Source organism: Grimontia marina (assembly GCF_900060185.1).
Classification (GTDB): Bacteria; Pseudomonadota; Gammaproteobacteria; order Enterobacterales; family Vibrionaceae; genus Enterovibrio; species Enterovibrio marinus.
In genome coordinates this window covers 1-46,463 of the sequence record NZ_FIZY01000040.1, presented here as the reverse complement: position 1 = coordinate 46,463, position 46,463 = coordinate 1, and the positions used below count along the sequence as shown (strand labels likewise).

Genomic DNA, 46,463 nt, shown 5'->3' with positions numbered 1-46,463 from the left:
ACGGTGGCAACACCAAGATTGAGGCAGAGCGCGATGTTGCGATGCGACAGGCCGCAGTCGAATTTGAGGCGTAACACCTCTTTGATTTTGTTCATAGGGGTTCTCTTTTTTGCCATTGCCGCGTCCTTACCATCACTGTGAGAAGGGTAAGGATAGCGAGCGATTGATTTAAAAGAGAAAAATGGAGGATTTCGGGCATTCCGATCGCGGTTTCCGCTATTCCGATCGCCGATTTCGGAGTGAGGCTAAAAGTGATCGGATAATCGCGGAATCAGTGATCGGTTTAAACCGAAATGGGTGATCGGATAATCCCGAAATGACTGATCGGAATGCTCCGAAATATGCAATTGACTGGTATAGCCGCAAAGTACTGGCTTGGCGCTTGTCGAATACGATGGATACAAGCTTTTGCATTGAGGCTCTCGAAGACGCACTGCAACACTACGGGCCGCCCGATATCTTCAATTCAGATCAAGGCAGCCAGTTTACTAGCGCTGAGTTTACTCAGAGATTAATCGACCATGATGTACGGATAAGCATGGATGGGAAAGGACGCTGGGTCGACAACGTGTTCATCGAGCGATTATGGCGTAGCTTGAAATATGAGGAGGTTTACTTAAAAGCCTATACCACCCCCCGAGAAGCTGAACTTGAAATCGGCCACTACATGGTGTTCTATAACGAAGAGCGTAACCATCAGGGACTCAATGACCTTACTCCTGATGAAGCCTACTTCGGCAGGCAAAGATACGCAGCATGAGCGGGATCAAACACTTAAAAAATTAGCTTGTGTGTCCAACCAATGGGGTCCACTTCTCAATGTTGTTACCTTGGCGCACCAAGAGAGACGGCATTGACAATCTGTCACAACCCTTCACGCCAATTGCGTGAAGCCCTCTAAAAATATTGATATCGTAGCTAATGGTCAAGTTTTTTGACATCTCCACAGTTTAACAACGTGTAAATGCTGTTTTCTCGTACATTTCACTCTCATACACCCGTCTATTGCGGGCCTTAATCATCGTTGTTAGCAATTTACATTTAGAAAGTTAAATGGCTGCTGTATGTTCATGAGAGCTCTCTTGGGGTGGGCTTTGTGGCCTCAGGCAACGACCTCTCTAACCAATCTCTATCGTTATGGTAAAGCCAAAAAAATGCTGCGTTGCAATAACGTTTGACGTCTCGACGCAGGGCGTCGCTGTTTCGCCTAAGATAACTTTCAATTGAAGCTCTGCTACGTCGCCGTTTCGACTCCCAATGACAACGCTTGCGCCATTTGACTAAGCCCGACTCACTGGAGATGGCTTGTTCGACTGAGCCCAAACCAATACCACAAATTTCCGAAATTCGACGACGGTGCAAACCAAGAAACGCCAGTCTTATGATTTTTTGCCTAAGGACATCATTTAGCTGCTTTGGCATAAGATTTAATTTGATGTCATTTAGCGCCGCTAAACGCTTGAGGTAGCATCGGCTTTTACCTGTCTTTCTGTAAACCGCAGCAAGAGAGTAACCTTCCCTGAGCAGGCTCAAACAACGCTGCTCAACCTCTTCCTTCGTTGAACCTTTTGGTTGATGTGGGCTAACCTCTCCAATTGGTGCAGTGTGTTGAAACATCTTATTCGCAGAGTTAAACAACCATGCTCCGAGTAAAAGATGCCTAAACGGGTGACAGTTTTTTCCTGCAGCTAGCAATTCCGAAATGTAGTGATAATCAATTTGGTGGCGAGGAAACAGAGACCCCTGCATTGGATACATAGCCAAATCAGATGAAAACGCCTTCATTAGCGCCTTCCTTCGAACGCTCCCATTGGAAGTGATAAACCCAAGTTCATTGAGTCGTGAACGGTATTTAGCTTCTAAATCAAAGTCTGGTTTCGTTCTCTCTAGTTGAGCTAAAAGGCCGAAACCGAACTTCGCAACCTCGATCTCCACGGCGGACGCCGCTTGAGCTTCACAATCAACCACAGTCGGCAACCCTTCATTTAACCGCTGCCTTGCTTTTAACTCGGTAGACATAAGTCGCACTTGGTGCGACCAACATGCTGTTACACCGGGAACTTGATGTGCTCGATGCCAATAAGCGACGCCTCGATCATGGATGTCTTGCTCAACGCAACGTGGACACCATTTTAAGTGTAAAGATCCCCCACAGCCAAAAGAGGGTAACTGACTATGGCGAAGGGCTTTAGCACCATCTCCTCCAAGCAAGTCCTCTTTGAGTGCGTTCGCATATTTAGGTAAGTAAAAGAAGAACAGAGGTGCAAGGGTTTGTCTGACCAACAGGTTATCAGCATTTTCACCGGACATTTCAGCGATTCGCGATATGCCTGCTGTCAGGAAAGGATGCAGAGACAAACGACTGGAGCCAAATACCCGTGAACTAAACGAACACGCCGTCTCGCCTGTCAATATGATGTGGCGCATCAAGCGCCCTAGAAGGAGCTCATCTGGAAAAGCCGGTGGCAGTTCCATATTCCCCACAACTTACTTGAATATCTCCAGAGGGTCATCACATAGAACACCTGCTTTCCTTAACGTTTCAAGCGGGTTGTTCTCTTCTGATGCTCGCTGGAAAAGGTCAAAATCATGGATTTCCGGATGAAGGTTTTCTGTATTCTTCAGCGCAAGAATCCGCGCTGCAAACTCAGGATGGTGGGGTTTCGTTAAATCACCCGGAATAGATATCAGCTTCCCTTTTAATGTTGTCAGCTCTGGCTTGGTTATTTCTTTGGTTTCACTGCTTAGCTCAGAAAGCCTATCGGTTTTTGGTGCATTTTTTTGACGCTTTAGTAACGCGATGTTGCGGCCTCGTCTGATTTCATCGATAGCAGGCCTCGACAAACGAAGGGCAATATTTGCACCAAACTCCAACGCTGCCAACGTCAATTCTTCGTCTTCACTACCAATTAATTCTCTCTGAGTTGCTTGGAAAATCCTTACCGCTAAATCCATGTTGCCCACCGACAAATCAAAGAGTTTATCGCTAAGCTCATCGGTCAGTGGCGTTACAACATTTGTCCATTGTAACTGCCACAGCTCCTCGATAAATAGTTCCCATTCATCATCATTGTGCATCAGTCCAACATCAAAATAGCCGCTACTCTCTGCCCGTCGGGCAGCTTTCAAGCTTTGACTCAGTAGATTATCAAATGGAGGGTTGGCGCAAAATAACAGTGGGATTCCCAAGTTATTCACCAAGTTGTGTAAAAAGCCGAGTAGCCTATCAGCACCGCCAGCCTTTGCTAGATTCAAATTTTGCATTTCATCAATGACTAGAATTCCTAAGAAGCTGGATTTCATCTTCGCCTCAATTTGACTAATCAAGGCAGCAATGGTGCTTGCAGGCTTGGTTACAGGAATTCCCAGCTTCCCATCCAGCTCCTCCAAGATGCGGTGACAGAGTCCCTTAACACTTGAATCATCAGGGCAGTCAACTTTTAACCAAACAACTTGGCGTAAGGGAAGGTGCTCATTTTCGTAGTACGAATGCTCTAAGGTGTCGGGAAAGCAGCCCAGCACTTGTTCCAACATGCATGTTTTTCCTACGCCACTCTCACCAATCACCGTGATTCCACAACCTTTCGGCTTGAAGTACCCCGTGATTGGCTCAATGTCTGGGCGTTCATCCTCCGAGTAATGCAGATAATTCATCGTGGTAGGCGATAAAGGGTTTTTCGCTGAATATCCCTCCTTGATTGCCATTTCTACAGCTCTAAAAACCTCAAGATAAACAGGCAGTGGCTGTCTCAATGCTTTTAAACGCGAGACATACTCAACTCTTTCTAAGGCATCCAGTTGCGTTTCTTCATAGCGACATGATGGATAATGGCTCAATTTATCAACTAGATCACTGTCACTTAGCTTTGGAGGCAAGGACTCTATCAAGGGATTTCCGCAATGCTCGGGCAGAATTGCTTGTCGGTAAACAGCCAAAGTTCGCTTCATTTTTTGTTGCCCCTCTTACGCTTTAACAAAGAAACAACTTCCTTTCTCCGTTCTTCATTTCGCTCATCCAATACTGACATCTGAGGAGAGGTATGTTGTTCTTCAGGCTTCTCTCCAGATACCCGAGCGTCCAGAATGGCCTGCTTGCGACGCTCTTTCATGCCTTTGGTTTTTTCTGATTTTGACTTTAATGGCGTTGCTTTTGCTGCTTCTTTTTGGGCGTTTTGTGTGATTTCTTTGCGGCGTTGATGACGTTCAACAGATTTGGCTGTCGGCATGGCGCCGTGTTTTTCTAGTTTTTTCCAGTCTTCGAAGAAAAGAATATCTGCTTGGTGACGCTCATCAAACGTTCTCGACGCTTTTCGTAGCCAACAACGTGAAAATCCCTCATCTGGCTTCAATCGAACATAAATAGAAGAGGAGTTGTCCTGATCCAATCTAGCCTCTAAACGCCAACTACTTCCCGAGCGGGCTATCACTTTCCAATCTTCAAAGTCAGGGTGGTCAGATTCGTAATACATATCATCGTTAAGCCTGATTCCCTTGCTTGTCATCGATACCCAATCAACAGGTAAGAGACGTGCGCGTATAGTTGCCTCATCAGCTCTACTCAAGGCATGTCGAAGTTTTTGAAGGTGGATGTCCCAATAGTTAATAGGTGTTGGCGATAATCCTGCTTCAATAAGTAAACCCGATTGGCCCGCCAAGCTGTCAAACACTTTACTGTTATGTTCAAGAACCGCATCAATCAACATGGTATTCACTTCATCAAGTGTTAATACCGCTTCCATTCTTGGGTCTTTATCACCGCGAATGTAGTGACGCCCCCTCGTCGTACCCATCAAATCATGGATAAGGTCTTCATTTAATATATTAAAACGATGCTCAACTATTCCTTTCAGCTCTGCTCGATAAGGGGGTGCAATACTCAAATGCCCAATCAGCGGAACTGCAAGGTCTTCCGCATCCTTACAAATAAACTCGCCACGATCACACAAGAGTCTCTGCGGTATATGACGACATGGCCATTCACTGTCCTCAATATGAATACCATATCGTGCGCAGTATTCTTTTTTAGAGGTAAATGCATTAACCAACGTCTGACGCCCAGCTCGCCAAGACGCATACTCCATAGACACGTGAATACCTACAATCATTCGGCTTTCTTTATCAACTACACAATAAACCGTCGGCCGTCCTAATACATGATTGCGACGAAACTCTGAAACCACATGTACATCTAAAACGGTTGCATCAAGTTCAAAACAACTGCCAGGAAGGGCAGTATGATCTGTCACAGCCCCACGAAGCCCACGATGATTGCGCTCAAAGTCACCTAGCGAAGTCTGTTTTCGAATCAACTCCTGACGAGGAACAAGTCTCTTGACCCAATACAAGAAAGCTCTGTATTGAGGGACCATTGTTGTTCCATCTTCTACATCGGCTTCAATAAGTTCTTTCGAATAGAATTCCTTAAGCATCTGATCGTAGACTTTACGAAAGGTAACTTTCTTGCCCTTCATTCCAAAGCGCGTCATAGCCTTTAGAAAGATGGCTTTGTCCCTTTCGCTAGTATTGACGCTGGGAGGAGCTGCAATACTTGGGGTGGAGAGCTTTATTGGGGCACCTCGTTTCACTTGACCAGCAACTCTAGCTTTCCCTGCTCCTCCAGAGTTTTTATATGCAGGCAACAGCGCATTATATTCCTGACCATATTTCCAGTAGAGGTTAAGAGAGCGATAGAGCGCCTGAACGTATACACCTTGTTTTTTAGCATGCTCGGCAAGTACTTTTGAGCGCGAATCCGTGACCAACGTAAAAAGGAATCTTGGATCTGCAATCAAGTCCTTGATTTGTCGGACACGCTCATCACGTTTTTGGCGGTGGCTTTCAGAGATGCTTTCATCGTCCACCAGTTGGAAATGCGGCTTCGGGTATTTTTCGGGGCTGATTGCCCCCTTTTCAGTTTGTCGGAGAAAAAATGGTAAATCGATAGCAACCGGTCTTAGTAGTTTTGAACCTTCCACAAGTTGAAAGAGAACAACCGTTGTGTAATCAGGGTAGCAAGCCAATAACCGATAAAGCCCGTCCTCATACCCATCGACATCTGTTAACTTCCAAATGCTGTTAATCTCAACCTGCATAGTGCTTGTCCGCAGACTCCGTTTCCACGTGAGTGACGTCCATAACGCCAGTTTCTTCGATCGGCGTGTTGAGGTTAACACTGACTTGCTTGGTCGCTAAAAGGCACTTTAAAAGCATCAAAGCTTCGTCAGGCTCAATACCTAGCTCTCGAACAAATCCATAGCAAACATCCTCGACCAAGCATGTTCCAGTTCTGACTAGAGATTTGGCACTATTCATCAGCGAACTTGGATACTGATAGCCCTGACGATGGGGTGCCGTAAACCATTGGATATTTTTAGACTGGATTTGATTGTTTTCGGTCATCACGTAAATGTGAAATGGAACCCCTGACAGTTGCCACCAAACTCTCTCTATATCAAGTTTTTCGGCGACTCTTAGATCAGTTAATTCACTTTTGGGTTTAACGCTGACCGCCTCAAACCATTGCTTAAATCCATCGGTTCGGGTCAACAAGAAGTCCGTTGTGATGATATTAGGTGTTTTGTCTTTTGATTTAGGGACGATGGGGTGTTGAACGCCCAGTGATTGAGCAATCTTAATAGATAGATCCAGTGGTAAGAGAGGGAACTGTTCTCGGATATCTATTATTGAGTCACTAAACTCTGCCAAATAAAAAAATGACGTCTCATGCTCTGAAAGTGTGTGGTGGGCACGTGAAATCTTGATTCCGTTGATCTTTGCGCTATTGCCGTGAGACTTCACATCTTGAACTCTTAACCATGGCTTATAGTTCTCGCGCTCACCAAGTCCATACTTATTTTTTAGTTGCCGCTGAAAATCTGGCAGAGATTCCAACTTTCTCCTACTGGCCAACTTGCTAACTCCGTCAATCACCCCTCAATTAAGATTAGTGTACAAACTTTATTATTCCAAATTCGTGTTTATGTACAAACTTTAGCGCTTATGTACAAACTTTATTGTGCCTAAACAACACATCAAACGTGCTGTCCAGCTACCCAGCCTGAGCTCCAGGCCCATTGGAAGTTGTATCCACCGAGCCAACCGGAAACGTCCATCACTTCACCAACAAAATACAGGCCAGGCACCTTCTTGGTTTCCATGGTTTTCGATGAAAGCTCGTCCGTATCCACGCCGCCCAGCGTCACTTCTGCTGTGCGGTAGCCTTCGGTACCATTTGGTGCGATGTGCCACTGATGCAGATAATCGCCAAGTGCAGTAATGTCTCTCGGATTTAGCTGTTTAAGTGGCTTATCATGAATGTCGCCACGCTCAATCATGGCTTCCACCAGACGCTTTGGCAGTAATCGCGCCAAGCTGTTTTTCAGACTCTGTGCTGGATGCTTGTCGCGCATGGCTTTGATGGTTTCCACCACGTCTAAATCTGGCAGCAGGTTGACATTGACCTTCTCCCCCGGCGTCCAATAAGAACTGACCTGAAGGACCACAGGGCCAGACAAACCGCGGTGGGTAAACAGAAGGTTTTCTTTAAACAGCACGCCGCTTTCGGTGGTAATGGTCACCGGAATCGCGATACCGGACAAATCAGCAAACGCCGTTTTGTCTTTATCATGCAGGGTAAACGGCACCAGACCGGCAGTGGTCGGTATGCGTGCCAGCCCAAACTGCTCAGCAATTTGGTAGCCAAGTGGCGTTGCACCGAGCTTCGGCATGGAAAGACCACCGGTTGCCACCACTAGTGACTGACAGCTTACGGTATCCGTATCCAGCTTCAGGATGAAGCTGTCTTCGGTCTTTTCGATATCATGCACATCGCAGCAGTAACGATGTTCAACGGTCGGTAGGTCGCACTCTTTCAGCAGCATTTCAACGATGTCTTTGGCAGAGTCGATACAGAACAGCTGGCCGTGCTCGCGCTCTTCCCACGCAATTCCGTATTCGTTAACCATGGAGAAAAAGTCCCACTGGCTGTATTGTGCCAGTGCAGATTTCGGAAAGTGCTTGTTGCGACAGACGAAGTTAGCAGCTGAGACATCATAGTTGGTGAAGTTGCAACGGCCACCGCCGGAGATCAGGATTTTACGACCCGGTTTTTTGCCGTTATCGACCACCAGCACGTTGCGACCACGCTTACCTGCCTGCGCGGCACACATCAGGCCCGCTGCGCCTGCGCCAATGATCACTACATCATACTGCTTCATCTTTATTGCCCATTACACGAAATCGGGCGGCATTGTAGCCGCCCGAGCACCTTGGAGCCAGTCTAGTTTTTGTCCGGTGCTGGCGCCAATTCAGGATCAAGCGGGATCTGCGCTTCCATACCATCATCACGGTCAAACGCGATAGTACGGGTAGGGAAGGCAAAGTCAGCCCCATGTGCATGAACAATCTCGACAATTTTCAGCATTACGTCCTGTTTCACTTCGTGGTAGCGCGCCCAGTTGATGGTTTTGGTGAAGGTGTAGATGAAAAACTCCAGCGAAGAACCCGCAAAGGCATTGAAATTCACCATCAGTGTCGCGTTCTGTTCGATGTCCGGATGGGTCTCCAGCATCTTTTTCACATCAGCGACGATTGCCCCCATCTTGTCGGCATCTTTGTAACGGATGCCGATGGTTTCGTTGATGCGGCGGTTACGCATTCTTGATGGGTTTTGTACGACGATGCTACTGAACACCGAATTCGGCACGTATATAGGGCGGCTTTCAAAAGTACGGATCATGGTCATGCGCATACCAATACGCTCAACCGTGCCTTCGATGTTTCTGTCCGGAGAGTTAATCCAGTCGCCGACATTAAAAGGACGGTCAAAGTAAATCATCAGGCCACCGAAGAAGTTTGACAGCAAATCTTTCGCTGCCAGACCAACAATCAGACCACCGACACCACCAAAGGTGAGAAGACCAGTCAGGCTGATGCCAAACTCCTGCAGCAGCGTCAGTACACCAATAAAGGCGAGCAACAGGCGCATTACATGGCCGATTGCGGATACTGTGGTCTGGTCGCGTCTATCCGACTGGGATAAATAGGCTTCAATGGCATTCACCAAACGCAGCATCACCCAGAGCATCAACACGATCACCAGCACCCGTCGAGATATAGTCAGCCAATCTGTACCGACATTGGTACTGGCATCCATCAAGCTGCCAACCGCAAAGGTTGTTGGCCATAACCAGATAAATACGCTCACTGGCGTACTAATGACCTTCAGGACAATTTCGTCCAACTGGGTGCGGGTTTTCTTTGAGACTTCCATCAGCTTGCTGAGCACCAGTCGCCAAACCAACCAGGCGATTGCTGCTGCGCCCAACATCAAGCCGATATGCTCCAGCCAGTTAAAATCCAATCCTTTGGCACTTTGCTGCCACCACGCAAGAAATCTGTCCAAACCCTGCTCCGACGTTTTTTGTATCTACTAAGTCAGAAGGTTAACAAAAAAAACGCCGACATCTGCCAACGTTTTATAAGAATTGAGTTTGTGATGGTTTTCGCGATTCAAAGTCCTGCAAATGCCACAAAAAAGAGGGACATAACCAGTGAGAGCACCAGCGCCGTAGAAAGAATGAATAGGTGACGGACTTTATTACATTTGGCAATAAACGCATCATCATGGTGATGCATGTATTCCTGACTGCGAATGTAGTGGTACAGGCGTTTTTGGCGGCTGATATCGCCTTGTGGCGAAAAGAAGTTATTTCCCCGCGCTACCTGTTGATACAACAACGGATTGGCGTCTCGCATCATCACCAGCAGCGTTCGCAGCGAGCTTAGATAGCGCAGGATGTTAACCAGTGTGACGAAAAAAATCGCAATAATTAAGGCGTCTCCGCTCATGGTTCATCTCCCAGTGTTTCTGATGGCTAGAACCCGTTTCGGGGTTATCCATCACAGAGGCAGTTTATTAAGCACCGCGTCTGTCGGTAAAACTCAATGAAGAACAGGGTCTTTCCGTCTTCCCCTAATACAATTTTCGTTTAATCACTCACTATGCATTGTTGATATTAATTTAATTGCACAATGACATCGCAAAACGTTAGATCAGACTAGAATTGTTTGATACGTATGCTTGACACCAGATGGCTTAAAATCTCAGTAATGAGTTGTTGCCTGCGCATCATTCATCAAGGTTCATGGCTTACGCTTTGCTATCACGCGTCACCCTGACGCTTTTTTTTTCGGACCCGCGTTTACTTTAAGTATAGATTTGATGCCGAAAACGCCAACCCAAACTGCATATTCTTTGCGCTGGGGCAGCACTCCCCAAACAGCGATTGTTTTCTTTTTTATCAGTCTGATAGCTATTCTGTCTTTTAGGCGAGTGTTTTTAGTCGTGGAAAAAACCGTATTGGTAGCAGCCTCTTAAAAAGCACATCGGCAGTGAGATCCAGGCAACAGTCTTCGCACAGAGACAGTGGTAGTTTTCATCTGTAATCATTGACTTAATGGGAGTCAGGCTATGGGCTATAAACACATTTTGGTGGCGGTGGATCTGTCCTCTGACAGTGAGGTGTTAGTGCAAAAAGGGGCGGCATTGGCAGCACCTTTGGGGGCAAAACTCTCACTCATTCATATTGATGTGAACTATGCGCAGCTCTATACCGGCCTTATTGATGTGAATCTGGTGGAGACCCGCAACCGTATTATCGATGAAGCACAATCTCAACTGAATGCGCTCGCGCGGTATGCAGAGTATCCTGTGGCGCATACGCTGGTTGCTAGTGGTGATCTTGCGGAAGAGATCACTGAATCCATCAGCCACTATGAAATTGATTTGGTGCTGTGTGGCCACCATCAGGATTTCTGGAGCACACTCATCTCATCAGCCAAACAGCTTATTAACAAAACACCGGTAGACATGTTGATGGTGCCGCTGCCAAGTTGATCACAGCGCTCATCCGTCCAGCTTAAGATCGCTACACATTGCCGCCAAGTTCATTAGAATTGGCGGCAATTTTAATGATTTTAAGGAAAGGAAATGGGGTATCTATCGTTTGTCACCCTACTGTGGGCATTTTCATTCAGTTTGATTGGCGTGTATCTCGCCGGGCAGGTCGACGCCTGGTTCTCGGTTGTCACCCGTGTGGCTCTGGCTGCATTGGTTTTCCTACCGTTCCTCCGCCTGAAAGGCATACCTAAACCACTGATGTTAAAACTGATGGCTATCGGCGGCATTCAACTTGGCTTGATGTACTGCTTCTACTACCAATCTTTCCTCTTCCTTTCTGTACCTGAAGTCTTGCTGTTCACGGTTTTCACACCTGTTTATGTCACTCTCACCTACGATTTGCTGAATCGTCGTTTTTCGCCTTGGTATTTGATTACAGCGGCATTGGCGGTATTAGGTGCGGTGGTGATCAAGTTTTCCTCGGTGAACCCGAACTTTATGCTGGGTTTCCTAATTGTTCAGGGTGCAAATCTCTGTTTTGCAATTGGTCAGGTCGGCTACAAGGTGGTAATGGAGCGTGCCGAGATTGAAGTGCCTCAGCGTACCGTGTTTGGTCTTTTCTACCTTGGCGCCCTGTGTGTTGCCCTGCCTGCGTTCCTGCTGCTTGGCAGTACCGACAAATTGCCCACCACCAACCTACAATGGGGCATTCTGATTTACCTTGGCACTATCGCTTCCGGTCTGGGCTATTTCCTGTGGAACAAGGGCGCGACCCTTGTGAATGCAGGCGCGCTGGCCGTGATGAACAATGTGTTGGTGCCGGCAGGTATCATAGTTAATGTGCTGATTTGGAACCGCGATGCTGACCTGATGACATTGGTGTTTGGCGGCGTGGTGATTCTGGCGTCGCTCTGGCTCAATGAAACCTGGGTCAAAAAGAAAATCGAAGCGGCCGCCTAATTCCTCCAAGTCACTAAACAAAAAACACCGCCATCTGGCGGTGTTTTGCTATTTGGTTATCTTCTGTCTCAACGCTTACAGGAAGGCGTAAGCATCTGCGAACAAGTGGTCTCGCTCTGCACCGCGCTCGTTACAGAACATCTCGCGGGCAGCGCCTGCCATTTCAAATCGGCCAGCAATGTAAACATCGTACGCTGACAGTGATACGAAATCTTCCATCACGGCTTCAAGCACGTTGCCCACTTTGCCATTCCAGGCTTCCGGCGCCTTTTCAACCACCGGGATGTAGTTCAGGAGGCCGTTCTTCAGTGCCAGTGCTTCCATTTCGTCATTGGCGTACAGCTGGCTCGCGTCGCGGCCACCCCAGTACAGGAAGATTGGCTGCGCAAAGTTCTGACTTAAACAATGGTCAACCATACTGCGTACGTAAGAAAAGCCCGTACCGCCCGCAATCAAGACCAACGGGCGCTGGCGTTCTTCTCGCAGCCAGGCATCACCATGCGGCGCTTCAATCACAAAAGAGTTGTCGCCTTTTTCCAATGTCGCCTTAGCCGCTTTCACCACATCCATCGCGTAGGCATTTTCTTCTGCCGCACCGATGTGCAGTTCCAGTTCATGGCCGTTCTGGCGACATGGGCTGCTTGCAATCGAGAACGGACGCTTGTCTTTCTCGCCCATCACCGCCAACAGGTATTGACCTGCTTTGTAGCTCACTGGCTGTTCAGGCTTCAATAAAATTCGATAAGTGTTATTGGTCAGTGACGACACTGACGTAACTTCACATTTAATAGTCATCGCTTTCCTCAAAACTAACCACCAGATCACTGCATGGAATGGCCTGACAGGCAAAGATCCAGCCTTGTTGTTTTTCCTGTTCAGTCAGCATGGGTTCGAGATGATATCTCACCTCGCCTTCAACCAGCAGACACAGGCAGCTTGCACAAGCCCCAATCTGGCAACGGTTAGGAAAAGGTACCCCTGCGTCGAGCGCGCCTTGTAATAATGTCTGGTGTCCGGATACGGAAAATTGCGTTCCGGCAGGCATCAGGTGTACCGCATACATGTTCTAGAGACCCAGTTTATCCCACATTTCATCAACATTCGAGACAGTTAGCGGGTCTTTGCTGATGGGTGTTCCCCACTCACGAACCGACTCACCCGGCCATTTGTTGGTCGCATCTAATCCCATTTTAGACCCCGGACGCAGAGCCTGAGACTCATCATCCTGCGCGTTTGCGCGCAACAGGGTATCACGAGCCGGATCCATTCGGGTGGTTATTGCCCAAATTACATCGTTCCAGTCGCGGATGTTGACGTCTTCCTCATCAAACACCATCACGAACTTCACGTCCGCCACTTCCCCAAGCGAATTCCAAATCGCCTCGATGATTCGCGGACCGTCGCCGAGTGCCTGTTTCTTGATAGTGGCCATCACCATACCGTTAGCATGGGCTTCCGGTGGGAGATAGATATCTGTCAGTTCACTGTGTGCTGCTTTAAGAGCGGCAAGGCAGGATTCAATCTCTTCGCTGTCCGCAACACGTGCGTCGTCATTGGCGTAACCTGAAAGCTCAGCTTCCCACTTTTTGGTGACATCCAAACCCATTTTTGAGCCCAAGCCGACAACAGGGGACGCAAAGTCCAAGGAATCAATCGGCGTGTGCTCAATCATAAGGGTATCGCGCACCGGATCCATGCGGGTCGTCATCGCATGAGCCACACTGTGCCAGTCGCGCGCGTCCACGTCTTCATCACAAACAATTACGTACTTGGTGTACATAAACTGGCGAAGGAAGGACCATACACCCATCATCACGCGCTTGGCATGGCCAGGGTACTGCTTCTTCATTGTCACTACTGCAGCGCGGTAGGAGCAGCCTTCTGGTGGCAGGTAGAAATCAACAATCTCTGGGAACTGTTTTTGCAGGATAGGCACAAACACTTCGTTCAGCGCCACACCCAGCACCGCAGGTTCATCCGGCGGACGGCCAGTGTATGTGCTGTGGTAAATCGGCTTCTGACGCATGGTTACGTGGGTGACGGTAAACACATGGTGGCGCTCTACCTCGTTATAGTAGCCAGTGTGATCGCCATAGGGGCCTTCATCGGCAAACTCGTTCGGATCGATGTAGCCTTCCATGACGATTTCCGCGCTTGCTGGCACATCCAAATCATTGCTAAGACTTTTCACCACCTCGGTTTTGCTACCACGTAAAAGACCAGCAAACGCGTATTCAGACAGAGTGTCCGGCACTGGCGTGACCGCACCAAGAATAGTTGCAGGGTCGGCACCATAAGCGACCGAAACCGGGAAAGGTTTACCCGGGTAGGTTTCCATCCACTCTCGCAAGTCCAACGCACCACCACGGTGAGCCAGCCAGCGCATGATGACTTTGTTTTTGCCAATTTTCTGCTGGCGATAAATCCCGAGGTTCTGGCGCTTCTTGTTGGGTCCGCGAGTAATGGTGAGACCCCAGGTCAGCAATGGTGCCACATCGCCCGGCCAGCAACTCATTACCGGAATTTTATCCAGATTAACATCGTCACCCTGCCAGACAGTTTCCTGACACGGTGCTTTGCGAAGACGTTTCACAGGCATGTTCAGCACCTGACGAAATACAGGCAGCTTTTCAATCGCGTCTTTGAAGCCCTTTGGCGGCTCGGGTTCTTTCAAGTAGGCCAGCAATTTGCCGACTTCACGAAGCTCTCTGACCTCACTGCGTCCCATACCCATCGCCACGCGCTTCGGCGTGCCGAACAGGTTGGCCAGTACGGGCATGTCATATCCGATGGGGTTTTCAAACAAGAGCGCAGGGCCACCATCGCGCAAAACGCGGTCAGCAATCTCTGTCATCTCCTGATCCGGACTGACAGGGTGAGAGATACGTTTAAGCTCGCCCACTGATTCTAGATGGTCGATAAAAACGCGTAAGTCATTATATTTCATAACCTTTCCGGCTGAGGTGTATTGGTTCGATTATAACGAGCCGATGAAACCTGAACAGGCGGATATATAAGAATCCTTAAGGTAATTAGCCTTCTACCTGTTCGAGTCCATTGCGGATATTTCTGCGGATCACTCCCGAAGACTGAGCTTCCAACTCACGCAGCCACTCTTTGTGACCTTTCTGCGCAATGATTGCTGCAATATCTTTTCCACGTTGGCGATCAGCAATCTGTTTTTGCAGGAAGTCTTTGACGTTTTGAGGCAAAGGATTCAATCCAGCCAACTGACGTATGGCAGTTTCCGCCAATACGGGATTAGCAGTGGCGGCGATCATCAGTTGGATATGTTTAGCAGTGATAGGGGGTATTTCCAGCTTTTGTAGCGCCGCTAAGCTATAGCTATCAGTGCGGCGTAGCCAGAGTAGATCGTACAGTTTGACATCATCCGTATTCTCAGCGAGCGCTGCCAAAAGCCCGTTATCAGGGCTCCATACCATGTTTTTATCATCAAGATACAAAGCCACCAGCTTATCTAGCATGGTTTTGTTTAGCATTGGCACAAGGGTCACTATCGCTTCACGGCGCAGTGCATAATCGTTGGAAGAGAAAGAGAGCCACTTGGAAAGGTTCAGCTGATTGTAGTTCAGCAGGCGCATCGCTTCATCCTGCATCAGCTTGATTTGCCAGCGGTTGAGCACCCACTTGGCTTCCCCAGCGTAGTTGAACGCTGGCATGGTGACCCAAAAGCCATCACCTTGACTTTTTACTAGGTATTTAGGTTGCTGCCTGCTGATGGTTACTAGGAACTTTTCACGCTCTGGCGTCATGTGCTTGAAATCCAGCGCACTGCGCGCCAAAACGGTCAGCGCTTCTTCTTTCAATAATTCGGGTAGGGAGTCGAGATACGTATTGAGCATATCCATGTCGTTATCGTCAAACAATTTTGTGGCTTGCAGAATTTTGGAAACTGAAGAGGGATCTGCCATATGCGTGGCCACGTCGTTTGGGCTAAGCGTCACGGCACGTGACACCCCAAGCAATAGGGTTGGCAGCAAAACAGCGAGTAGAATCAGTGATCGTTTCATCCCGGAAATCCTGCGTCAGCTGATCCATTTTCGCTGACTGGTTGGCGATTTTGCCTCAATTCTGATGATCTGTTTCAGTTTTAGCAACCAATAAGATTATAAATAGAGCAAAGAGTCTTCGTGAGCAGAATAAAAAAGCACCGCATTGGCGGTGCTTTTTTGGAAAGCCTGGCGCGTCTTATGATTTTTGACGACGCATCGCTTCAAAGAACTCGTCGTTGGTTTTGGTCATCGCCAACTTATCGATCAGGAACTCCATTCCTTCGATTTCGCCCATTGGGTGAACAATCTTACGCAGGATCCACATCTTCTGAAGCTCATCAGGCTTGGTCAGCAACTCTTCACGACGGGTACCTGAACGAGTGAAGTCAATCGCTGGGAAGACACGCTTTTCAGCAATCTTACGGGACAGGTGCAATTCCATGTTACCTGTACCTTTAAATTCTTCGTAGATGACTTCATCCATCTTCGAACCAGTATCAACCAGTGCGGTGGCAATGATAGTTAGGCTGCCGCCCTCTTCTACATTACGTGCCGCACCGAAGAAGCGCTTCGGACGGTGCAATGCGTTGGCATCCACACCACCAGTCAGTACTTTGCCTGAGCTTGGTACTACGGTGTTGTATGCACGCGCCAGACGAGTGATGGAGTCGAGCAGGATAACCACGTCTTTCTTGTGTTCAACCAGACGCTTCGCCTTCTCGATCACCATTTCAGCAACCTGAACGTGACGGCTTGCTGGCTCGTCGAAGGTTGAGGCAACCACTTCACCTTTAACCAAACGCTGCATCTCGGTCACTTCTTCCGGACGTTCATCGATCAGAAGTACCATCAGCTCACATTCTGGGTGATTGTAAGCAATACTCTGCGCAATGTTTTGCAGCAGCATGGTTTTACCCGCTTTTGGCGGCGCCACAATCAGACCACGCTGACCTTTACCGATTGGCGATGCCAAATCCAGCACACGCGCTGTAATGTCTTCGGTAGAACCGTTACCACGCTCCATCACCATACGCTCGTTGGCATGCAGTGGAGTCAGGTTTTCAAACAGGATCTTGTTACGGGCATTGTCAGGCTTGTCGTGGTTAACTTCGTTCACTTTCAACAGGGCGAAGTAACGCTCACCGTCTTTCGGTGGGCGGATTTTGCCTGAAATGGTGTCACCGGTACGCAGATTGAAACGGCGAATCTGGCTTGGAGACACATAAATGTCATCCGGACCGGCCAGATAAGAACTATCTGCACTGCGCAGGAAGCCGAAACCGTCCTGAAGAATTTCCAGCACACCGTTACCAAAAATATCTTCGCCGCTTTTCGCGTGCTGCTTAAGGATGGCAAAGATGATGTCTTGTTTACGGAGGCGGGCGAGGTTCTCAAGGCCCATGCTTTCGCCTAAGGCTACAAGCTCGGAAACGGCCTGATTCTTCAGTTCGGTAAGATTCATAGTGGTAGGTGTCTTGTCAGTCAAATTTGAAGTCTGAGTTAGTTAGGGTTTAGCGATCAAGGGTGTGATCGAGGAATGAACAGAAATGTACGATTTACGTGCAATAAGTTAGCACCAGATTGGAAAGCTGTCTAGGTGACGGAAAGAATTAAGCCGTGTCCGGGGATGGTCACGGCTTCTGTGTCACATTACAGGTTTGCGTCCAAGAACTCTTTCAGCTGAGTTTTAGACAGAGCGCCAACCTTGGTTGCTGCTACGCCACCGTCTTTGAACAGCAGCAAAGTAGGAATACCACGGATACCGAACTTAGGTGGTGTACCTGAGTTCTGGTCGATATTCAGTTTACCAATAGTGACCTTCCCTTCGTATTCGTCAGCGATCTCGTCAAGAATCGGGGCGATCATCTTACAAGGACCACACCACTCTGCCCAGAAATCAACCAGTACAGGGCCTGCAGCATTGATAACATCTGCGTCGAAGCTGTCGTCGGTCAGCTGCAAAATCTTGTCGCTCATCTTTCACTCCAATGATTATTTTTTGTCACTGGTGATATACCAACCAGTAAATCATCGCACTATTTGAATGTATTCACTATCGTATTGCAAGCCTAAGCTGATATTCTATGCGGATGAAAATGACGCATCTCACAGAGCAGAAATTTGCCGACTTCGGTCTTCACGCCGATGTTATCAAGGGTTTGGAAGAAAAAGGGTTTCATAATTGCACCCCTATCCAGGCTCTGGCATTGCCGGTCCTGCTCACCGGCCAAGACATTGCAGGACAGGCCCAGACGGGCACAGGTAAGACGATGGCATTCCTGACTGCGACTTTCCACCATTTGCTGACAACGGAGGCACCTGCCGACCGCAAGAAAAACTGTCCGCGCGCTATCATCATGGCACCAACGCGCGAACTTGCGATCCAGATCTATAACGATGCTGCTCCGCTGCTGGCTTCAACCTCTCTGACTGCGGGTCTTGCCTACGGTGGCGAAGCTTATGAGAAGCAGAAAGAAGTACTGGAAGGCGGCGTTGATATCCTGATCGGTACCTGTGGCCGTATTATCGATTTCTACAAACAGAGTGTTATTGACCTGCGCGGCATCCAAGCTGTCGTGCTTGATGAAGCCGACCGTATGTTCGATCTGGGCTTCATCAAAGATATCCGCTTCCTGTTCCGCCGTATGCCGGCACCGGCAGACCGTCTGAACATGCTGTTCTCAGCGACTCTTTCCTACCGCGTGCAGGAACTGGCGTTTGAACACATGACCAACCCTGAGCACGTGGTCGTTGAACCTGAGCAAAAGACTGGTCACCGCATTAAGGAAGAGCTGTTCTACCCGTCGAATTCAGACAAGATGCGCCTGCTACAAACTCTGATTGAGGAAGAGTGGCCAGAGCGTGCAATCGTGTTTGCAAACACTAAGCATCGCTGTGAAGACATCTGGGGTCACCTGGCAGCTGACGACCTGCGTGCAGGCCTGCTGACTGGCGATGTTCCTCAGAAGAAACGCGTTAAGATTCTGGAAGAGTTCACCAAAGGCAATGTAGACATTCTGGTTGCAACCGATGTTGCTGCCCGTGGCCTGCACATTCCTCAGGTGACCCACGTATTCAACTACGACCTGCCAGATGACTGTGAAGATTACGTTCACCGTATCGGCCGTACCGGTCGTGCTGGTGCAAGTGGTGCGTCTATCAGCTTCGCGTGTGAAGAATATGCCGTGAACCTGCCAGCGATCGAAGAATACATCGATCATGCCATTCCGGTATCTGAATACAATGAAGAAGCCCTGCTGACTGATCTGCCTGCACCTATCAAGGTACATCGCCCACGTCAGGTAAACAGCCGCCGTAACGCCTCCGGCAAATCCGGCTCACAATCACGTGGCCGCGGCCGTCGTCGCCCGTCGACTAACAAAGCGTAAATCTATCAGGGGTAACCACAGAGCATGGAAAACGCGCGTTCGCCCCTGTACGCTGCCATTGACCTCGGTTCAAACAGCTTCCACATGCTGGTTGTGCGTGAAGTTCAAGGCAGCGTACAAACGTTGGCAAAAATCAAACGTAAAGTACGCCTGGCCTCCGGCCTCGACAGCAATTTGAATCTCAGTGACGAAGCCATGCAGCGCGGCTGGGATTGCCTTTCATTGTTCGCTGAGCGCCTTCAGGACATTCCTTCAGACAATATCCGCATCGTCGCTACCGCCGCCCTTCGCAGTGCCAAAAACGCCGATGTGTTTATCAAGCATGCTAACCAAATTCTTGGCCATTCCATCAATGTGATCACCGGTGAAGAAGAAGCCTGTACCATCTATCAGGGCGTGGCACACACCTCAGGTGGTAAAGGCAAACGTCTGGTGGTCGATATCGGTGGCGCCAGTACCGAAGTGATTATTGGCGAAGGCTTTGATGCTGCGGCATTGACCAGCCTGGATATGGGTTGCGTGACATGGCTGGAAAAGCACTTTAAAGATCGCTCACTCACCGAAAAGAGTTTTCACTCTGCCATTGATGGCGCTAAAGCGGTGCTTTCCCCTATCGTCAAACGCTATCGCGAACTCGGTTGGGATGTCGGTGTCGGTGCCAGCGGCACTGTGCAGGCCTTGCAGGAGATCATGGTGGCGCAAGGTATGGACGAAACCATCACTCTGGCGAAACTCCACCGTCTTCGCAAACAGGCGATCGGCTTTGGACAGGTAGAAGAGCTCGATATCGACGGCCTGACGTTAGAACGTGCTTTAGTGTTCCCAAGCGGCCTATCTATCCTGATTGCGATATTTGAAGATTTAGGTATCGAGTCAATGACGCTGGCCGGCGGCGCACTGCGTGAAGGCTTGGTGTATGGAATGATGGATACAATGTCCGAACAGGACATCCGAAAGCGTACCATTCAGAGCATACAGTCTCGCTATCAGCTGGACGACATCCATGCAGACAATGTCGCGAAGACAGCGCAAAGCCTGCTGCAACAATGTGGTGATGACTGGATTGCAGAACCTGTCGCGCCTGTGATGCTTGATGCTGCTGCGCAGCTACATGAAATCGGCATGAGCATAGGCTTTAAAAAGGACGGTGAGCATGCTGCTTATCTGCTCGATAGCCTCGATCTACCCGGTTTTACCCGCGCACAGAAAAAACTGCTGGCTGAAATGCTTCGCCACTACCGCGAGCAGCTAGTTCCGATTGCGCCGCAAAGTGCGATTTCACCCAACAGCGCTAACCGCCTGCTGCGTCTTCTACGCATAGCGGTTCTGCTCTGCCACCGCCGAGACAGTAAAGCGATTCCCGTTTTTACGCTGAAAGCAAACGGCGACTCACTCGAACTGACGATGCCTGATAACTGGCTAAACGCAAATGTGCTGATGGCGACTGAGTTGACGTTTGAAGCAGAGCGCCAGAGCGATAACCACTGGCCGCTGACCATCGCGTAAGTCAATCGAAGACACAAAAAAGCACGGTCGAAACCGTGCTTTTTCTTTTTGGGTTTTGTGCTGGGGAGTTAAACGCCAATCCCGCTGTGGCGCAGCAGTGCATCCGGTGATGGCTCGCGGCCACGGAAGCGCTTGAACAGCTCCATTGGCTCTTCACTGCCGCCGCGCTCAAGGATGTTCTCAAGGAACGACTGGCCAGTTTCCGTGTTGAAGATGCCATCTTCTTCAAAGCGGCTGAACGCGTCTGAAGACAGCACTTCCGCCCACAGATAGCTGTAGTAACCCGCACTGTAGCCACCCGCAAAGATGTGGCTGAACGAGTGTGGGAATCCATTCCAGTCTGGAGACGGCACAACCGCGACCTGGCTCTTCACTTCTGCCAGCGTTTCCAGCACTTTCGCACCTTCTTCCGCGTCGAAACGGGTAAACAGGGTGAAGTCGAACAAGCCAAACTCCAACTGGCGCAACATGCCCATGGCAGAGTTGTAGTTCTTCGCCGCCAGCATTTTGTCCAGCATCTCTTTTGGCAGTGGCTCGCCAGTCTCATAGTGGCCGGAGATAAACGCCAGCGCGTCTTCTTCCCAGCACCAGTTTTCGAGGAACTGACTTGGCAACTCAACCGCATCCCATGGCACACCGTTGATGCCAGATACCGACGACACATCGACCTTGGTCAGCATGTGGTGGATACCATGACCAAACTCGTGGAACAGCGTCACCACTTCATCATGGGTAAACAGCGCGGGTTTACCACCGATTGGCTTGTTGAAGTTACAGGTTAGGTAAGCGACCGGGCTTTGCAGATCGCCGGATTCAGTCACTCGACGCACGCGGCACTCGTCCATCCACGCGCCGCCACGTTTGTGTTCACGGGCATAGAGGTCGAGATAGAAGCTGCCACGCAGTTCGCCTTTCGCATCGAAGATATCGTAGAAAGAAACGGACTCATGCCATACGTCCACGCCGTCACGACGTTTAACGTCCATACCGAACACACGCTTCAGCACTTCGAAAAGACCGGCAACCGCTTTGTCTTCCGGGAAGTAAGGACGCAACTCTTCATCAGAAATGCTGTATTGATGCTGCTTGAGTTTCTCGGCGTAGTAACCCACATCCCAAGGCTCAAGCGTTTCCACACCAAAGTTGTCTTTGGCGAATTGCTTGAGGGTATCGAATTCTTTTAGGCCCTGCGGGCGTGCTTTTTCCACCAGCTCGTTCAGGAAGGTCAGTACCTGATCGGTAGACGCCGCCATTTTGGTTGCCAGCGACAGTTCACTGTAAGTGGCAAAGCCTAGCAGCCGGGAAATCTCACTTTTCAGCAGCAGGGTTTCATTGATGAGGTTGGTGTTGTCCCACTTACCTGCATTTGGACCACGGTCAGACGCTCGGGTAGTGTACGCCTCGTACATTTCTGCACGAAGCTCACGGTTGTCACAGTACGTCATGACTGGCAGGTAAGACGGGATGTCCAACGTCAGCACATAGCCTTCAAGCTCTTTGCTTTCAGCCTGCGCTTTAGCCGCAGCAAGCGCAGATTCAGGCATGCCCGCCAGCGCGTTTTCGTCGGTCACATGCTTGGACCAACCCATGGTGGCGTCGAGCACATTGTTTGAGAAAGTCGACGACAGCTCAGACAGTCGCTTGCTGATCTCACCAAAGCGGTGCTGCTCTTTAGGTGGCAGTGCAATACCGGAAAGCTCGAAATCGCGCAGAGAGTCGGTAATGGTCTTCTGTTGTGCCGGTGTCAGTGAGTCAAAATCATCACGCGCTTTGATCGCCTTATAAGCATCATAAAGCGGCTTGTGCTGCCCAACCCAGGTTGAGTAGTCAGACAACATAGGAAGGCAGGCTTCATACGCCTCACGTAATTCCTGACTGTTCACCACCGCATTCATATGGCCTATCGGTGACCAAATGCGGCTTAGTCTGTCGTCGCTCTCTGCCAGCGGTGCACAGATAGTGTCCCAGCTTGGATCTGTGTTGTTTTCCAAAACCGCTTCAATCGCAGCGCGGCAATCAGCAATCGCCTGCTCGACGGCAGGTTGCACGTGCTCAGGTTTGATTTGAGAAAAAGGAGGCAAATCGTTAAACGACAGCAGCGGGTTGGACATAATGAGTTCCTTCATAATATTCAGTCTTAGTATTTATGAAGGCAATTAAGCGGCTTTTCAATGCTGAGGCTGGATCCATCCCTCCAATAAGCGATAATGCTCGACACTTTTTTATTTTCACCGGATATCGACATGCTCAGTTACCGCCACAGCTTCCATGCTGGCAACCATGCTGATGTGCTCAAACACATAGTTCAAAGCCTCATTATTGAATCGCTCAAGCAAAAAGACAAAGCCTTTGTCTACCACGACACCCACAGCGGTGCGGGTCGCTACGATTTGTCTGACGAGCGCGCTGAGAAAACCGGTGAATACAAAGAAGGCATTGGCTTGATTTGGGAATGCGACGATGCCCCTGAAGCGATCAAACCGTATCTTGATACTATTCGCGCACTGAATCAGAGCAACAAACTGCGTTACTACCCAGGCTCACCGAAAGTCGGCCACAGCCTGCTGCGTGAACAGGATCGCGCTATTTTCACAGAGCTTCATCCTAGCGACTTCCCTCTCCTGCTTCAGGAGTTTCGCGGTGACCGTCAGGTAAAAATGTACAAGGAAGACGGTTACGCGCGCCTTAAAGCCAGCCTGCCTCCAAAAGAGCGACGCGGAGTGGTGTTGATTGACCCACCTTACGAGCTCAAGCACGAATATCAGGACGTGGTAGATGCGATTGATGAGAGCGTGAAGCGCTGGGCAACTGGCACCTATGCGATTTGGTATCCGGTGGTTTACCGCAAAAATATCGATCTCATTACTAAAGGTCTGGAAAAGCTCGGCATCCGAAAAATCCTGCAAATCGAACTGGGTGTAGCGGAAGACAGTGAAGAGCGCGGTATGACAGCGTCCGGCATGATTGTGATTAATCCGCCATGGACGCTGGAAGCACAGATGAAAGAAATTCTACCTTGGCTGCAAAGTAAAATTGTACCCGAGACAGGCCACCAATTTGTACAATGGGTAGTGCCTGAATAACATACGGATCTTGAAAGGTCTGATATTATCAGGGGATGCTAATACTTCCCCGCTCAACGGGATTTAAGAATAACCAAACGGAGAAACTCATGGCCAAGCATTTTGATTATATTTGTATCGGCGGCGGCAGTGGCGGTATCGCATCTGCAAACCGTGCGGCAATGTACGGTGCAAAAGTTGCGGTGATAGAAGCACGCCATCTTGGCGGCACTTGCGTAAACGTCGGCTGCGTTCCTAAAAAAGTGATGTGGCATGGTGCACAAGTCGCCGAAGCGATAAAAATGTATGGTCCCGATTACGGCTTTGATACAACGCTAAATCAATTTAACTGGGGCAAACTGGTTGAAAACCGTGAAGCCTACATTGGCCGCATCCACACCTCTTATGAAAACGTGTTGGGCAAGAACAAAATCGAAGTGATTGAAGGCTTCGGTAAGTTTGTTGACGCAAAGACCGTAGAAGTGAATGGTGAGCATTACACCGCAGACAATATCCTGATTGCTGTTGGCGGCTCACCAACCATCCCAAATATTCCAGGCGCAGAGTACGGCATCGATTCAAATGGCTTCTTTGATTTGAGCGAGCAGCCAAAGCGCGTTGCGGTTGTTGGTGCAGGTTACATCGCAGTCGAAATCGCCGGTGTATTAAATGCAATGGGCACTGATACTCATCTATTTGTGCGTAAAGAATCGCCTCTGCGCAGCTTCGACCCAATGATCATCGATACCATCGTTGAAGTAATGGAACAAGAAGGGCCAGCGCTTCACACCAACTCCATTCCAAAGGAAGTGGCCAAAGAATCTGATGGCTCACTGACCCTGCATTTTGAAAGTGGCGAAACACACAACACTGATCTACTTATCTGGGCAATCGGCCGTCATCCAGTCACCGAGAAAATCAATCTGGCGGCAGCAGGTGTTGAAACCAATGACGGCGGTTACATCAAGGTGGATGAGTACCAGAATACCAGCGTACCGGGCATCTATTGTGTGGGCGATATTATGGAAGGCGGTGTCGAGCTCACGCCAGTCGCTGTTAAAGCCGGTCGCCAACTGTCAGAGCGCCTATTCAATGGTAAAGCCGATGCCAAAATGGATTATAACCTGATCCCAACCGTGGTCTTCAGTCACCCACCAATCGGTACTATCGGCCTCACTGAAGGCCAAGCTATAGCAAAGTATGGCGAAGAAAATGTGAAGGTATATAGCTCGAGCTTCACCGCGATGTATACCGCTGTGACTCAGCATCGCCAACCATCAAGAATGAAGTTGGTGTGTGCAGGTGAAAAAGAAACTGTCGTTGGATTGCATGCTATCGGTTTTGCCGTGGACGAAATGATCCAAGGCTTTGGCGTTGCGATGAAGATGGGCGCCACCAAAGCAGATTTCGACAGTGTTGTGGCGATCCACCCAACGGGTTCCGAGGAGTTTGTTACTATGCGTTGATCGCAAACGCCTCAAAAGAGCCTCGCCGTTGCGGGGCTTTTTTTGTTATTCACACAACACATTCAGCGTCAGCGTATCTGATATCGCTAAGAACGACATATCCAGCTTGATATCGTAAACATGTCCATTGCTGAGCCAATAGGGATAGAGATCTGGTAGTGCATCTGCGCCCTGTTGCTTTAATAATGCTTTTCTGATGCTTCGTTCCGTGACTAACGTCCGGCCTGCCTGACGACACGCATTATTGGCATCCTGATAGGTGGCACGCCACCAGTCGTGGCGATTAACGGTATAACGGGCATCCATTCCCTGTGGCTTTGGTGTCCATAGGCCTAACACTTGTTCTTGTTGCCGTACAACACTGCTTTTTGAGGCTCGCGAGGAATGGTTTGGTAGCTGTTTTTGCTTACTGGCTTTAAGCCCCACTTGGCGGATAAATGCGTCGGCCGTTTCCGGGTGAGTCCGAAATTTATCTCTTACATTAATCGCTTCACCAAACGACGCGAACGGACCTGCTAAACAACGGTATTGATCGCCTTCTTTACGATACAGTGCTCCATTGGCCACCTCTCCCTTTTCGGGCAGTTCAGCATAAATGCCGCACTGCACCCATAATGCACCTTTCTTGGCGGGCTTTCGACCCCATAGTCCGTCACCGATAGGGCAGCTTTCATCAACGATTTTGTAGCCTTCAGCCGATGTTGAGCCCAGGCAAAGCCCATTATTATTAGAAAGGGCAAACGCAGATGAACTGGGAAGAAGAATACTCAAAAGAAAGATATTCAGAATGGAGAACCTGCGGGAACGCATGAATGATAGCCTTTTACTGCCGTACAACGAAAACGTGTGCTTTCGTGCCCATTTTACGAGGCGAACGCTTCGAGAAGGGATTTAGCGTCTGTTTCTACAGCAGGATTCACAACTCTGGGAGATTGGCGCTATTTCATGGAGTTAAGGTTCGCACAATACCAACAAAGCAGACTCAATGGTAAGAGGCATGGAGATACCCATGACCACGTCAAACGCACGCATCTCAGCCACCCAATAAGGCAAGCGACTCGGGTAGGTGTTTTTCCAGTCGGACGTTGATGACAGAGCTTTCAGCTTAGCCTCTGACACCAACTGCATTCCATCTTGGTGACACACCTGATTCGCTTGTTTGAGCGTGGCGCGCCACCAGGTGTTTTGTTTGTCACTGTAGTGCGGCTCACCGATTTCCGGCATCGGGCTTTTCAGTTCACCAACATCGATGTAGCGTCGCAACTTTTGGGCGGGTTTTGCGATTTTCTGAGCAGTCGTTTTCTTCTTATGCTTATCGGATTGACTAACCTTGGCTGCTTGCTCAGTAAGGGATACGTCACGAATAAACGCAGAAGCAAATACTTTCCGCTGCGTCATAACGTCCTTGACGATTGCAGCTTCAGAGTAGCGCTCAAAGGGACCAACTAGACAGCGGTATTTATCGCCTTCCTGTCGGAGTACTAGCTTGTCCTGCATAAGCACGGCTTCGATTTCTTTTGCAAACCAAGGTTTAGGTAATTGGCTGACCACCCCGCATTGCACCCAAAACCTACCTTCGTCCTTGAGCGGTCGTTTTGACCAGAGCCCTGCACCAACCTCACAGCTTTGCTCCATGACTTGCCACCCCTGCCTTTCAACAGACGAGCATGCATCAGCGGCCTTAGCCTTTGCTGAAGACCAGGAAAGAACGCCAAGCAATGAGATAACTAAAATGCTGAAAAACCTTAAAAGCATTGCACCACATCCCGTCAGGAGTTTATGTAGTTCAGATAGTTAGCCTAGCGCGAAACGAGCGAAATAACGAATAAATTGCAGAAAAGGCAGCGTGATGCTGCCTTTTCTCATTCCGTTAACCTTTGTAGATTTTCGGGTTGAAGACATCGCGCAACCAGTCACCTAGAAGGTTGATGACCAGCACTAACGCAACCAGCACAATACCTGGGAAGGCGGTGATCCACCAAGCACCCGAGAAGATGTAGGTGAAGCCGATACTGATCAGCGACCCCAGCGATGGTTTATCTACAGGCATCCCCAATCCAAGGAAGGAGAGCGCCGCTTCCGACATAATGGCATTAGCCACCTGTACCGTACAAATCACCAAAATTGGCGACAAGCAATTAGGTAGAATATGCCTGAACATGATGCGTGGCGCTTTAAAGCCCATGACTTGTGCCGCCTCAACATACTCTTTTTTCTTCTCAGCAAGCACTGATGCTCGTATGGTCCTGGCATATTGTGGCCACTCGGCGATACCAATAATGACTACCAGCATCAAAATGGCGTACTCACTGTAGAAATCGTTGCCAAAACTGGCTTTGAAAATCGCCGATACAATGATTGCCACCATCATGGTAGAGAAAGAAAGTTGCACATCAGCAATACGCATCAGGAAGCTATCGATACGGCCACCGAAGTAACCGGCACTCAAACCAATCACAATGCCCAACAGCAACTGCAACGCAACTGCACCAAGGCCAATCATCAGAGAAATACGCAGGCCATAGAGAATGGTTGAGAGGATATCTCGTCCCTGGTTGTCCGTACCCAGCAAAAAGCGCTCATCTCCCGACTCCAGCCAATTAGGTGGAAGTTCAGAGTCCATAATATCGATGGAAGCCAAGTCATAAGGATCGCTTGGCGCAATGAATGGCGCAAAAACTGCAGCTAGTACAAACGATAAAAATACGGCAAAGCTGAACATCGCCACTTTGTCGCGTTTGAAGAAGTAGAAAAAGTCTGATTCTAAAAATTGCTGCCAGCGCGAAGGCACATTGGTATTCACATTGGTCATAATTATGCCCCCTTGCCTGTCAGGTTAACCGTTGGATTGATCAGGCCATACAACAAGTCCACTAGCGTATTAGTGACTACGAACAGCAAACCGACAAAAATGACATACGCGGTGATGAGCGGCGTGTCGACACGATTAATGGCTTCGAGGAACAGAAAACCGGTACCTGGCCACTGGAATACTTTTTCCGTCAAAATGGTGTAGGCCACCATGGTACCTATTTGAACACCACCCACCGTCACGACGGGCAGCATGGTATTTTTCAGAGCATGTTTGTACTGCACGGTTCTTTCCGGCAAGCCTTTGGCGCGGGCAAACTTCACGTATTCGGTGCTCAACGCTTCCAGCATTTCAGAACGCACCAAGCGGATAAACAGCGGCAACATAATGGAAGACAGCGCAATACTTGGAAGAATCAGGTGTGAAAGCCCATCTAATGACAGGAAGCCTGTCTCCCACCCTAATACATTGACCGTATCACCGCGTCCAAATGAGGGCAGCCAGCCAAGCTCGATGGAGAATATATACATCAGCATGATGGCAGTCAGAAACACAGGTATCGAGATACCGATGCTGCTTCCCGCCATAATCATCTTGGTAAAGACGCTATTCGGGTGAATCGCGGAGTAAACGCCGAGCGGTATGGAGAACACGACGATGATAATGGTCGCCCCAATCACCAACTCTAAGGTGGCAACGAGTTTGTCGAGAATGACGTCTACCGCAGGTCGTTTAAAGAAATATGAGGTACCCAAATCACCTTGCAGCGCATTGCCGACAAAACGTGAGTACTTTTCGATGAAAGGGTCGTTCAATCCAAGCTCATCGCGTAGGGCTTGTCTTTCTGACTCTGATACAGACTGACCCACCATTTCACGCAACGGATCGCCAAGGTTATCCTGGATGGCAAATGCCACCAGACTGATCACAAACATCACTATCACCGCCTGAAACAGGCGCTTGACGAGAAAGGTAAACATTCCTAGCCCCTTCACTTTCCTTGAAGATTTTTGCTTTAAAATCTTTCAGTAGGGCTTTCCTTTCCTACTGAAAGAAACGGCCTGATCCATCCCATAGGTGGTCATAAAGGCCGTTTCCATTTTACGTTTTTTTATCCGCCGGATATGAGGAATACCCGGCGGAAAAGCGGTCGACGGTTTTACTTAACGACCAGATCACCGAAGTAAGGGAAGTTCATCCCGTTGATGATTGGACCAATTTCTACGTTTTCTTTCGCTGCCCAGGAAGGATCTTGCCAGTGCAGAGGAACGAACGCCGCATCGTTGTAGAGGATTTCCTCTACTTTCTTCAGCATCGCGTTACGCTTGGTCAGGTCAGTTTCTTTGTTCGCTTCATTAACCAGTTTGTCTACTTCAGCGTTGCTGTAGTGACCACAGTTGTACTGACCTTTACCAGTGTCAGCATTGCGGGTCATCGCCAGGAACTCGGTGAAGTTTGCGGAATCTTCCGTATCCGGGTGCCAGCCGATCATCATCATATCAGCTGCACACTTGTCGAACTCAGGCCAGTATTGCGCTTTTGGCATGGTTTTCAGGTCAACATCGATGCCGATTTTTGACAACATCGCCGCCGTAGCTTGTGCAATCTTGTCATCATTCACATAGCGGTTGTTTGGCGCCATCATGGTCAGTTTGAACCCATCACCATAGCCCGCTTCTTCCATCAACTGTTTCGCTTTTTTCAGATCGTAACGAGGTTTCAGATTCTCGTTGTAACCGGCATAGCCTGGAGGGCTCTGCTGAGCAGAAGCTGTCGCCGCGCCTTTCATGACTTTCTTCGCGATACCTTCGTTGTTTACTGCATAAACGATAGCCTGACGCACGCGTGCATCTTTAAGCGCTGGGTTACTGTTTTGGTTCATTTGGAAGGTAATGATACGAGTACCTGGCATGGTGAACAGATCAACACCTTTCGCGTTTTCAATGCGCTTATAATCGTTCGGTGAAACCGGCGCAATCATATCAACATCACCAGAAAGCATTGCTGCCACGCGAGTCGCGTCCTCTTTGATTGGCACTAGAGTCAGCTTATCAACGTTACCGCCAGATGCCTTGTCCCAGTAGTCAGCAAATCGCTCAAACTCAACCTTTACACCCTGCTCACGGGATTTCACGACGAATGGGCCGGTGCCGGAAATGTTAGTAGATGCGAAAGAGTTACCGTGCTTCACCAATTCAGCTTTGTCTTTGCCTTCTGCTGTGGTGCCCGTGTAGAACTTGCTGTCCATCGGGAAAATGTAGGTAGCAACGTTTTCAATCAGCGGATAAGTGCCGTCAGTTTTGATTTCTACTGTGTAGTCATCCACTTTGGTCAGAGATACCAGCGGTGCAAAAATACCCTTGAAGTCTGGCGAGGACTTCAGGCGGTCAAATGTCCAAACTACGTCATCGGCCGTCATATCATTGCCGGAGTGGAACTTTACGCCTTTGCGCAGATTAAAGCGCATAGTTTCGTTATCAACACGCTCCCAAGACTCTGCAAGGCGTGGTTCAAATCCCATCGACTGGCTAAAGCGGACAAGTGGGTCCAAGACCATGTGGGATAATTGAAGGGTACCGCCAGAGAGCTGCTCATGGGGGTCAAGTGACACTGGGTCGGCTGCGTAAGCAACAGTAATATCTGCCGCAGAAACAGCAAAGCTCATGCCTGCCGCCATTATCGCGAGCGCGATTTTACTTTTGAAGGTTTTCATTGCATGACTCCTTATGCTGGGAACTAGGGCTCCCGTTATGTTGTGTATTGCAAATTGGAACCACCAACGAACACAACATTATCCTCTCGTTGATGGTGAAACTAGTCTATTACACCGAGATAGCACTCATACCTTTGAATTCAGGCATCAAAGAAATCAACTGCTTGCTGTATTCATGCTGAGGCAATTTGAATAGCGCTTCCGTTTGCGCTACTTCAAGTAAAGTACCTTTTTGCATCACGCCAATGCGGTCACACATTTGTCTTATCACCGGCAAATCGTGACTGATAAACAGCATGGTCAAGTTCAATTCCTGCTGCAGATCTTTCAAAAGATTCAGGATTTGCGCTTGTACCGATACATCCAATGCTGATGTCGGCTCATCACAAATCAAAAGGCGTGGACGGGTTGCCAGTGCACGCGCGATAGAAATACGCTGGCGCTGACCACCTGAGAATTCATGGGGATATTTGATACCGCTTCCTCTGCCAAGACCGACGTGATCGAGCAGATCTCCGACAATTTGGCGGATCTGGTTTTCATTAGCCAGTTTGTGAAAACGGATAGGCTCGGCGATGATATCCTGCACTTTCATGCGCGGATTCATCGAAGAGTAAGGATTTTGGAATACCATCTGCATTTGACGACGCATCGGGCGACGCTGCGCTTCATTTTTCAAAGAGGTCAGATCGATGCCTTCAAACCACACTTTACCGGAGTTAGGTGGATAAAGACCGGCAATCACACGGGCAATGGTTGACTTGCCTGAGCCGGACTCGCCCACGAGACCAAACGTTTCGCCTTCATGGACTTCAAAACTCACATTATTAGACGCTTGCACGTATTCGCGGCGACTTTCGAAGAAAGAGTCCTTGGTAACAAAGCGCAGATTCACGTTCTCGACTCTCAGCAATGAGCCCGTATATTCGCGCTCGTCCTGGCTTTGTCCCAGCCAATGAGTTTTTACATCCAGCGGCTTCATCTCCACCGCTTCTTCGATGTAACTCACGAGCGGAAATCGATCAAGCTTGATGTCAGAGCGCGGAACAGCAGAAATCAGGCTGCGGCTATATGGATGTTCCGGGTTGTTAAGCACTTTGGCGGTTTCACCAAATTCCACCAAATCACCACGGTACATGACTGCGATTTTGTCAGTTACGTTGGAAACGACACCCATGTCGTGAGTCACTAACATACAACCCACGTTCTTCTCAACACATAGGGTACGGATAAGGTTTAAGATCTGATCCTGAATCGACACATCCAGCGCAGTGGTAGGCTCATCAGCAATAATGAGATCTGGCTCTCCCGCCAATGCAATAGCGATAACTACCCGCTGGCGCATACCACCCGAGAATTGGTGAGGATACTGTTTAATACGATTGTGGGCTTCGGGGATACCCACTTGCTCCATCAGCGCCAAAGCACGCTGCTTGGCCTCTTCTTCACTGACGTTAAGATTAACGGTGATGGTTTCGACCAGTTGCTGCTCAACAGTGAATAGCGGATTGAGTGACGTCATTGGATCTTGAAAGATAAATCCAATTCTTGCGCCGCGATAGCGACGAATTTGATCGGGAGTCAGCCTAGAGATTTTCTCGCCATCAAGGAATACTTCGCCACTGGCAACATGCCCGGGAGGACTCAACAAGTCAATGACGGCATTGCCTACCGTCGACTTCCCTGCACCAGATTCGCCAACCACACCAACTATCTCTCCCCTTTCGATAGAAAAGGAGAGATCTTTCACTGCTGCAAACACACCGTGACGAGATGGATACTCGATACGGAGGTTTTTCACTTCCAATAATGCCATTGACCAGACCCTTGGTACTGCACAATTCCGTGCCTGCCGGAAAACAATCCCTGTTTAACATCAACAAAACAGGCTAAATAAGCGCATTACAATCTGGCAAATGTTTTACTAGAAATCAACACGATGAAACTATTTGCCATAACAAGCGAATTTTCTCGAATAAATATTCATTAATATAAAATCACCAGACAAACATAAATGCGATAATTAGACCTTACTTTACGTGCACTTACCAAGCTAAAGGCAGTATTCCAATCAAGAAATTACAGAAGGTACCCGGATGGCTAGCTATGCAACCAGTAACAAAGAAAATGTAACAATTCACACGTTTCAGAGATGAATCACGCTCACATTTAAATCAAGAGTGTGAAGGAAACCAAAAAAAGAGCCGCACTTCTGACCAGAATTTAAAGTTAGTTGACGCGAATAAGACCACTTAATGTCCTGAGAATGGAGACTCGCGCTTAAATCAAGCCCTCTTCCCCCACAAACATGAGCTAATAGAAATCTAATACTGATATGTTTACGTCTTAATAGATGTATAGAAAATAGAACAGAATCGGAAAGGCCCGCTAGGGTGTATGTGTTCTCTGAATACGGTCGATGAAGACGGATTCGATGGGATTAGTATTCCAGCGGGGCTTCTTCAAAATGGTTCGACACTTCGACCCAACCATGGGTGGAACAACCCAAACATCAGATATGAAAAAGCCCGCTCGATTGAGCGGGCTCTCTAAATATGGTCGGTGAAGAGGGGGTCGTACGGGGCGGCCTTCCGCACCCGACCCAACATGCTGTAAGCATGTGTCCTCATTGAAGACCTTAGAAACGACGAAGCCCTGCTCATTGAGCAGGGCTTCTAAATGTGGTCGGTGAAGAGGGATTCGAACCCCCGACCCTCTGGTCCCAAACCAGATGCGCTACCAAACTGCGCTATTCACCGAGTGGGGTGGCTGACGGGACTTGAACCCGCGACAACCGGAATCACAATCCGGGACTCTACCAACTGAGCTACAGCCACCACTGTTTTATTTCGCCAAATTTTCTTTTCCGGACTGGCGCACCCGACAGGATTCGAACCTGCGACCTTTGGCTCCGGAGGCCAACGCTCTATCCAGCTGAGCTACGGGCGCTTGCCCCTGTCGGCGGAGTCGCATATTACGGATATCGCCTCCTGCCGTCTAGCACTTTTTTTAATTTTTTTTTCGAACGGTTTATTTTTATCCGATCGGGCTAAAAACAGTGCAGGCAGGCGATATCATAACGGTTTCACGCAACAATCTAAAGCGCTATAATCACTTAATCTTTACACGGAGTTAACCTTGTTTCGTCCATACTTCGTAATTAAGATCGTCACAATTGCTGAAAGGTCGACCCAGTTAGCCGATCCACCTCTACAATTGTGATAAAAATATCTAACCGCATAAAAAACGTCCGATAATTCGGAACCAAAAAGATATTGGGAGTGAAACAGTGAGCGCAAAGGGAATTTTTTTACGTCGTTTAGCAGTATCTGCTGTCACCGCTTTGTTTATGATGGGTACAGCGCACGCTGCTGACATGTCAGAAGAAGCCATTGCAGAACGCATCGCACCAGTCGGTTCCGTTTACTTGGACGGCGAAGCACCTGTTGAGACTGCGGCTGCACCATCAGGCCCACGTACCGGCGATTCCGTTTACAACACCTACTGTATGGCATGTCACGCGACAGGTGCCGCGGGCGCACCAAAAGTTAGCGACCCTGCTGCTTGGGAACCACGTCTTGCACAAGGTCGTGACACGCTGAACAAGCACGCCATCGAGGGCTTCAACGGCATGCCAGCACGCGGAACCTGTATGGATTGTTCTGATGACGAGATCGTGGCTGCTATCGACCACATGTTGTCTCTGTAAGGCATCCAATATTGTGTGAAAAAGCGGCTTTCAAGCCGCTTTTTTGATGCCTGTTTATCAGTCTGGAAGCAAGGACACTGAATTCCTCCGCTATATTGCCCATCATTCGCGCGTGTTTTCTTCTTTCCTGTTCCTAAGATGACCGAATTTGAAAAAATGACCCAAGGCCTCGCCTTTAATGGGTGCGATGAAACGATTGATTCCATTCGCTCGAAAGCCTTCCAACTCCTTCAACGCTACAACACTCTACCAGTTGACCAATCCATTGATATTGCATCAGAGCTGTTTGGCAGCATTGGGGATGACTCAATGGTAATGCCGCCTTTTCATTGTGAGTTTGGTAAAACCATCAATATAGGTCCCAGTACCTTTATCAATATGGGTGCGATGATGTTGGATGGTGCACCAATTACCATTGGCAGCAACGTGCTCATTGGCCCTAACTGCCAGTTTTACACAGCCGGCCACTCTATGGATTACCGCAGCCGACGCAAATGGGAAACCTTCTGCAACCCGATCGTGGTGGGTGATGATGTCTGGGTGGGCGGCAATACAGTGATTTGCCAGGGCGTGACCATTGGTGCTCGCTCAGTGATCGCAGCCAATTCAGTAGTCACCAAAGACATGCCGGAAGATTGTCTGATTGGTGGCACGCCAGCCAAAGTGATCCGTAAGCTGCACGAGAACGAATCGGCTGAAGAAGCTCTCGATGCATAAAAGAAAAGCCGGAGTTATCCGGCTTTTCTTTAGTCTTTTTTAAGCATTGCTCTGAGATTGGCGATTGCTGCCTGCCCTTTTGCCATCCTTTCTTCCTGCGTCTGGGGCTTTTTCTTCTCTTCCCATTCCACATCGTCGTATGGCAGCTCTTCAAGGAAACGGCTCGGCAGAGGCTTTATCAACTCGCCATACTGACGGCGCTCCTTACAAAGCGTGAAAGTCATCTCACGTTGCGCGCGGGTGATCCCCACGTAGGCAAGACGGCGCTCTTCCTCCACATTGTCTTCATCAATGCTCGACTGATGCGGCAGAAAACCTTCTTCCATTCCTACCAGATACACATACGGAAACTCTAGCCCTTTAGAGGCATGCAGCGTCATCAACTGCACCTGATCAGCATCGTCATCGTCCTCGCCACGCTCCATCATGTCACGCAGTGTCAGTCGCTGAACCACTTCGCGAAGTGTTTTCACTTCGTTGTCGTAGTTGTCTCCTTCCAAGTCCGCCACAATCCAGCTGTAGAGATCGGAGACGTTCTTCATCCGCATCTCCGCTGCCTTAGGGCTGGCTGAGGTTTCGTATAACCAATCTTCGTAGTGTGAATCCCGCACCAATGATCGCACTGCATCAACCGCGTCGCCGCGCTCAAACTGATCGGAAAGCTCAACAATCCAGCGGGTAAAGCGTTGCAGGGATTCGAGACCACGACCGTTTAGGTGCTCCTGAAGTCCTAGTTCAAAACTCGCCGCAAACAAGCTCTTTCCTCGCATGTTGGCGTACGTTCCCAGCTTTTCGAGTGTCACTGGGCCAATTTCGCGACGCGGTGTATTCACGATGCGCAAAAATGCATTGTCGTCATCCTGATTGGTCAGCAAACGAAGATACGCCATGATGTCTTTAATTTCTGCGCGTGCGAAGAATGAGGTGCCGCCCGAGATCTTGTAAGGAATACGGTTCTGCATCAGCGCTTTTTCGAATAAGCGTGACTGGTGATTACCGCGGTACAAAATCGCGTAATCTTTGTAGTCTGTGCGGTTCATAAATTTGTGCGCAATGATCTCACCGACCACGCGCTCTGCTTCATGCTCTTCGTTGTTGGCTTTCAGCACTTTGAGCATTTCGCCGTCTGGCAACGCGGAGAACAGCGTTTTCTCAAACACGTGCGGGTTGTTGGCAATAAGAATATTCGCCGCACGCAGGATACGACTGGTTGAGCGGTAGTTTTGCTCCAGCTTGATGACTTTGAGGCTTGGAAAGTCCTGACTCAGCATCAAGAGGTTCTTTGGCTGCGCCCCCCGCCAGCTGTAGATAGACTGGTCATCATCACCCACCACGGTAAAACGGGCACGTTCTCCCACCAGCAATTTCACCAACTGGTACTGGCTGGTGTTGGTATCCTGATATTCATCCACCAGCAGATAACGGATTTTGCTTTGCCAGCGCTCACGTACTTCCTGATTGGTTTTCAGCAGGATCACTGGCATCAAGATCAAATCATCAAAATCCAGCGCGTTGTAAGCCTTCATCTGCTTTTGGTACATGGCATAGCAATGGGCAAATAACTGGTCGCGTTCGCCCATCGCCGCGGATTCCGCCTGCTGCGGCGTCAGCATGTCATTCTTCCAGTTGGAGATAGTATGCAGCAGCTGGTTCAGTAAATCCTTGTCGCCGTCGAGCTCATCCTCAGTCAGCTCTTTTAAAAGTGCCATCTGGTCTTGATCATCAAACAACGAGAAACCCGCTTTCAGGCCCAAGCTTTTATATTCGCGGCGAATGATATTCAGGCCGAGGGTGTGGAAGGTAGAGACCATCAGCCCCCGCGCTTCCTGGCGGTTCAGCGTCTGGCCGACACGTTCTTTCATTTCCCGCGCCGCTTTATTGGTAAAAGTCACCGCCGCAATGTGGCGTGCCTTGTAGCCACACTGTTGGACCAGATAAGCAATTTTATTGGTGATCACACGTGTTTTACCGGAACCCGCACCAGCTAACACCAGGCAGGGCCCGGAGACATGATGGACAGCGTCATTCTGAGCTGGATTAAGTTTCATGTGGTTCCTCTGTTCATTCGCGCGATATTTAGCAGGTGCATTGTATACCCAAACAACCTGAAGATGCAGGATTCAGCGAGGTTGACTGGCGTTGTGATCGCGGCGCTCCTTTGCAGGTGTAGCCACCTCCATCAAAAAGGAGTAACAAAGAGCACGGCGTCAGTCAACTCGCCCGAAGGGAGGCCCTCAATGCGCCCACTTCTTTGTTAAATTCCACGGAAATAGAGTGCTATTCCTCGTGAAATTTGCCTCGAATTGAACGCATTGATGGCCTCTGAATGAGAGCATCTTCAGGTCGTTTGGGTATAGACGGAATAACGGCGCACTTCATCTTTCGTCGATTTAAAGGAAAGAGTTGGCAGCCTGTAACAAAATCCATACAATGAATGAACGTTCATTCACTGGAGCGCTGTGTTATGTCTGACAAGAAAACACAGATCTTGGAAGCAACGGAACGCTTGTTGGCCCAGCATGGCTTTGATCGCCTCTCGATGCAGATGGTAGCAAAGGAAGCCGGGGTCGCAGCAGGCACCATTTACCGTTACTTTTCAGATAAAAACGACTTACTGAGTCAACTTCGAAATCATGTGGTTCAGCAGTGTGCCACCAAAATGTTGGAAGGCCATGACGCAGATAAGCCGTTAAAGCAACAATTCGTCACGCTGTGGCTAAATGCATGGCACTTAACCATTCGCCGAGACGATAACGCAATCAATCGGGAACAATTTGACAGCCTGCCCTATCAGAGAAACGGTGAGCAACGCCTGATGGATTTAAAAGCTTTTGGTCCTATCCACCAGTTTTTCGAATCAGGAATTGCTGACGGAACCTTTAAGCCCCTTTCTACTTATGTGCTTTCTGGCATTGGTATCGAGCCAGCTGTTTGCCTTGCACGCAAACAGGTACGAGGGGTCATAGAACTAGATGAATCAGCAATCGAGGATACGATCAACGCTTGCTGGGATGCTATCTGCCTTCATAGATAATCGGAGCAATCTAAATGAAGAAATGGTTTGTAGTCATGTTAGTCGTGGCGGTTTTGCTATTCGGCACCGTGATTGGCTTTAACATGTTCAAGCAACAGAAAATTGCCGAATACATGGCAAACATGCCTGAGCCGGAATTCCCGGTCACAGCGGTAGAAATGGATTCAGTCGATTGGATCCCTACCATTGAGGCTATTGGTTTTATCGAACCAAACCAGGGCGTTACCCTGACCACAGAAGTCAGCGGCGTCATTGAAAACATCAACTTTGAATCCGGTCAGGCCGTCAAACAAGGTGATGTTTTGCTGGCATTAGACTCAAAAGTAGAAGTCGCGAACCTCAAGAGTACCCAAGCTCGCTTGCCTGCTGCTGAAGCGAAGTTCAAGCGCTACCAAGGTCTGTTCCGTAAAGGCTCAATTTCTAAAGAAGCCCTGGATGAAGCCGAAGCGAATTTCCGCTCACTGCAAGCTGATGTTGAAAGTCTAAATGCGTCGATTGATCGCCGTACCATTGATGCACCCTTTGATGGTGTCGTCGGTCTGCGTAACGTCTTTTTGGGTGAATACTTACAACCAGGCACAGAAATCGTGCGTCTGGAAGACACGTCAATCATGCGTCTGCGCTTTACTGTGCCACAAACCGACATTGCGAAAATCAAGTTGGGCCAGCAAATTGATATCTCTGTAGATGCCTACCCAGATACGCCATTTACCGGCAAGATCAGTGCGATTGAGCCTGCAGTTAACTTCCAGAGCGGTTTGATTCAGGTACAAGCAGACATTCCAAACAACCACGGCCAACTGCGCTCAGGTATGTTTGCCCGTGCAAACATCATTCTGCCAACGTTTGAAGACCAAATCGTTGTCGATCAGACTGCCATCAACTTCACCCTCTACGGTGAGAACGTGTATGTACTGCGTGAGGAAGACGGCGCAACCCGAGCCTATCAGCAGGTTGTGAAAGTCGGTGAGCGTAAAGATCACATCGCACACGTGCTGGAAGGTCTGGAGCCAGGTGACAAAGTCGTGACTTCCGGTCAGGTGCGTCTGAGCAACGGTGCGAAAGTACGTGTTGTGGAAAGTGATGCCCTCAATCCACCGGCAGAGCTGCCACAACTGTAAGAGGCCGCTATGAAATTCACTGATATTTTCATCAAGCGTCCGGTACTGGCAGTGTCGATCAGTTTTCTGATCGCACTGCTTGGCCTGCAGTCGATGTTCAAGATGCAGGTGCGGGAATACCCGGACATGACCAATACGGTGGTCACTATCTCTACCAGTTACTATGGTGCGAGTGCTGACCTTATTCAGGGCTTTATTACTACGCCACTTGAGCAGGCCGTCGCACAGGCGGACAACATTGATTTCATGACCTCGGAGTCGGTGCTGGGTAGCTCAACCATCACGGCATACATGAAGCTCAATACCGACCCAAATGCGGCGCTTGCTGACATTCTGGCAAAGGTGAACTCGGTACGTGCACAGTTGCCAGGCGAGTCAGAAGACCCGTCGGTGTCGATGTCGACCGGTTCTACCACCGCGGTAATGTACATTGGCTTTACGTCAGAAGAGCTCGATTCCAGCCAGATCACTGACTATCTGGAGCGTGTGACTAAGCCTCAGCTGTTTACCGTAAACGGTGTAGCAAGTATCGACTTGTACGGTGGTCTGAAGTACGCGCTGCGTGTATGGCTGGATCCGGCGAAAATGGCTGCGTTTAACCTGACAGCGACTGACGTGATGGGCGTGCTGAACGCCAACAACTTCCAGTCTGCGACCGGTCAGTCCATCGGTACCTACATGGTGTACAACGGTTCGGCCAACACTCAGGTTTCTGACACCGAGGAACTGAAACGCCTGGTTGTCGCCACCCAGAAAGGTCAGGTCATTCGTCTTGGCGATATCGCGAAGGTGTCGCTTGAGAAGAGTCATGACGTTTACCGTGCGACAGCAAACGGTTCTGAAGCCGTGGTTGCAGCCATTAACGCCGCACCAACCGCCAACCCGATTAACATCGCGGCAGATGTGCTTGAGAAGCTCCCAGAGCTTGAGCGTAACATGCCAAGCACCATCAAGATGAACGTGCTTTATGACTCGACCGTTGCCATCAACGAATCGATTCACGAGGTGGTGAAAACCATCATCGAAGCAGCACTTATCGTACTGGTGGTGATCACCCTGTTCCTGGGCTCATTCCGCGCAGTACTCATCCCGATCATCACCATCCCGCTATCGCTTATCGGTGTGGCCATGATGATGGAGCTGTTCGGTTTCTCACTGAACCTGATGACGCTGCTCGCGATGGTACTCGCTATCGGTCTGGTGGTGGATGACGCCATCGTTGTTCTGGAGAACGTCGACCGTCACATTAAGCTCGGGGAGTCCCCATTCCGCGCCGCCATCATCGGTACCCGCGAAATTGCCGTGCCCGTCATTTCGATGACACTGACGCTGGCAGCGGTGTACGCACCTATCGCATTGATGGGGGGAATTACTGGCTCGCTGTTCAAAGAGTTCGCCCTGACGCTGGCTGGTGCGGTATTTGTCTCCGGTATTATCGCGCTGACCCTGTCGCCGATGATGTGTTCGAAGATGCTAAAAGCCAATGCGCAACCAAGCAAATTCGAAGCGAAAGTACATCACTTTCTTGATCGCATGACTGAAGGCTATGCACGTATGCTGGGCGGCGTGATGAAGGTACGCCCTGTCATCATCACCTTCGCCGTGATCGTGTTTGTCAGCTTGCCACTGCTGTTCAAGTTCATTCCTAGTGAACTTGCACCGGCGGAAGATAAAGGCGTGCTGGTGATGATGGGTACAGCGCCATCGACAGCAAACTTAGATTACATCCAGAACACCATGGCGGAAGTTAACCAGAAACTGGCTGATCAGCCAGAAGTGGCCTTCTCGCAGGTATTCTCTGGTGTGCCAAAGTCCAATCAGGCATTTGGTATCGCCTCTTTGGTACCTTGGAGTGAACGTGAAGCCAGCCAGGCAGACATCGTGAAGCGTATGACTGAGGAAGTGAAAGACATCCCGGGTATGGCGGTGACTGCCTTTCAGATGCCAGAGCTTCCAGGTGCGTCTTCCGGTCTGCCTATCCAGTTCGTCATCACCACACCAAGCAACTTCGAGAGCCTGTTCCAGGTGGCGTCAGACGTACTGTCTGAGGTGAAGAGCAACTCTATGTTTGTTTACTCTGACATGGATTTGAACTTCGATTCGGCGACGATGAAAATCAACATCGACAAAGACAAAGCTGGCGCATACGGTGTGACCATGCAGGATATCGGTATTACCTTAGGCACCATGATGGCTGACGGTTATGTGAACCGTATCGATCTGGATGGCCGTTCCTATGAGGTTATCCCGCAGGTGGAGCGCAAGTACCGCCTGAACCCAGAGTCCATAAAAGGTTACTACGTACGCTCTGCGAACGGTGAGGCTGTGCCGTTGAGCTCACTGATCACCATTGATGTAGTAGCCGAACCTCGCGCCCTGCCTCACTTCAACCAGCTGAACTCTGCAACCATAGGTGCGGTTGCTGCACCTGGTGTTGCGATGGGCGATGCCATCAACTGGTTTGAGAATATCGCAGCTGAGAAACTTCCTCGCGGTTATCAGCACGATTACCTCGGCGAAGCCCGCCAGTTCGTGACGGAAGGTAGCGCGCTTGTAGGCACCTTTATGCTCGCACTGGCGGTGATCTTCCTGGTTCTGGCTATTCAGTTCGAATCGCTGCGTGATCCACTGGTAATTCTGGTCTCTGTACCACTGGCTATCTGTGGCGCGTTGATTGCCCTCGCTTGGGGCGCAGCATCAATGAACATCTACTCTCAGGTAGGTCTCATCACGCTGATCGGCCTTATCACTAAGCACGGCATCCTTATCTGTGAGGTGGCAAAAGAAGAGCAACTTCATCGCGGCATGAACAAGATGGAAGCCGTCATGGAAGCGGCGAAAGTGCGTCTGCGTCCAATCCTGATGACCACAGCAGCGATGATCGCAGGTCTTATCCCGCTGATGTATGCAACTGGTGCAGGTGCCGCGCAACGTTTCAGTATCGGTATCGTTATCGTTGCCGGTCTGGCAATTGGTACTCTGTTCACCCTGTTTGTACTGCCGGTGATCTACACCTATCTGGCGAGCAAGCACGAACCACTGCCAGAGTTTGAAGAAGATTTGGATGTTTCAGCGCAGGAAAAACCCGCGCACTGATATTCTTCCAATATGACAAAGGGTCTCGATTGAGACCCTTTTCTTTTTTCAGCGTAATGAGTAGTAGCCTTTTGCGATACGACACTTTCGACAAAAGGTCAGGTGTTGCTTAGAATAACGGCATCAAAATAAGGAGTAACGCATGTTCGACCCAAAAAAGTTGGAGCAAATTGCAAAGCAAATCCATGAATCTATGCCGAAGCCGGTAAAAGATCTGGGTAATGATGTTGAGCAGAAGGTTCGTGAGGTGATCCAATCACAGCTGGCTAAACTGGATGTTGTCAGTCGCGAAGAGTTTGATGTTCAGACGCAGGTTTTGCTTCGTACTCGCCAAAAGCTGACTGAAATGGAACAGAAGCTGGCTGAATTTGAGCAGAAGCTTAACGAGAAGTCTGACGCTTAAGCGCAAAACGAAAGACATAAAAAAACCCGGCTATTGCCGGGTTTTTCGTATTTATCTATTGCAGTGATTAGTCACCCACTGCAATACGCTTCATGTCAGTCATGTAGCCACGCAGCTCCTGGCCAATCCACTCTACTGGGTGGTTGCGCAGTGCTTCGTTCACGTCGATCAGCGTTTGGTTGTCAACGTGGTTGCCAGTTTCACCCAGGCCTTTACCAATCACGTCAGTACCAACCAGCGGCATGAACTTCTCACGCAGAAGTGGCGTTGCAACGTTAGCAAACAGGTAGTTACCATATTCTGCAGTGTCAGAGATAACCACGTTCATTTCGTACAGACGCTTACGTGCGATGGTGTTTGCGATCAGTGGCAGCTCGTGCAGTGACTCGTAGTATGCAGACTCTTCGATGATGCCAGATGCAGTCATTGCTTCAAACGCCAGCTCAACACCCGCACGAACCATCGCAACCATCAGGATGCCGTTGTCGAAGTACTCTTGTTCAGAAATCTTCACGTCAGTTTCTGGGTAATTTTCAAATGCCGTTTCAGCAGTTTCTGCACGCCAGCCCAGCAGGTTCACGTCATCGTTCGCCCAGTCAGCCATCATGGTTGATGAGAAGTGACCTGAGATGATGTCATCCATGTGCTTGTTGTACAGCGGGCGCATCAGGTCTTTCAGGTCTTCAGACAGTTCGAATGCTTTTACTTTTGCTGGGTTAGAGAGGCGATCCATCATATGAGTGATGCCGCCAAACTTCAGTGCTTCAGTGATAGTTTCCCAACCAAACTGCAGCAGTTTACCCGCGTAACCCGCATCGATGCCGTCAGCAATCATCTTCTCGTAACAAACGATAGAGCCTGCCTGCAGCATGCCACACAGAATAGTTTGCTCACCCATCAGGTCAGATTTTACTTCCGCAACGAAAGAAGACTCCAAAACGCCTGCGCGGTGACCGCCAGTTGCAGCTGCCCATGCTTTTGCAATCTCGTGGCCTTCGCCTTTTGGATCGTTCTCTGGGTGAACTGCCATCAGTGTTGGAACACCGAAGCCACGCTTGTACTCTTCACGTACTTCAGTACCTGGGCACTTAGGTGCAACCATCACAACCGTCAGGTCGCTACGAACCTGCATACCTTCTTCAACGATATTGAAACCGTGTGAGTAGCCCAGCGCAGCGCCTTCTTTCATCAGAGGCATCACAGCGTTAACAACTGCAGTGTGTTGTTTGTCTGGAGTCAGGTTAACGACCAGATCAGCCTGAGGGATCAGGTTTTCGTAGTTATCTACGTTGAAGCCGTTTTCTTTTGCGTTTTTGTAAGATTGGCGTTGCTCGTCAATCGCTGCCTGACGCAGAGCGTAAGACACGTCCAGACCCGAGTCGCGCATGTTAAGACCCTGGTTCAGGCCCTGTGCACCACAACCCACGATAACAACCTTCTTGCCTTTCAGGTAATCCGCTTCATTGGCGAATTCCGCTTTATCCATAAAACGGCAAACACCCAGCTGAGCTAATTGCTCACGCAAGTTCAAGGTATTGAAATAGTTAGACATGTCGAATACTCCATGAAGAAATTTTGTCCTTTGGCGATGCGAACATGACAATCTGTTGCATCGAATTGCCCCCATCATAGATCAGGTAATTAGTTGCTTAAAGTGATATATTCACAACATGTAATTGCATTTTTTGCAACATGGAAGTTAAGCGATGAACATCAAACATCTTCAGCTGTTCATACACCTATGTGACAGTAAAAGTTTCTCTAAAACAGCCGCTGCAATGCACATCAGTCCCTCAGCGCTGAGCCGCCAAATACAGAAGCTTGAGCAAGAAGCTGAACAACAGCTTTTTCTGAGGGATAACCGAAGCGTAGAGCTGACACTGGCGGGGAAAAAGCTATTGCCTGTCGCGATGAGAATTCTGTCTGAATGGCAACAATACCAGAGTCAGTTTAATACCTCGGGTAATGAACTGGTGGGCGAGATAAGGCTCTTCTGTTCAGTCACCGCAAGTTACAGCCATCTACCAGAGCTGTTATCAGAGTTTCGCTTAAGACACCCACTTATTGAGCTTAAGGTATCTACCGGAGACCCCGCACAGGCGATAGATAAAGTGCTCTCTGATGATGCAGACATTGCAATATCCGCTTTGCCTGAACAGCTCCCCTCAAAGGTTTCATTCGAGCCTATCAACGATATTCCGCTATCTGTTATCGCACCTGCTGGTGTCAGCAGTTTCGCCGATACCCTGCAAAGCGAAGATCCGGATTGGTCTTCTATTCCTTTTATCGTACCGGAAGCAGGAACTGCCAGAGAGCGCGCGAATACCTGGTTTAAAAAGATGAAAATCAAACCCAATATCTACGCGCAGGTTTCCGGCCATGAAGCCATCGTGAGCATGGTAGCGCTTGGATGCGGTGTGGGAATTGCGCCGGATGTGGTAATCAATAACAGTCCTGTCAGGGATAAAATCGAAAAGCTCAAGCTAGCCCCCATCAAGCCATTCGAGCTGGGAGTGTGCTGCCTTCGCTCACAGATAGATAACCCGCTTATTAAGGCGCTATGGGACGTAGCAGAAGGGAAAACGATCTAGTTGCGATACTGTCTCAGCATCGGTATCGCGAAGAGCAGCAACAGCCATATCTCCTGACTACCCTCACTAGGAATCAACACAAGTGAGGTGAACGATGAGCATGATTGAAAAGATAGGAAAAGCGCTGGAACCTTTGATGCTCGTAATGGGCTTGGTCAGCCCTCTGGCAACGTTGCCTCAAATCTATAAGCTCTACTTCTCACACAGTGAGCACGCCGCAGGGTTATCCCTGACAACCTGGGTGCTCTATTCTTTTATTGCCATGCTTTGGACCATTTATGGGCTTTACCACAAGAACCCAACGATATGGGTAGGTAATGGCTTAGGTTTTTTAATGTATTTGGCGATGGTCGCAGGGATCATCGCACGTGTCGGCATCACCTTCTAAGCAAGAGCCTTTAATACAGATGCTCATTAGGAGTTGGCAGATAGTAGGGATGCCTAGTTTTGCATGGCAAGTGAGGCAAAAGTGCAAAGCACTTTTTCGGGTCGCAGATAGCAAAAAACCTCAGCATTTCTGCTGAGGTTTCTTTAAGAAGTGGCGGAGCGGACGGGACTCGAACCCGCGACCCCCGGCGTGACAGGCCGGTATTCTAACCAACTGAACTACCGCTCCACACTTAAATTGGAAGCCTGGCGATGTCCTACTCTCACATGGGGAGACCCCACACTACCATCGGCGCTGTTACGTTTCACTACTGAGTTCGGCATGGAGTCAGGTGGGTCCATAACGCTATGGTCGCCAAGCAAATTCTTTTTTTACTTTCAGTTTTTCAAAAAACTGAAGGCAAAAGTAATCTTGGAAAGCTGTTTCTATGTTCTCTACACATTCAATGTTCTATCCGAGTCCGTCAAAACCCCTTGGGTGTTGTATGGTTAAGCCTCACGGGCAATTAGTATCAGTTAGCTCAACGCCTCGCAGCGCTTACACACCTGACCTATCTACGTCGTCGTCTCCAACAACCCTTTAG

The 46,463-nt window shown here is 49.2% G+C and carries 36 protein-coding genes, 4 tRNA genes, 2 rRNA genes and 1 pseudogene; 15 read left to right on the top strand and 28 right to left on the bottom strand.

The features are described 5' to 3' along the window. Window positions 1–346: 346 nt before the first annotated feature. A pseudogene (locus GMA8713_RS18255) lies at window positions 347–760 on the top strand (transposase); the annotation flags it as partial. Window positions 761–1,068: 308 nt separating this feature from the next. Here GMA8713_RS18255 and GMA8713_RS18250 read toward each other — a convergent pair. The 7 genes from GMA8713_RS18250 to uspB form a co-directional block, all read right to left on the bottom strand. After that, window positions 1,069–2,475: a TnsD family Tn7-like transposition protein gene (locus GMA8713_RS18250; protein WP_062712934.1), complete on the bottom strand. Its 1,407-nt coding sequence runs from the start codon at window positions 2,473–2,475 to the stop codon at window positions 1,069–1,071. A gap of 12 nt (window positions 2,476–2,487) precedes the next feature. After that, on the bottom strand, window positions 2,488–3,948 hold the full coding sequence (locus tag GMA8713_RS18245; protein WP_062712932.1) for an ATP-binding protein: 1,461 nt from the start codon (window positions 3,946–3,948) through the stop codon (window positions 2,488–2,490). Beyond that, window positions 3,945–6,092 carry a TnsB C-terminal domain-containing protein gene (locus GMA8713_RS18240; protein WP_062712930.1) on the bottom strand — a complete coding sequence of 716 codons (2,148 nt, stop codon included), beginning with the start codon at window positions 6,090–6,092 and terminating at the stop codon, window positions 3,945–3,947. The genes GMA8713_RS18245 and GMA8713_RS18240 overlap by 4 nt, the downstream gene beginning before the upstream one ends. Further along, a complete protein-coding gene (locus GMA8713_RS18235) occupies window positions 6,082–6,891 on the bottom strand; it encodes a TnsA endonuclease N-terminal domain-containing protein (protein ID WP_232314483.1) in 810 nt (269 codons plus the stop codon). Before GMA8713_RS18235 ends, GMA8713_RS18240 begins: the two co-directional genes overlap by 11 nt. Window positions 6,892–7,031: 140 nt before the next feature. Beyond that, window positions 7,032–8,216, bottom strand: a complete 1,185-nt coding sequence (locus GMA8713_RS18230; RefSeq protein ID WP_062712926.1) for a BaiN/RdsA family NAD(P)/FAD-dependent oxidoreductase — start codon at window positions 8,214–8,216, stop codon at window positions 7,032–7,034. A 62-nt stretch (window positions 8,217–8,278) separates the two neighbouring features. Then, the gene (locus GMA8713_RS18225; RefSeq protein WP_062712924.1) at window positions 8,279–9,403 is read right to left on the bottom strand and encodes a mechanosensitive ion channel family protein; all 1,125 of its coding nucleotides are present in this window, start codon (window positions 9,401–9,403) and stop codon (window positions 8,279–8,281) included. Between the two features lie 107 nt (window positions 9,404–9,510). Continuing rightward, window positions 9,511–9,849 (bottom strand): universal stress protein UspB, encoded by a 339-nt coding sequence (gene uspB / locus GMA8713_RS18220; RefSeq protein ID WP_062712922.1) that lies wholly within the window; start codon window positions 9,847–9,849, stop codon window positions 9,511–9,513. A 622-nt stretch (window positions 9,850–10,471) separates the two neighbouring features. Here uspB and GMA8713_RS18215 point away from each other — a divergent pair. Both GMA8713_RS18215 and GMA8713_RS18210 read left to right on the top strand, forming a co-directional pair. After that, a complete protein-coding gene (locus GMA8713_RS18215) occupies window positions 10,472–10,897 on the top strand; it encodes a universal stress protein (RefSeq protein WP_062712919.1) in 426 nt (141 codons plus the stop codon). 93 nt (window positions 10,898–10,990) lie between these two features. After that, window positions 10,991–11,860 (top strand): carboxylate/amino acid/amine transporter, encoded by an 870-nt coding sequence (locus GMA8713_RS18210; RefSeq protein WP_062712917.1) that lies wholly within the window; start codon window positions 10,991–10,993, stop codon window positions 11,858–11,860. A gap of 75 nt (window positions 11,861–11,935) precedes the next feature. Here the strand turns inward: GMA8713_RS18210 and fre are convergent, their stop codons facing one another. The 6 genes from fre to trxA form a co-directional block, all read right to left on the bottom strand. Then, window positions 11,936–12,655, bottom strand: a complete 720-nt coding sequence (fre, locus tag GMA8713_RS18205) for an NAD(P)H-flavin reductase (RefSeq protein WP_062712914.1) — start codon at window positions 12,653–12,655, stop codon at window positions 11,936–11,938. Then, on the bottom strand, window positions 12,645–12,923 hold the full coding sequence (locus tag GMA8713_RS18200; RefSeq protein ID WP_062712912.1) for a 2Fe-2S iron-sulfur cluster-binding protein: 279 nt from the start codon (window positions 12,921–12,923) through the stop codon (window positions 12,645–12,647). The genes fre and GMA8713_RS18200 overlap by 11 nt, the downstream gene beginning before the upstream one ends. 3 nt (window positions 12,924–12,926) lie before the next feature. Beyond that, window positions 12,927–14,807: a 4-hydroxy-3-polyprenylbenzoate decarboxylase gene (gene ubiD, locus GMA8713_RS18195; protein ID WP_062712911.1), complete on the bottom strand. Its 1,881-nt coding sequence runs from the start codon at window positions 14,805–14,807 to the stop codon at window positions 12,927–12,929. Window positions 14,808–14,892: 85 nt separating this feature from the next. Next, complete coding sequence (locus GMA8713_RS18190) at window positions 14,893–15,891, bottom strand: hypothetical protein (protein WP_062712909.1); 999 nt, start codon at window positions 15,889–15,891, stop codon at window positions 14,893–14,895. A gap of 178 nt (window positions 15,892–16,069) precedes the next feature. After that, window positions 16,070–17,335 carry a transcription termination factor Rho gene (rho, locus tag GMA8713_RS18185; protein WP_002535468.1) on the bottom strand — a complete coding sequence of 422 codons (1,266 nt, stop codon included), beginning with the start codon at window positions 17,333–17,335 and terminating at the stop codon, window positions 16,070–16,072. Window positions 17,336–17,523: 188 nt separating this feature from the next. Next, window positions 17,524–17,850, bottom strand: coding sequence for a thioredoxin TrxA (gene trxA, locus GMA8713_RS18180; RefSeq protein ID WP_062712907.1), 327 nt, complete (start codon window positions 17,848–17,850; stop codon window positions 17,524–17,526). Window positions 17,851–17,963: 113 nt separating this feature from the next. On the opposite strand from trxA, the gene rhlB reads away from it, so the two are divergent. Together rhlB and gppA are read left to right on the top strand one after the other, a co-directional pair. Then, window positions 17,964–19,262 (top strand): ATP-dependent RNA helicase RhlB, encoded by a 1,299-nt coding sequence (gene rhlB, locus GMA8713_RS18175; RefSeq protein WP_157515673.1) that lies wholly within the window; start codon window positions 17,964–17,966, stop codon window positions 19,260–19,262. A gap of 24 nt (window positions 19,263–19,286) precedes the next feature. Then, window positions 19,287–20,768 carry a guanosine-5'-triphosphate,3'-diphosphate diphosphatase gene (gene gppA / locus GMA8713_RS18170; RefSeq protein ID WP_062712903.1) on the top strand — a complete coding sequence of 494 codons (1,482 nt, stop codon included), beginning with the start codon at window positions 19,287–19,289 and terminating at the stop codon, window positions 20,766–20,768. Window positions 20,769–20,836: 68 nt separating this feature from the next. Here gppA and prlC read toward each other — a convergent pair whose 3' ends face one another. Then, entirely contained in the window at window positions 20,837–22,879 is a 2,043-nt protein-coding gene (gene prlC, locus GMA8713_RS18165; protein WP_062712901.1) for an oligopeptidase A, read from the bottom strand. Between the two features lie 132 nt (window positions 22,880–23,011). Here prlC and GMA8713_RS18160 point away from each other — a divergent pair, with 132 nt between their 5' ends. Next, complete coding sequence (locus GMA8713_RS18160) at window positions 23,012–23,851, top strand: 23S rRNA (adenine(2030)-N(6))-methyltransferase RlmJ (protein ID WP_062712936.1); 840 nt, start codon at window positions 23,012–23,014, stop codon at window positions 23,849–23,851. An 89-nt stretch (window positions 23,852–23,940) separates the two neighbouring features. Next, complete coding sequence (gene gorA / locus GMA8713_RS18155; RefSeq protein ID WP_062712899.1) at window positions 23,941–25,296, top strand: glutathione-disulfide reductase; 1,356 nt, start codon at window positions 23,941–23,943, stop codon at window positions 25,294–25,296. A gap of 45 nt (window positions 25,297–25,341) precedes the next feature. On the opposite strand, the gene GMA8713_RS18150 is transcribed toward gorA, so the two are convergent. From GMA8713_RS18150 to GMA8713_RS18110, 9 genes are all read right to left on the bottom strand, one after another. Next, on the bottom strand, window positions 25,342–26,106 hold the full coding sequence (locus tag GMA8713_RS18150) for an SPOR domain-containing protein (protein ID WP_062712897.1): 765 nt from the start codon (window positions 26,104–26,106) through the stop codon (window positions 25,342–25,344). A 141-nt stretch (window positions 26,107–26,247) separates the two neighbouring features. Then, the gene (locus GMA8713_RS18145; protein ID WP_062712895.1) at window positions 26,248–27,051 is read right to left on the bottom strand and encodes an SPOR domain-containing protein; all 804 of its coding nucleotides are present in this window, start codon (window positions 27,049–27,051) and stop codon (window positions 26,248–26,250) included. A gap of 115 nt (window positions 27,052–27,166) precedes the next feature. Further along, complete coding sequence (locus GMA8713_RS18140) at window positions 27,167–28,108, bottom strand: ABC transporter permease (RefSeq protein WP_062712893.1); 942 nt, start codon at window positions 28,106–28,108, stop codon at window positions 27,167–27,169. Window positions 28,109–28,110: 2 nt separating this feature from the next. Next, window positions 28,111–29,088, bottom strand: a complete 978-nt coding sequence (locus GMA8713_RS18135) for an ABC transporter permease (protein WP_062712891.1) — start codon at window positions 29,086–29,088, stop codon at window positions 28,111–28,113. A gap of 179 nt (window positions 29,089–29,267) precedes the next feature. Then, complete coding sequence (locus GMA8713_RS18130; RefSeq protein ID WP_062712889.1) at window positions 29,268–30,821, bottom strand: ABC transporter substrate-binding protein; 1,554 nt, start codon at window positions 30,819–30,821, stop codon at window positions 29,268–29,270. Between the two features lie 109 nt (window positions 30,822–30,930). Further along, window positions 30,931–32,637 carry a dipeptide ABC transporter ATP-binding protein gene (locus GMA8713_RS18125; protein ID WP_062712887.1) on the bottom strand — a complete coding sequence of 569 codons (1,707 nt, stop codon included), beginning with the start codon at window positions 32,635–32,637 and terminating at the stop codon, window positions 30,931–30,933. Window positions 32,638–33,503: 866 nt separating this feature from the next. Continuing rightward, window positions 33,504–33,580: transfer RNA gene (locus GMA8713_RS18120), tRNA-Pro, on the bottom strand. Window positions 33,581–33,582: 2 nt separating this feature from the next. Next, window positions 33,583–33,658, bottom strand: a tRNA-His gene (locus GMA8713_RS18115). A gap of 35 nt (window positions 33,659–33,693) precedes the next feature. Further along, a tRNA-Arg gene (locus GMA8713_RS18110) sits at window positions 33,694–33,770 on the bottom strand. Between the two features lie 340 nt (window positions 33,771–34,110). Between GMA8713_RS18110 and GMA8713_RS18105 the strand changes: the two genes are divergently transcribed. Further along, a complete protein-coding gene (locus GMA8713_RS18105; protein ID WP_062712885.1) occupies window positions 34,111–34,530 on the top strand; it encodes a c-type cytochrome in 420 nt (139 codons plus the stop codon). Between the two features lie 138 nt (window positions 34,531–34,668). Beyond that, complete coding sequence (locus GMA8713_RS18100; RefSeq protein ID WP_062712883.1) at window positions 34,669–35,247, top strand: sugar O-acetyltransferase; 579 nt, start codon at window positions 34,669–34,671, stop codon at window positions 35,245–35,247. A gap of 29 nt (window positions 35,248–35,276) precedes the next feature. Here GMA8713_RS18100 and rep read toward each other — a convergent pair whose 3' ends face one another. Then, a complete protein-coding gene (gene rep / locus GMA8713_RS18095; RefSeq protein ID WP_062712881.1) occupies window positions 35,277–37,295 on the bottom strand; it encodes a DNA helicase Rep in 2,019 nt (672 codons plus the stop codon). A gap of 416 nt (window positions 37,296–37,711) precedes the next feature. Here rep and GMA8713_RS18090 point away from each other — a divergent pair, with 416 nt between their 5' ends. The 4 genes from GMA8713_RS18090 (at window position 37,712) to ubiK (ending at window position 42,901) form a co-directional block, all read left to right on the top strand. Beyond that, on the top strand, window positions 37,712–38,281 hold the full coding sequence (locus tag GMA8713_RS18090) for a TetR/AcrR family transcriptional regulator (protein ID WP_062712935.1): 570 nt from the start codon (window positions 37,712–37,714) through the stop codon (window positions 38,279–38,281). A 14-nt stretch (window positions 38,282–38,295) separates the two neighbouring features. Then, entirely contained in the window at window positions 38,296–39,402 is a 1,107-nt protein-coding gene (locus GMA8713_RS18085) for an efflux RND transporter periplasmic adaptor subunit (protein WP_002535498.1), read from the top strand. Between the two features lie 9 nt (window positions 39,403–39,411). Further along, a complete protein-coding gene (locus tag GMA8713_RS18080) occupies window positions 39,412–42,498 on the top strand; it encodes a multidrug efflux RND transporter permease subunit (RefSeq protein WP_062712880.1) in 3,087 nt (1,028 codons plus the stop codon). 142 nt (window positions 42,499–42,640) lie between these two features. Continuing rightward, window positions 42,641–42,901, top strand: a complete 261-nt coding sequence (gene ubiK, locus GMA8713_RS18075) for a ubiquinone biosynthesis accessory factor UbiK (RefSeq protein ID WP_002535501.1) — start codon at window positions 42,641–42,643, stop codon at window positions 42,899–42,901. Window positions 42,902–42,968: 67 nt separating this feature from the next. Here ubiK and ilvC read toward each other — a convergent pair whose 3' ends face one another. Beyond that, a complete protein-coding gene (ilvC, locus tag GMA8713_RS18070) occupies window positions 42,969–44,453 on the bottom strand; it encodes a ketol-acid reductoisomerase (RefSeq protein WP_002535503.1) in 1,485 nt (494 codons plus the stop codon). 154 nt (window positions 44,454–44,607) lie between these two features. Here ilvC and ilvY point away from each other — a divergent pair, with 154 nt between their 5' ends. Both ilvY and GMA8713_RS18060 read left to right on the top strand, forming a co-directional pair. Beyond that, entirely contained in the window at window positions 44,608–45,492 is an 885-nt protein-coding gene (gene ilvY, locus GMA8713_RS18065) for an HTH-type transcriptional activator IlvY (protein WP_062712878.1), read from the top strand. 94 nt (window positions 45,493–45,586) lie between these two features. Further along, entirely contained in the window at window positions 45,587–45,880 is a 294-nt protein-coding gene (locus GMA8713_RS18060; RefSeq protein ID WP_062712876.1) for a SemiSWEET transporter, read from the top strand. Window positions 45,881–46,031: 151 nt separating this feature from the next. Here the strand turns inward: GMA8713_RS18060 and GMA8713_RS18055 are convergent. The 3 genes from GMA8713_RS18055 to GMA8713_RS18045 all read right to left on the bottom strand — a co-directional run. Then, a tRNA-Asp gene (locus GMA8713_RS18055) sits at window positions 46,032–46,108 on the bottom strand. Between the two features lie 15 nt (window positions 46,109–46,123). Beyond that, window positions 46,124–46,239 (bottom strand): 5S ribosomal RNA (rrf, locus tag GMA8713_RS18050). Window positions 46,240–46,364: 125 nt separating this feature from the next. Next, window positions 46,365–46,463 (bottom strand): 23S ribosomal RNA (locus GMA8713_RS18045); the annotation flags it as partial.

Coding starts and splice junctions, on each gene's coding strand:
- prlC (WP_062712901.1), bottom strand. CDS start 22,879: ATGTCCAACCCGCTGCTGTCGTTTAACGATTTGCCTCCTTTTTCTCAA.
- GMA8713_RS18230 (WP_062712926.1), bottom strand. CDS start 8,216: ATGAAGCAGTATGATGTAGTGATCATTGGCGCAGGCGCAGCGGGCCTG.
- GMA8713_RS18090 (WP_062712935.1), top strand. CDS start 37,712: ATGTCTGACAAGAAAACACAGATCTTGGAAGCAACGGAACGCTTGTTG.
- GMA8713_RS18245 (WP_062712932.1), bottom strand. CDS start 3,948: ATGAAGCGAACTTTGGCTGTTTACCGACAAGCAATTCTGCCCGAGCAT.
- gorA (WP_062712899.1), top strand. CDS start 23,941: ATGGCCAAGCATTTTGATTATATTTGTATCGGCGGCGGCAGTGGCGGT.
- rep (WP_062712881.1), bottom strand. CDS start 37,295: ATGAAACTTAATCCAGCTCAGAATGACGCTGTCCATCATGTCTCCGGG.
- GMA8713_RS18130 (WP_062712889.1), bottom strand. CDS start 30,821: ATGAAAACCTTCAAAAGTAAAATCGCGCTCGCGATAATGGCGGCAGGC.
- rho (WP_002535468.1), bottom strand. CDS start 17,335: ATGAATCTTACCGAACTGAAGAATCAGGCCGTTTCCGAGCTTGTAGCC.
- GMA8713_RS18135 (WP_062712891.1), bottom strand. CDS start 29,088: ATGTTTACCTTTCTCGTCAAGCGCCTGTTTCAGGCGGTGATAGTGATG.
- GMA8713_RS18150 (WP_062712897.1), bottom strand. CDS start 26,106: ATGCGTTCCCGCAGGTTCTCCATTCTGAATATCTTTCTTTTGAGTATT.
- trxA (WP_062712907.1), bottom strand. CDS start 17,850: ATGAGCGACAAGATTTTGCAGCTGACCGACGACAGCTTCGACGCAGAT.
- rhlB (WP_157515673.1), top strand. CDS start 17,964: ATGAAAATGACGCATCTCACAGAGCAGAAATTTGCCGACTTCGGTCTT.
- GMA8713_RS18240 (WP_062712930.1), bottom strand. CDS start 6,092: ATGCAGGTTGAGATTAACAGCATTTGGAAGTTAACAGATGTCGATGGG.
- GMA8713_RS18190 (WP_062712909.1), bottom strand. CDS start 15,891: ATGAAACGATCACTGATTCTACTCGCTGTTTTGCTGCCAACCCTATTG.
- GMA8713_RS18215 (WP_062712919.1), top strand. CDS start 10,472: ATGGGCTATAAACACATTTTGGTGGCGGTGGATCTGTCCTCTGACAGT.
- uspB (WP_062712922.1), bottom strand. CDS start 9,849: ATGAGCGGAGACGCCTTAATTATTGCGATTTTTTTCGTCACACTGGTT.
- GMA8713_RS18210 (WP_062712917.1), top strand. CDS start 10,991: ATGGGGTATCTATCGTTTGTCACCCTACTGTGGGCATTTTCATTCAGT.
- GMA8713_RS18200 (WP_062712912.1), bottom strand. CDS start 12,923: ATGTATGCGGTACACCTGATGCCTGCCGGAACGCAATTTTCCGTATCC.
- GMA8713_RS18080 (WP_062712880.1), top strand. CDS start 39,412: ATGAAATTCACTGATATTTTCATCAAGCGTCCGGTACTGGCAGTGTCG.
- GMA8713_RS18060 (WP_062712876.1), top strand. CDS start 45,587: ATGAGCATGATTGAAAAGATAGGAAAAGCGCTGGAACCTTTGATGCTC.
- ilvC (WP_002535503.1), bottom strand. CDS start 44,453: ATGTCTAACTATTTCAATACCTTGAACTTGCGTGAGCAATTAGCTCAG.
- fre (WP_062712914.1), bottom strand. CDS start 12,655: ATGACTATTAAATGTGAAGTTACGTCAGTGTCGTCACTGACCAATAAC.
- ubiD (WP_062712911.1), bottom strand. CDS start 14,807: ATGAAATATAATGACTTACGCGTTTTTATCGACCATCTAGAATCAGTG.
- ilvY (WP_062712878.1), top strand. CDS start 44,608: ATGAACATCAAACATCTTCAGCTGTTCATACACCTATGTGACAGTAAA.
- GMA8713_RS18085 (WP_002535498.1), top strand. CDS start 38,296: ATGAAGAAATGGTTTGTAGTCATGTTAGTCGTGGCGGTTTTGCTATTC.
- GMA8713_RS18145 (WP_062712895.1), bottom strand. CDS start 27,051: ATGCTTTTAAGGTTTTTCAGCATTTTAGTTATCTCATTGCTTGGCGTT.
- GMA8713_RS18100 (WP_062712883.1), top strand. CDS start 34,669: ATGACCGAATTTGAAAAAATGACCCAAGGCCTCGCCTTTAATGGGTGC.
- gppA (WP_062712903.1), top strand. CDS start 19,287: ATGGAAAACGCGCGTTCGCCCCTGTACGCTGCCATTGACCTCGGTTCA.
- ubiK (WP_002535501.1), top strand. CDS start 42,641: ATGTTCGACCCAAAAAAGTTGGAGCAAATTGCAAAGCAAATCCATGAA.
- GMA8713_RS18160 (WP_062712936.1), top strand. CDS start 23,012: ATGCTCAGTTACCGCCACAGCTTCCATGCTGGCAACCATGCTGATGTG.
- GMA8713_RS18140 (WP_062712893.1), bottom strand. CDS start 28,108: ATGACCAATGTGAATACCAATGTGCCTTCGCGCTGGCAGCAATTTTTA.
- GMA8713_RS18125 (WP_062712887.1), bottom strand. CDS start 32,637: ATGGCATTATTGGAAGTGAAAAACCTCCGTATCGAGTATCCATCTCGT.
- GMA8713_RS18250 (WP_062712934.1), bottom strand. CDS start 2,475: ATGGAACTGCCACCGGCTTTTCCAGATGAGCTCCTTCTAGGGCGCTTG.